General features: G+C 52.9%; 45 protein-coding genes, 1 tRNA gene, 1 other RNA gene, 1 pseudogene and 1 riboswitch. Of the genes and pseudogenes, 10 read left to right on the plus strand and 38 right to left on the minus strand.

Features of this window, described 5'->3' with window-relative positions; translation table 11 throughout:
• Positions 1-207: hypothetical protein (locus tag PPOP_RS23830; protein ID WP_234399670.1), on the plus strand; the 207-nt coding region annotated here is incomplete at its 5' end.
• Positions 208-412: 205 nt separating this feature from the next.
• On the opposite strand, the gene PPOP_RS04245 is transcribed toward PPOP_RS23830, so the two are convergent.
• From PPOP_RS04245 to rpoE, 14 genes are all read right to left on the minus strand, one after another.
• Positions 413-676, minus strand: a complete 264-nt coding sequence (locus PPOP_RS04245) for a pro-sigmaK processing inhibitor BofA family protein (protein WP_042227407.1) — start codon at positions 674-676, stop codon at positions 413-415.
• Positions 677-949 (minus strand): DUF2508 family protein, encoded by a 273-nt coding sequence (locus tag PPOP_RS04250; RefSeq protein ID WP_006284839.1) that lies wholly within the window; start codon positions 947-949, stop codon positions 677-679.
• A gap of 155 nt (positions 950-1,104) precedes the next feature.
• The gene (gene recR / locus PPOP_RS04255; protein ID WP_006284840.1) at positions 1,105-1,704 is read right to left on the minus strand and encodes a recombination mediator RecR; all 600 of its coding nucleotides are present in this window, start codon (positions 1,702-1,704) and stop codon (positions 1,105-1,107) included.
• 230 nt (positions 1,705-1,934) lie between these two features.
• The gene (locus PPOP_RS04260; RefSeq protein ID WP_006284841.1) at positions 1,935-2,246 is read right to left on the minus strand and encodes a YbaB/EbfC family nucleoid-associated protein; all 312 of its coding nucleotides are present in this window, start codon (positions 2,244-2,246) and stop codon (positions 1,935-1,937) included.
• Between the two features lie 37 nt (positions 2,247-2,283).
• Positions 2,284-4,041, minus strand: a complete 1,758-nt coding sequence (gene dnaX, locus PPOP_RS04265; protein WP_006284842.1) for a DNA polymerase III subunit gamma/tau — start codon at positions 4,039-4,041, stop codon at positions 2,284-2,286.
• A 125-nt stretch (positions 4,042-4,166) separates the two neighbouring features.
• Positions 4,167-5,315 carry an ATP-binding protein gene (locus PPOP_RS04270; protein ID WP_006284843.1) on the minus strand — a complete coding sequence of 383 codons (1,149 nt, stop codon included), beginning with the start codon at positions 5,313-5,315 and terminating at the stop codon, positions 4,167-4,169.
• Between the two features lie 179 nt (positions 5,316-5,494).
• Positions 5,495-5,762, minus strand: an RNA gene (ffs, locus tag PPOP_RS20010) — signal recognition particle sRNA large type.
• Positions 5,763-6,022: 260 nt separating this feature from the next.
• Complete coding sequence (gene rpmE / locus PPOP_RS04275; protein WP_006284844.1) at positions 6,023-6,220, minus strand: 50S ribosomal protein L31; 198 nt, start codon at positions 6,218-6,220, stop codon at positions 6,023-6,025.
• Between the two features lie 167 nt (positions 6,221-6,387).
• Positions 6,388-7,680: a transcription termination factor Rho gene (rho, locus tag PPOP_RS04280; RefSeq protein WP_006284845.1), complete on the minus strand. Its 1,293-nt coding sequence runs from the start codon at positions 7,678-7,680 to the stop codon at positions 6,388-6,390.
• A 289-nt stretch (positions 7,681-7,969) separates the two neighbouring features.
• Positions 7,970-9,223 carry a UDP-N-acetylglucosamine 1-carboxyvinyltransferase gene (locus tag PPOP_RS04285; RefSeq protein ID WP_006284846.1) on the minus strand — a complete coding sequence of 418 codons (1,254 nt, stop codon included), beginning with the start codon at positions 9,221-9,223 and terminating at the stop codon, positions 7,970-7,972.
• A 155-nt stretch (positions 9,224-9,378) separates the two neighbouring features.
• The gene (fba, locus tag PPOP_RS04290) at positions 9,379-10,233 is read right to left on the minus strand and encodes a class II fructose-1,6-bisphosphate aldolase (RefSeq protein ID WP_006284847.1); all 855 of its coding nucleotides are present in this window, start codon (positions 10,231-10,233) and stop codon (positions 9,379-9,381) included.
• Positions 10,234-10,480: 247 nt separating this feature from the next.
• Positions 10,481-10,873 carry a response regulator gene (locus tag PPOP_RS04295; protein WP_006284848.1) on the minus strand — a complete coding sequence of 131 codons (393 nt, stop codon included), beginning with the start codon at positions 10,871-10,873 and terminating at the stop codon, positions 10,481-10,483.
• A 214-nt stretch (positions 10,874-11,087) separates the two neighbouring features.
• Positions 11,088-12,689 carry a CTP synthase gene (locus tag PPOP_RS04300; protein ID WP_006284849.1) on the minus strand — a complete coding sequence of 534 codons (1,602 nt, stop codon included), beginning with the start codon at positions 12,687-12,689 and terminating at the stop codon, positions 11,088-11,090.
• A 530-nt stretch (positions 12,690-13,219) separates the two neighbouring features.
• The gene (gene rpoE / locus PPOP_RS04305; RefSeq protein WP_006284850.1) at positions 13,220-13,765 is read right to left on the minus strand and encodes a DNA-directed RNA polymerase subunit delta; all 546 of its coding nucleotides are present in this window, start codon (positions 13,763-13,765) and stop codon (positions 13,220-13,222) included.
• Between the two features lie 383 nt (positions 13,766-14,148).
• Between rpoE and PPOP_RS04310 the strand changes: the two genes are divergently transcribed.
• Positions 14,149-15,303, plus strand: a complete 1,155-nt coding sequence (locus tag PPOP_RS04310) for a S8 family peptidase (protein ID WP_006284851.1) — start codon at positions 14,149-14,151, stop codon at positions 15,301-15,303.
• Positions 15,304-15,420: 117 nt separating this feature from the next.
• On the opposite strand, the pseudogene PPOP_RS23835 reads toward PPOP_RS04310, so the two are convergent.
• From PPOP_RS23835 to speE, 5 genes and pseudogenes are all read right to left on the minus strand, one after another.
• Positions 15,421-15,549: pseudogene (locus tag PPOP_RS23835) on the minus strand (hypothetical protein); the annotation flags it as partial.
• 74 nt (positions 15,550-15,623) lie between these two features.
• Entirely contained in the window at positions 15,624-17,303 is a 1,680-nt protein-coding gene (argS, locus tag PPOP_RS04315; RefSeq protein WP_006284852.1) for an arginine--tRNA ligase, read from the minus strand.
• A gap of 22 nt (positions 17,304-17,325) precedes the next feature.
• Entirely contained in the window at positions 17,326-17,817 is a 492-nt protein-coding gene (locus PPOP_RS04320; RefSeq protein WP_006284853.1) for a YwiB family protein, read from the minus strand.
• A gap of 377 nt (positions 17,818-18,194) precedes the next feature.
• Complete coding sequence (gene speB / locus PPOP_RS04330) at positions 18,195-19,064, minus strand: agmatinase (protein ID WP_006284854.1); 870 nt, start codon at positions 19,062-19,064, stop codon at positions 18,195-18,197.
• 36 nt (positions 19,065-19,100) lie between these two features.
• Positions 19,101-19,928, minus strand: a complete 828-nt coding sequence (speE, locus tag PPOP_RS04335) for a polyamine aminopropyltransferase (RefSeq protein WP_006284855.1) — start codon at positions 19,926-19,928, stop codon at positions 19,101-19,103.
• 403 nt (positions 19,929-20,331) lie between these two features.
• Between speE and PPOP_RS04340 the strand changes: the two genes are divergently transcribed.
• Positions 20,332-22,386 carry a transglycosylase domain-containing protein gene (locus tag PPOP_RS04340; protein ID WP_006284856.1) on the plus strand — a complete coding sequence of 685 codons (2,055 nt, stop codon included), beginning with the start codon at positions 20,332-20,334 and terminating at the stop codon, positions 22,384-22,386.
• A 231-nt stretch (positions 22,387-22,617) separates the two neighbouring features.
• Here the strand turns inward: PPOP_RS04340 and PPOP_RS04345 are convergent, their stop codons facing one another.
• Positions 22,618-23,118, minus strand: coding sequence for a YwhD family protein (locus PPOP_RS04345; RefSeq protein WP_006284857.1), 501 nt, complete (start codon positions 23,116-23,118; stop codon positions 22,618-22,620).
• 137 nt (positions 23,119-23,255) lie between these two features.
• On the opposite strand from PPOP_RS04345, the gene PPOP_RS04350 reads away from it, so the two are divergent.
• The 3 genes from PPOP_RS04350 (at position 23,256) to PPOP_RS04360 (ending at position 26,922) form a co-directional block, all read left to right on the plus strand.
• Positions 23,256-25,232 (plus strand): M1 family metallopeptidase, encoded by a 1,977-nt coding sequence (locus PPOP_RS04350; RefSeq protein WP_006284858.1) that lies wholly within the window; start codon positions 23,256-23,258, stop codon positions 25,230-25,232.
• Between the two features lie 5 nt (positions 25,233-25,237).
• Positions 25,238-26,059, plus strand: a complete 822-nt coding sequence (locus PPOP_RS04355; RefSeq protein ID WP_006284859.1) for a hypothetical protein — start codon at positions 25,238-25,240, stop codon at positions 26,057-26,059.
• Positions 26,060-26,298: 239 nt separating this feature from the next.
• Positions 26,299-26,445, plus strand: a riboswitch (cyclic di-AMP (ydaO/yuaA leader).
• 3 nt (positions 26,446-26,448) lie between these two features.
• Positions 26,449-26,922 carry a C40 family peptidase gene (locus PPOP_RS04360; RefSeq protein WP_042227414.1) on the plus strand — a complete coding sequence of 158 codons (474 nt, stop codon included), beginning with the start codon at positions 26,449-26,451 and terminating at the stop codon, positions 26,920-26,922.
• 265 nt (positions 26,923-27,187) lie between these two features.
• Here the strand turns inward: PPOP_RS04360 and PPOP_RS04365 are convergent, their stop codons facing one another.
• The 6 genes from PPOP_RS04365 to PPOP_RS04390 all read right to left on the minus strand — a co-directional run bounded on the left by PPOP_RS04365 (position 27,188) and on the right by PPOP_RS04390 (position 31,717).
• Positions 27,188-27,601, minus strand: coding sequence for a hypothetical protein (locus tag PPOP_RS04365; protein ID WP_006284861.1), 414 nt, complete (start codon positions 27,599-27,601; stop codon positions 27,188-27,190).
• Between the two features lie 103 nt (positions 27,602-27,704).
• Positions 27,705-28,751: a DUF4097 family beta strand repeat-containing protein gene (locus PPOP_RS04370; protein ID WP_006284862.1), complete on the minus strand. Its 1,047-nt coding sequence runs from the start codon at positions 28,749-28,751 to the stop codon at positions 27,705-27,707.
• Between the two features lie 289 nt (positions 28,752-29,040).
• The gene (locus tag PPOP_RS04375; protein WP_006284863.1) at positions 29,041-29,814 is read right to left on the minus strand and encodes an exodeoxyribonuclease III; all 774 of its coding nucleotides are present in this window, start codon (positions 29,812-29,814) and stop codon (positions 29,041-29,043) included.
• A gap of 142 nt (positions 29,815-29,956) precedes the next feature.
• A complete protein-coding gene (ytxJ, locus tag PPOP_RS04380) occupies positions 29,957-30,295 on the minus strand; it encodes a bacillithiol system redox-active protein YtxJ (protein WP_006284864.1) in 339 nt (112 codons plus the stop codon).
• Positions 30,295-30,648, minus strand: a complete 354-nt coding sequence (locus PPOP_RS04385; protein ID WP_006284865.1) for a hypothetical protein — start codon at positions 30,646-30,648, stop codon at positions 30,295-30,297. The genes ytxJ and PPOP_RS04385 overlap by 1 nt, the downstream gene beginning before the upstream one ends.
• A gap of 214 nt (positions 30,649-30,862) precedes the next feature.
• Complete coding sequence (locus PPOP_RS04390) at positions 30,863-31,717, minus strand: sulfurtransferase (RefSeq protein WP_006284866.1); 855 nt, start codon at positions 31,715-31,717, stop codon at positions 30,863-30,865.
• Between the two features lie 327 nt (positions 31,718-32,044).
• Here PPOP_RS04390 and PPOP_RS04395 point away from each other — a divergent pair, with 327 nt between their 5' ends.
• The 3 genes from PPOP_RS04395 to PPOP_RS04405 all read left to right on the plus strand — a co-directional run bounded on the left by PPOP_RS04395 (position 32,045) and on the right by PPOP_RS04405 (position 34,534).
• The gene (locus PPOP_RS04395; RefSeq protein WP_006284867.1) at positions 32,045-32,494 is read left to right on the plus strand and encodes a GNAT family N-acetyltransferase; all 450 of its coding nucleotides are present in this window, start codon (positions 32,045-32,047) and stop codon (positions 32,492-32,494) included.
• Between the two features lie 442 nt (positions 32,495-32,936).
• A complete protein-coding gene (gene motA / locus PPOP_RS04400; protein ID WP_006284868.1) occupies positions 32,937-33,725 on the plus strand; it encodes a flagellar motor stator protein MotA in 789 nt (262 codons plus the stop codon).
• On the plus strand, positions 33,722-34,534 hold the full coding sequence (locus tag PPOP_RS04405) for a flagellar motor protein MotB (RefSeq protein WP_006284869.1): 813 nt from the start codon (positions 33,722-33,724) through the stop codon (positions 34,532-34,534). Before motA ends, PPOP_RS04405 begins: the two co-directional genes overlap by 4 nt.
• Before the next feature lie 88 nt (positions 34,535-34,622).
• Here the strand turns inward: PPOP_RS04405 and PPOP_RS04410 are convergent, their stop codons facing one another.
• A complete protein-coding gene (locus PPOP_RS04410) occupies positions 34,623-36,977 on the minus strand; it encodes a PAS domain S-box protein (RefSeq protein WP_006284870.1) in 2,355 nt (784 codons plus the stop codon).
• A gap of 332 nt (positions 36,978-37,309) precedes the next feature.
• On the opposite strand from PPOP_RS04410, the gene tadA reads away from it, so the two are divergent.
• On the plus strand, positions 37,310-37,780 hold the full coding sequence (tadA, locus tag PPOP_RS04415) for a tRNA adenosine(34) deaminase TadA (protein ID WP_006284871.1): 471 nt from the start codon (positions 37,310-37,312) through the stop codon (positions 37,778-37,780).
• 664 nt (positions 37,781-38,444) lie between these two features.
• Here the strand turns inward: tadA and PPOP_RS04425 are convergent.
• The 11 genes from PPOP_RS04425 to guaB all read right to left on the minus strand — a co-directional run bounded on the left by PPOP_RS04425 (position 38,445) and on the right by guaB (position 47,277).
• Positions 38,445-39,275 (minus strand): YitT family protein, encoded by an 831-nt coding sequence (locus PPOP_RS04425; RefSeq protein ID WP_422730614.1) that lies wholly within the window; start codon positions 39,273-39,275, stop codon positions 38,445-38,447.
• A 358-nt stretch (positions 39,276-39,633) separates the two neighbouring features.
• Positions 39,634-39,786, minus strand: a complete 153-nt coding sequence (locus PPOP_RS04430; protein WP_042227419.1) for a small acid-soluble spore protein P — start codon at positions 39,784-39,786, stop codon at positions 39,634-39,636.
• A gap of 27 nt (positions 39,787-39,813) precedes the next feature.
• Positions 39,814-39,978, minus strand: coding sequence for a hypothetical protein (locus PPOP_RS23300; protein WP_199898943.1), 165 nt, complete (start codon positions 39,976-39,978; stop codon positions 39,814-39,816).
• Between the two features lie 2 nt (positions 39,979-39,980).
• The gene (locus tag PPOP_RS04435; protein ID WP_006284873.1) at positions 39,981-40,352 is read right to left on the minus strand and encodes a hypothetical protein; all 372 of its coding nucleotides are present in this window, start codon (positions 40,350-40,352) and stop codon (positions 39,981-39,983) included.
• A gap of 13 nt (positions 40,353-40,365) precedes the next feature.
• A complete protein-coding gene (locus PPOP_RS04440; protein ID WP_042227421.1) occupies positions 40,366-40,665 on the minus strand; it encodes a reverse transcriptase domain-containing protein in 300 nt (99 codons plus the stop codon).
• 363 nt (positions 40,666-41,028) lie between these two features.
• Positions 41,029-41,117: transfer RNA gene (locus tag PPOP_RS04445), tRNA-Ser, on the minus strand.
• Between the two features lie 79 nt (positions 41,118-41,196).
• Entirely contained in the window at positions 41,197-42,474 is a 1,278-nt protein-coding gene (gene serS / locus PPOP_RS04450; protein ID WP_006284875.1) for a serine--tRNA ligase, read from the minus strand.
• A gap of 152 nt (positions 42,475-42,626) precedes the next feature.
• Positions 42,627-43,220: a pyridoxal 5'-phosphate synthase glutaminase subunit PdxT gene (gene pdxT, locus PPOP_RS04455; protein ID WP_006284876.1), complete on the minus strand. Its 594-nt coding sequence runs from the start codon at positions 43,218-43,220 to the stop codon at positions 42,627-42,629.
• A gap of 17 nt (positions 43,221-43,237) precedes the next feature.
• Positions 43,238-44,122, minus strand: a complete 885-nt coding sequence (pdxS, locus tag PPOP_RS04460) for a pyridoxal 5'-phosphate synthase lyase subunit PdxS (protein ID WP_199898946.1) — start codon at positions 44,120-44,122, stop codon at positions 43,238-43,240.
• A gap of 171 nt (positions 44,123-44,293) precedes the next feature.
• A complete protein-coding gene (locus tag PPOP_RS04465) occupies positions 44,294-45,703 on the minus strand; it encodes a D-alanyl-D-alanine carboxypeptidase family protein (protein WP_199898944.1) in 1,410 nt (469 codons plus the stop codon).
• Between the two features lie 110 nt (positions 45,704-45,813).
• The gene (gene guaB / locus PPOP_RS04470) at positions 45,814-47,277 is read right to left on the minus strand and encodes an IMP dehydrogenase (RefSeq protein WP_006284879.1); all 1,464 of its coding nucleotides are present in this window, start codon (positions 47,275-47,277) and stop codon (positions 45,814-45,816) included.
• Positions 47,278-47,676: the final 399 nt, after the last annotated feature.

Raw genomic sequence — 47,676 nt, forward strand, 5'->3', positions numbered from 1 at the left:
CATGTATTAGGCACGCCGCCAGCGTTCGTCCTGAGCCAGGATCAAACTCTCCATAAAATGAAATTCGCGCTGTCGCTGACAGCCTTGCGAACTCGTGTAAAGTTTGACTTGCTCATTCTATTGCTGACGAGGTCATTGACCTCTTCACAAACATCACTCGTTGTTCAGTTTTCAAAGAACAATTATTCGCTCAAAAGGCATCTATAAAGCTTCTAAAAGCCTTTATATCAATCTTTTTCGTGTTGTCATTGCGTTTAGCAGCGACTTTTATAATATATCACATTCGAGCATTATTCGTCAAGCATTTTTTAAATCTTTTTTTCGATGTCTTTCGACATCTCTCAACTGTTTGCCTCGGTCTCTCGAAGCGACGTCTATTAATGTATCACATACAAATGCAGCAAGTCAACAACTAGAATATAGCCATTTTTAGGAAAATAATTACCGCCAAACCGGTAACTCCAAGCAACCCGACCGTAGATAACGTAACCGGGTTGACAGGCACATATACGTCAGCAACCAAGCCAGTCGTATTTACGATGTACAGAAGCACGAAGGCTGCTGTACCATGAAGGAGGAAGCTCAAGATTCCCCGCCAGGCTAATCGCCGGCGCAGCAAGACGAACAACAGCGATACCGCCGATACGATGAGTACGCCTATCATCATCATTTTCATTTACGTCCACCCTTTCCCCAGCTTTAGTGCATGAAGCTCATCCCGTTTTGCTTTTTTGATTAGCATCGTCACTCGCTTCTCGGCAGCCTCCAGTGTAAAGATCGCATAGTCGACCTCGTCTTCCCCGACTGCATACTGGAATCGAGCATGGGCCCGTTCCCATTCCCGGAGCGCCTGTCTAATGTCATCCATCAGTTGCTCATGTTCGATTGCCTCCGCGACTTCCTGCCTTTGGACACTGGAGAACCAACACTTGATCGTTAGCCATCGCACGTCCCGTCCCTCCCCACTCCTTTGTATAAGTAAGGTTATGGGAATCTGGACAAGACTAGAACCGAAATTACGGACAAAAAAGCCCCTGACTGAATGCCAGAGGCCGAGATCGCTCATGCTATAGTTATGCGCTGACATCATGTGAACGCATGGTTTTATTGAATTTCCCGCCGTCCTTCTAGCGCTTTCGACAGCGTCACTTCATCGGCATACTCCAGGTCGCCGCCAACCGGCAAGCCGCGGGCAATGCGCGTCACTCGGATACCGAAAGGCTTCACCAGGCGAGATATGTACATCGCCGTCGCCTCCCCTTCGATATTCGGATTCGTGGCCAAGATCAATTCCTTGACCCGTTCATCGCTTAGCCGCTTCAATAATTCGGCAAGACGGATATCCTCCGGCCCAATCCCTTCCATCGGAGAGATTGCGCCCTGCAGCACATGATAATCCCCATGGAACTCCTTCATGCGTTCCATGGCTACCAGATCCTTCGTCTCCTGAACGACGCAGATTACGGACGAATCCCGGGTCTTATCCTGACAGATCCGACACGGATCCGAATCGGTTACATTGCAGCATACCGAGCAATATTGCAGATTGCGCTTCACGTTGACCAATGCTTTGGCGAAGTCGATAACATCATCTTCAGGCATGCGGATGACGTGGAACGCAAGGCGGGCAGCCGTCTTGGGCCCGATGCCCGACAAGCGGGAAAATGCCTCGATCAACTTCGCGATCGGTTCTGGATAATACAAGGCTGCCTCTCCTTTTCAATGGCATAGGATGCAAACGCCGCTTCTCGCGAATCGGCTATCCACGCGACAGAATCCGCAAAATCGAAATCTCCGCTCCTAATAAGGCGTGTTCAAAAGACCCGTTTTTAGCACGAAAGGGCCGCAAGAACTCGAAGCGGACTTTTTGAACTTCCTCTACAATAAACAGAAGGGCATATACCGAATGGTATATGCCGAACATGTCGCCTTAATTAGAACAAGCCGGGAATTTTCATACCGCCTGTAAATTTGGCCATATCGTCATTTGCCATATCTTCTGCTTTGGTCAGCGCGTCATTGACAGCGGTTATCACCAGATCTTGAAGCATTTCGATATCTTCCGGATCAACGACTTCAGGCTTAATGACAATACTGAGCAGTTTTTTGTGGCCGCTCACTTCAACCGTGACTGCGCCGCCACCGGAAGTCCCCGTCGTCTTCTTGTCAGCCAGTTGCTCCTGGGCCTTCAGCATTTGCTCTTGCATTTTTTTAACCTGCTTCATCATTTGATTCATATTGTTCATCCCTGTAACTTCTCCTTTTTTATATAGAATAATATAACTATTCTTTTATGACAACGAGGTCTTCTCCAAACATGTGGAACGCCTCGTCAATCCAAGGTTCTTGCACCGGTTCCGCTTTGGAACCTTCCGGCTCCAACCAGAACGCCGGCTCTTCCTTCTCTCCGGCAGACTTCTCAGCTGCCTCTTCCCAATCCTTCAGCATCATCGTATCGAGCTGATACGGCTTGCCGAACACTTCCAACAAGACGCGCTCAATCACCTGCTTGTTGTTGGGCTTCTCGGTCGTGTCCCGGTGAATCGTATTTTTGAAGGCGGCCAGCACCCGATCTTCCAGTGCCGATACCGGTTCCCCATTGACAAGCCAAGCATGAATCGTGACGCCAGCTTCCTTCACCCGCTGTAGCACCTGCCCCCAATTGGAGCGGGTGCGCTTCGAGTCAGAGGAATCCTTCGAGGCGATATAACGTTCGAAGTGAGACGGCTGCTTCGCCATCCGCGACACTCGCGCAGGTGCTCTGGCGGCGGTCAGGATTCGCTCGGGTTGTCCCCCATCCGGCACTCTCGCCTTCACCAATTCATTCAGCTTCGCTTCTAATGACGCAACTTGACGCTGCAATTGTTGCACGACAGACGGAGATCCCACCGCATCGGAACGTTCGGCCTGCCGTTCAGCCGTTCCCGCCTCCGGCTGGCTACTTAGCGCCCCCGATCGGTTCTCCACAGCTATCTGCAGCAAGGCTACCTCAAATAACGTTTGCGGTTGCACTGCGTATTTCATGTCCGTCTGATACCGGTTCAACGTGTCGATAATCCGGAACAGGCTCGCTGCTTCAAAAGCATCGGCCAACTCCCGGAACGCTTCCACACGCGTCAGCCGATTCGTCATCCCTTCTCCGTCCGACACCATCTTCAGCATCAACAAATCACGGAAAAAGAAGAGCAGGCTCTCCATGCACTTGTCTGCGCTCTTCCCTCCCTGCATCATCGACTCCACCGTGACAAGCACGGATCCTACATCCCCAACTTGAACGGCACGGGCAATGTCCGCGAACTGTTCCTCCGGTATGCCGCCGGTAATGTCCAGCACTTGCCGGTAGTCAAGTCGGCCATTGGTGAAAGATGCCGCCTGATCAAGGAGGCTGATCGCATCGCGCATACCACCATCTGACAGCTTCGCGATATAGATCAGACTGTCCTGTGCTGCCTCAATTCCCTCATCCCTGCACACTTGCTCTAGACGGGCTACCTGTTCCTCCAGCGTCACTCTGCGGAAATCAAACCGCTGGCACCGGGAGACGATGGTCGCCGGCAGGCGATGGGGTTCCGTCGTGGCCAGAATGAACATGACATGGGCAGGAGGTTCCTCCAGCGTCTTGAGAAGCGCGTTGAAGGCCTCCGTCGTCAGCATGTGAACTTCATCAATGATATACACTTTGTGGCGGACTTCAGAAGGCGCGTATTTGACCTTTTCCCGAAGATCGCGAATTTCTTCTACGCCCCGGTTGGATGCGGCGTCGATCTCGACGACATCCATGACCGCACCGGTGGTGATGCGCCGGCAGGCCTCGCATTCATTGCAGGGCTCCGGACCCGGTCCCTGTTCGCAGTTAACCGCTTTGGCCATGATCTTCGCAGCAGTGGTCTTGCCGGTTCCCCGGGGGCCGCTGAAAAGGTAGGCATGCGAGAATCGCCGCTCACGCAGCGAGTTTTGCAATGTCTGAATAATATGCTGTTGTCCGACCATGTCGCCGAATGACTGTGGCCGCCAAGCGCGATACAATGCAATATGTCCCATGCTGTAACCTCGAGAACGTTTTTCTTATTATACTATATCACAAATTGTAAAAAAACAGCCATTCCCTCTCTTTGGCAATTAGGAAAACGGCTGTTCTGACTCCTATTTTATTCGAAAAACAACGATTATGGCGAAGGGAATGGGAAATAAAGGCAAAATATCGTGCCATAGCCTGTGGTCGAAACCTGTATCGTTCCGCCGAGATCATGAATAATGCGCTGACAGACAGACAATCCTAGACCTGTGCCGTTCGCCTTGGTCGTGAAGAAGGGATCAAAAATTTTCTCGATAATGCAGCAAGGAATGCCCGGACCCGAATCCTGAATGTCGATCAGGACCCGCTTGCTCTCGTTATCCCGTCTCGCCGTCACGTTCAACACGCCGCCTTCACCCATCGCCTCGATACCGTTTTTGGCAATATTAATGAACACCTGCTTGAGCAGCTCGCGGTCGCCGATGACCTGAGGCAGTGCCTGATCCGCCTTATAGTTGACCTGAACCGCATGCAGAACCGCCTCATTCTGAATGATAGGCAGAATCTCGCCCAACACCTGATGGAGATTGACCCGCTCTATCGTAAGATGCTTCGGCTTGCTCAGCAACAGAAACTCGCCAACTAACTCATTGATCCGGTTAATCTCGGTCAGCATAATATCGGTATAATGCACTTCCTTGATCATGCCATGCTTGTCGAGCTTCTTCTTGAACATTTGCAGAAAGCCCTTGATCGAGGTTAGCGGGTTGCGTATCTCATGAGCTGTTCCGGCCGCGATCTGGCCGATCATGGCCAATCTGTCGCTCCGCTGCACTTGCTCTTCCAGCAAGCGCAGCTCGGACACATTCTTGAGCAGCACGTAAGCGCCAACAATCCGATCCTGTTCATTCCGTATCACGTTCGAGTCCATCAACAGCTCATAGCGATCCGATCCGTTGGTCCAGGAGACGGCGTGGTTATGTGTGACGACACCTTCCAGAAGCGACTGCTGCATAAGATGGTACTCCGTCGGCATCTCGCCGAACAAGTCATTGACCCGGCGATGCAGCACTTCAGACTTCGTCCATCCGAGAATCCGGCACGCCATATCGCTAATATCCACCAGACGGAACTGGACATCGAGGAGCAGGATGCCCAGATTGACATCCTGCAAAAAAGAACCCACAAACTGCTGCAGCAAATTCAGCCTTCCTTGCTCCTGATCCTGACCCTCTGTCGATCTGGCAGAGGAGAGGGTACGCGCTTGCTGAAAACCAAGAGGCTGATTCAATTCCGTCATAGGCTCACCTCATCGTATTATTGCGCCCATCTCTACCGCTCCCTCTTGATGCTGGGAAATACCTATAGTATCCGAAAACGCAAAAAATCCTGCCTTACCATCTAGAATATATGATCATATATTCATGAGTAGAGAACAAAAAACACCGATTCGCTCGGTGTTGGACATTCGATATGGAACCGCGCACCTGTTATTGATTATTGTGATCCGAGCGGCACCTTCGTCTTACAGCTCAGACCAGGCTTCCCTCCGGCACATGAAAAACCCTACTTATGGCTGCTTCCTTCCGGACCTGACCAGATTCATAGGTATTCATTGCGAAGGACCCAGCCGTCAACACCAAAGACGAATACCAAGCCTCACATCAACAAAACCTCTAACAGGAATTCAACCTCGCTATAGCGGATTGCGAGTTACAGGGCACCGCTACCTCCCCGTCTAGCACGGTATAACTTAGTATAGACGATCTGCCCCGAAAGTGCAACCGAAGTAAATTGTTTACAGCTGCCCGGTCCTCTGCCGATTCCTTCTCCGCCCCAGCTTCGGCTTCGCTGAAGCCTCAAAACAGCAGCGTACCGACGTCACAAATGAGGCCCGCACAGCGCATATGCCCCTCGATGAGTATTACGTTTTGTGCGAAGCGGTACGGCTGCATAAAAAAATAAACCCCCTCGCTGTCACCAGCAAGGGAGTCTATATTTAACGTATTACATGCCATATTTCTTCTTAAATTTATCCACACGACCGCCTGCATCGAGAAACTTCTGTTTGCCAGTGAAGAACGGATGGCAGGCCGAGCATACCTCTACTTTCAGGTTTTCCTTAACCGAACCTGTTTCGAACGTATTGCCGCATGCGCAAGTTACCGTTGTAGTGTGGTATTTGGGTTGTATCGCTTCATTCATTCGAATTCACCTTCTTTCCGCCCTGAGCCCTTTGCGTTCCCAGAGTTATATAGAACAATTATGAATTATAGCACGGCCCGCCCAACAGCGCAACCAGAAAGTAGCGCATTCGGGAAGGGACTAGCGTCTGTCCGGCGGCTCCGCGAACCTACCCCCGCCGATCTCTATCAGCTTACCGAAGTGCTCCGGGTACGGCGTGTCGGCGTCGGCGTGTTGCCGCTCGTATCCAAGGTAGTCAGGAATTCCGTGTTCGTTTTCGCATCACGCAGCTTCTTGAGGAACTGATCGATGAATTCTGGCGTTTCGTTCATATTTTTCCGAATCATCCACAGCTTGTCGAGCTCTTCCTTCGATAGTAGCATCTCCTCCCGGCGCGTGCCGGAGCGTCGGATATCGATGGCCGGAAAAATACGGCGTTCCGCCAATTTGCGATCCAGATGCAGCTCCATGTTGCCTGTACCTTTGAATTCCTCGTAGATGATATCATCCATGCGCGACCCGGTCTCAACCAGTGCCGTCGCCAGTATGGTCAGGCTGCCGCCTTCCTCGATATTGCGCGCCGATCCGAAGAATCGCTTCGGGCGGTGGAAGGAAGCCGGATCGATACCGCCGGACAGTGTCCGGCCCGATGGCGGAATAACCAAGTTATAGGCCCGTGCCAGCCGGGTAATGCTGTCCAGCAGAATGACCACGTCCTTCTTATGCTCCACAAGGCGAAGCGCCCGCTCAAGCACCAGCTCGGCGACCTTGATATGATTTTCCGGCACTTCATCGAATGTAGATGCCACGACTTCACCCTTGACGGAACGCTGCATGTCGGTGACTTCTTCCGGGCGCTCGTCGATCAGAAGCACGAACAGCTCAATTTCAGAGTTGTTCTCCGAGATGCTGTTCGCGATTTCTTTTAAGAGTAGCGTCTTCCCGGCCTTAGGCGGTGCGACGATCAAGCCACGCTGTCCTAAGCCAACAGGAGCAATCAAATCCATAATCCGTGTTGAAATGCGGGCCGGGGAAGTTTCGAGCACCAGCTTCTTCTGCGGGTAAAGAGGAGTTAATGCAGGGAAGTGCAGCCGTTGCGCGGCATCGTCTGGATTTTCGCCATTCACGGCATTAATCTGCAGCAGCCCGAAATAGCGCTCGTTCTCTTTCGGAGGGCGGCACTTACCTGAGACGACATCCCCCGTCCTCAGATCGAATCTGCGAATTTGCGACTGCGAGATATAAATATCTTCCGTGCTCGGCAAATAGTTAATCGGCCGGAGGAAGCCGAAGCCTTCCGGCAAAATGTCAAGGACGCCCTCCATAAACATGTAGCCACCCTGCTCCGCTTGCGCGCGCAAAATCGCAAAAATCAATTCTTTTTTCTTCAATTGTCCATAGCCCGGAATCTGGAACTCCTTCGCCAGCTTGTACAATTCGGTCAATTTCTTCGTTTCCAAATCGGAAATTTGTAACTCCATAAATACAACTCCTATTCTGTTATAAAATGCGGACAATATCGTATCAATAAGTCCATTTCCCTCATTCAACACGGAAATACATAATTGCTCTTTTATCTATGTCAGTGTATTGACGGGCAGTTTCACCGGAAAGAAATCGTGGACGGAATGAAGATAAGAAGATGGTGAGCCAGAGGCAGCCAATTCTTCGTCATAGGTTGATATATCGTAGAAATAGAAATCATGTTTCTGTATGGATTGTGCCCATATCATTCTATTATTAACCTATCTTTACCCCAACAGAATCGATTTATTCCACCTGACGCCATACATCGGCGCCAAGATTGCGCAAATTAGACACGAGATGATCATACCCGCGATCAATAAATTCGACTCCTGAAATCTCCGTAACATCGGTATCTACCGTTAGGCCGGCAATAACGAGCGCGGCGCCGGCACGCAGATCGGAAGCTCTCACCTTCGCCGCATTCAGCTTCGTGCCTTCGATGACGGCGGTTCGCCCTTCAACCCGTATTTTGGCCCCCATGCGGGCCAGTTCCGGAACATGCTTGAAGCGGCTGCTGTACACAAGATCTGTCAGCATACTCACCCCTTTGGCTTGCGTCAGCAAGCTGGTCATCGGGGATTGAAGATCCGTTGGAAATCCGGGATAGACAAGCGCTTTCACATCGATGCTGTTGTATTCGGGCTGGCCGATAACGCGAAGCGACTCATCGCCCTCGATAACGTGAACACCCATTTCTTCCAGCTTCGCCGTAAGGGCTTCCAGATGTTTTGGAATAACATTATCGATCAGCATATCGCCGCAGGTGGCCGCAGCCGCAATCATATACGTTCCCGCCTGAATGCGGTCCGGAATAATCGAGTGCGTGCAGCCGTGCAGGCTGTCCACGCCTTCAATGCGGATCGTCTCCGTACCTGCTCCCTTGATGCAGGCGCCCATCGCATTAAGCAGTGTGGCAACATCTATAATTTCAGGCTCTTTGGCCGCATTTTCAATAATTGTAGTGCCCTTGGCGCGCGAGGCTGCAAGCATAATATTAATCGTCGCCCCTACACTGACGACATCCAAATAGATCTTGGCGCCGCGAAGCCCTCGCGCGTAAATACGTACGGAGCCGTGATCGTTCGTCACCGTCGCGCCCAACGCTTCAAAGCCTTTGATATGCTGATCGATCGGGCGAGGCTCGAAATTGCAGCCGCCCGGCATGCCGATGGTCGCTTCGCCGAACCGGCCCAGAAGCGCACCCATCAAATAGTAGGAGGCCCGCAGTTTTTTAACGGGTCCATTGTGCATCGGTACCGAAATCATCCGCGACGGATCGATGCGAAGACAGGAACCTTCCCAGCCAACCTGTCCGCCAAGCTCCGTCAAGATCTCCATATAAGTGGCGACATCGCTCAGTTCGGGCAAATTATCCAGTACGACTTCCGTCTCCGCAAGGATTGCTGCAGGAATAAGCGCTACCGCGCTATTTTTGGCACCACTGATCTGAACGGAGCCTCGAAGCGGCCGACCGCCGCTAATCATTAACTTCTCCATGACAAGCCAGTTCCTCCCATGCGTTGCTGACAAACCCGATAGCCGGCGACATCCGGCTTATATCGGCTCCCCATAATGCAAAAAGGGAAGAACACCGGCGAACCGGTGCTATTCCCGCATTCGTAAACGTAGTATTAACTATGGAATTGCGCTTGTTACGCTTGGTTGTTGCTGCCGAACAAGCGAATTTTGGCGCGAACGACTTCCACCATCGCTTTACGAGCCGGAGTCATATATTTCCGAGGGTCGATCATATCGGCATCCTTCGCCAATGCTTCACGAATCGCTGCCGTACAAGCGACTTGGTTCTCGGTGTTCACGTTTATTTTGCCGGCGCCTGCCGCGATTGCCTTGCGGATGGATTCGTCAGGCACCCCGGAACCACCATGAAGCACAACCGGCACAGGGATTTTGGAAGCTACCGCTTCAATGATATCGTAATGAAGTTTTGGCTCGCCTTTGTACATGCCGTGAGCAGTACCTACAGCGATAGCCAGCGCATCTACGCCCGTTTCTTCATAGAAACGGATCGCTTCTTCCGGATTAGCCAGCTGTGCGGATGCTTCATCCACTTCCAGGTCGTCTTCGACCCCGCCGATAGTTCCCAATTCGCCTTCGACAGATACGCCCATTGCATGAGCCGCTTTCACAACTTCCTTGGTCAAGCGAATGTTGTCTTCATATGCATGGTGGGACCCGTCGAACATGACGGAAGAGAATCCTGCACGGATGCAAGCCATGGCGACTTCAAATGTGCTGCCGTGGTCAAGATGCAAAGCGATTGGCAAGCCAGATTTCTTTGCAGCCGCTTGCGCCATGGCAACCGTATATTCCATTCCCATATAACGCAATGCCCCTTCGGATACACCGAAAATAATTGGCGCATTTTCTTCCATTGCTGCTTCCGTAATCGCTTGAGTAAATTCTAAGTTGTTAATGTTGAATTGGCCCACCGCGAATTTGCCCGCTTTTGCTTTTGGCAGAAATTCGTTCATCGAAACTAATGGCATGGTCTCCATCCTCCTAAGAAGTTGTCTTTGTCTGTATTTCTTGTAGTTAGCCGACATCCAGTACGGTGTTATTATATCACATTTGATCGCAAAAAAGTAAACAACCTCTTGACAAACCCTGCCGCTTCAAGACTGCCGTGAGGCCGCCATTTCCACGCTTCGAAACTCATCCGAGCCCGCAAAACAAAGAAGCCGGGTCTCAGCGCCCAGCATCGTTCAAACCTATGTCATTACCTTGTCTATCGGGTCATGTCGTCATATTCGCCGCCGTATGTTCCTGTTGAAGCGTCATGTTCACCGCCACTCTCATTTCATCAATGTCGAACGGCTTCGTAAAATGCATGATCGCGCCGAGATCAGTCGCTTCCTTGATCATATCCAGTTCTCCGTAGGCTGTCATCATAATGACTTTCATCTGTGGCTCCATCTTCTTAATCTGCTTCAAAATTTCCAAGCCGTCCATGCCCGGAATCTTCATGTCCAGCAAGACAATATCCGGAGATTCCTCACGCACGATGTTCAATGCAATCTTCCCGTTGGAAGCTTGGTAAGTCGAGTATCCTTCACTGCTGAATACTTCCATCAGAAGAACTCGAATACCGTTTTGATCATCGACTATCAATACTTTCTTCTTATCCAACTGGTATCCCTCCCATCGTGTAACACGAGCGAGTGCATCCGCTAAGACAGGCGTCGCCTCGTATGAATATGCTTTTTTTCCAAAGTAAGAATAATGGTACTTATTCGCCTCAATATATTAAAATCCTGCTCGAAATACGGAAAAACATGAACTTCCCCTTACGAATTGCAAAAATAGGCAAGAATACCCATAATAGGAATTCCTGCCTGGATCGTTACCTGCCTTGCGCGACGGCCGCCCGGACAAACTCCCGGAACAGCGGCTGCGGGCGGTTCGGACGGGAGGTGAATTCCGGATGGAATTGCACCGCCAGGAACCATGGATGATCAGCCAGCTCTACAATCTCGACCAGCCGCCCGTCTGGAGATGTACCGCTGAACTTCAGCCCCGCGCGCTCCATCACTTCGCGGTATTCATTGTTGAATTCATAACGGTGACGGTGGCGCTCATATACCAGCTCGTCCTGATAGCTTGCCATCGCAAGCGAATCTTCCTGAAGCTTGCACGGATACAGTCCCAGACGCATCGTTCCACCTAGATCCTCGATATCCTTCTGTTCCGGAAGGAGATCGATGACCGGGTAATCGGTCGATGGATTGATCTCCGAGCTGTTCGCTCCTGTCATACCCAGCACGGTACGGGCATATTCGATAACCGCCACCTGCATGCCGAGGCAAATGCCGAAGAACGGAATCTTCTGTTCGCGCGCATAGCGGATCGCGGATACTTTGCCTTCAATGCCCCGATCCCCGAAGCCTCCCGGCACCAGAATGCCGTGGACACCGTCGAGACGCTCCCGGGCATTGTCGTCCGTAATCTCCTCCGCGTTGACCCAGCGGATGTTTACTTCCGTATTGGCATCGAACCCTGCGTGCGCCAATGCTTCGACGATAGACAGATACGCATCGTGCAGAGCGACATATTTGCCCACGATCGCAATCTCGACTTGTCCCTGGAGTTGCTTCACGCGATCGACGAGCTTGATCCACTCGGTCATATCCGGCTGCTTCGTCTCCAGCTTCAAATGACTGACGACGATGTCATCCATGCCTTGATCGCGAAGCATCAGCGGCACCTCATACAAAGTGGAGGCATCGCGGCATTCCACGACGGCATTGGCATCAATATCGCAGAAGAGCGCGATCTTGCGCTTCAAGTCCTCGGACAAAGCGTGCTCCGTCCGGCATACGAGCATGTTCGGCTGAATCCCGATGCTCCGCAGTTCCTTCACGCTATGCTGTGTCGGTTTCGTCTTCACTTCGCCGGCAGCCTTAATGTATGGAATCAGGGTAACATGGATGTACATGACGTTGTCGCGGCCGACATCACTCTTAATCTGGCGAATGGCTTCCAGGAACGGAAGGCTCTCAATGTCACCGACGGTGCCGCCGATCTCGGTAATGACCACGTCGGAACCGGCTTCCTTACCGGCGCGGAAGACGCGCTCCTTGATCTCATTCGTAATATGCGGAATCACTTGAACGGTGCCGCCCAGATATTCACCGCGGCGTTCTTTGGAGATGACCGAAGAATAAACCTTACCGGTCGTAACATTGCTGTTCTTCGACAGGTTGATGTCGATGAAGCGTTCGTAGTGTCCGAGATCGAGATCGGTCTCTGCTCCGTCATCGGTAACGAACACTTCGCCATGCTGATACGGGCTCATCGTACCCGGATCTACGTTAATATAGGGGTCGAACTTTTGGATCGTAACCTTCAGCCCCCGATTCTTCAGCAATCTTCCCAGGGACGCTGCGGTGATCCCTTTGCCTAGAGAAGATACAACGCCGCCCGTCACAAAAATATACTTTGCCACTGGTGAAACCCTCCTATGATCAAATGCATACAAGACATGTTCTCGGGAGGCTTTGATTCTTGAGTCAGGGTTCGAAAAAATCACATGCTGCCTGATGTTATCGTAACCCATTTGCACGAGAAAAATTGATGAAAAAATGTAAATAAAAAAATAAAAAAAGTGACTCCCATAGTGTCACGGGGCACTTTCATCTTTTAGCTCAATCCACCTATTCAATTACAAACAAATCAAAAGCCCATATGCTAGTTTACTCTGTAGGACATGGCGTGTCAAGGGATCGTTTACCGATTTAGCCAATTGATCGAGGTGCCGCCAGAATCCAGATATACCCAGATAAAGGAGGGGTTTTCCTCCCCTCCCATTGGCAGCGGCCCAGCTCCGGCAAGCGGGACAAGGGGTACGAAAGCTGCAAGCAGAGGAGCGGTTCCGATAAAAACCCGTTTGCTTATCTTCCCGCCGATGCACCTCCAGGGAGATCGCTCGGGAATCATAAGCAAACGGTCCATCACAATCACAGGCGTCGGTTCCGATTACTGATCGTTATCCTCGTCCACATCCGGCTCTTCTTCATTGTCAGAGTTGTCTTCATCAATCTCTTCCTCATCGATAAGGACTTCCTCTTCTACTTCCGCATCTTCTTCTTCACCCGCATACATTTCTTCATCGTCCTCGCTGTCTTCGTCCACGAAGCCGAAGTCTTCGTCATTGTTGTAACTGTCGTCCTCTTCGACGAACATATCGTCATCTTCCAGATCATCGTCGTCATCGTTGATGATGCGAGGACGCTTCGAGCCCATCGACTCTTCCGAGCGATCGACTGGATACCAGCGCTTCAATCCCCAGAGATTGTTCCCTACGCACGCGAAGCGGCCATCAATGTTGATTTCCGTATATAACTGTGCAATGACATCATTAATTTGATCTTCGCTGAGTCCGCGAAGCTTCGCAACTTCATTCATCAGATCACGGTAGTAGAAAGGCGTGTTGGCTGCTTTCAGTACGAGGAAAGCAATATCCACCATCGGCATTTCTTGCACTTTGTCGGGATCCAGCTTCAATTCCAACGGGGTGCTCATAAGGACACATCCTCTCTCAAAGGTTCAAACGGATAAATCGATCATATCCTGTTTCACACCTAAGTAAAACCGATTTTCCATGAAAAAGCAAGTTTATCCGGCGCGGACAAAAAAATGCCACATGTCTGTCTGCTTTTCCTGCCATAGATAGAAAAAAACGCGAAGGGCATCCCTTCGCGTTCGACTGTATCCGCACCACAGACTGGTTTACACCTCGTCTACCGTGTGCAAAGCCCTTCGTCGGCTCTTCTTCATCCTATGTCCGCTACCGCCTTTTGACACGGAAGATGGCCTATCTTTCGCAAAAAAGGCAGCTACCCCAGTCCACTATCTCGCCCTTGGCATACGATACCCCACAAGAAATTGTCGGGAGGGACTCGACATTGGATATGACGGCCTTATTGCACATGTTGCTTCAAGAGATGTCCTTCAGCGGACGGCCTGCGGCGAAGCAGTTGATTCGCTTCCACCGGCCGGAGCGGTTCGCCGCATTCAGCGAGGCGCTCCGTACGCCTCACCGGGATCGGCCAGAGCTCCAGCGTATCCGCGAGCTTCCGATCATCCTTGCCTGGAGCTGTCCGGTTCCCGAATCGGTTGTACAGTTGCTGTCACGGTATCCGAACGAGTTCACGATAGAGGACGACGCGTTGATCGCGATTCAAGCCGCTTCCCACAGGCCGGTCTCATGGGAGGGGGGCATTCCGTGGGGCGTGCGGCAGATCAAGGCGCCGCAGGCATGGGGAACGACCACCGGCCACCGCGTGCATATCGGCGTGATCGATACCGGGGCCGATTACCGCCATCCCGATCTCCGCCAGTCGCTCATGCGCGGAGTCAACTTCGTTCACCGCGGCATGCTACCGCATGATGACAACGGTCATGGCACCCATATTGCGGGCACGTTAGCTGCCGCCAATCAAATGTACGGTATTATCGGCGTGGCTCCCCGCGCCTTGATCCATCCCGTAAAATCATTTGATGAGAACGGGGCTGCTTATGTGTCTGATATTATCCATGGCATTGAATGGTGTATCCGCAACGGGATGCATATCATCAATATGAGCTTCGGCATGAAATCCCGTAGCAAATCGCTGCTGCAAGCGATGACCCAGGCCTATCAATCCGGGGTCACCGTCGTCGCTTCATCCGGGAACGACGCGAAGCGCAAGTCCATCGATTACCCGGCCCGCTATTTCCAGACGATCTCGGTCGGGGCGACCGATCGCTCGCGGCGGATTGCGCCGTTCAGCAATCGGGGACATTTCGTGGATATTTACGCTCCCGGCGAGAAGATCGTGTCCTCCTGGATTAAGGGCAAATACCGCGAGATGAGCGGCACCTCGATGGCCACCTCACACATCAGCGGTGCGATAGCGCTTCTGCTTGCCGTGCGGCCACGCTTAAAACCGGGCGAGATCAAGGCCTTGCTCCGGCGAACGGCGAATCCGATCCGCAGCCACAAGACCCGGTACGTGCAGGCCAAGGGGCCAGGGGAGGTAGACGTTATGCGGCTGCTGAAGGAAGCCGAACGGTTGTAGCCCATCGCCTATGCGATATCCCTGTCCGTCCCCAACCGGCGCTTCGCCCCCTGCTGTCCATAGATTAATACATGATGCGATGCAGTTGACGCTCCTCCGGATCATGGGCTGGAGGGGCAGTGTCTTCGTATCCAGCATCATCCAGTCACCCAGGATGGTGCCCTGAATGGAAGGCCCGAGAAAGACGCCCGCCATGAGAAGAAGGAAGCCGATGGCGGAGACGAGCTTCAGATTTCCTGTCTTCTTCTATAGCAAAAAGCCGGCCCCGACGGGCGGGAACTGGCTCAATCGCGTTGTTCTATTCGTCTTTCGTCGCTGCCTTACATCCGTTCCGGGGCAGATACGCCGACGAGACGGAGCACATTGGCCAGCACGGTGCGCACTGCGCCCAGCAAGGCCAGGCGGGCCTGGGTCTGCTCCGCATCCTCGGTAATGACCCGCTCGGCCTTGTAGTAGCTGTGGAAAAGAGACGCCAATTCATAGACATAGCGGATGAGGCGGTGCGGCGCATAATCGCGCGCGGCGACCGCGATCTCTTCCGGAAGCTCGCCCATCTTGCGAAGCAGGTCGTACTCATGCTCCATGGTCAGCTGCGCTAGATGAATCTCCGCCAGCGGCTTCCGCGTGATTCCCAGCTCCTCCGCCTGGCGGAAGATGCTGCAAATCCGCGCATGCGCATATTGCACATAGTAGACCGGATTCTCATTGGAGGTCGAGATCGCCAGATCCATGTCGAAATCAAGATGCGAGTCCATGGAACGCATCGTGAAGAAATAGCGGATGGCGTCGACGCCGACTTCATCCATCAGATCCTGCATCGTCACGGCCTTGCCCGTGCGCTTGGACATCTTCACCTTCTCGCCTTCCTGATACAGGCTGACCATCTGGGCGATCAGCACGATAAGCTTGTCCGGATCGTTGCCGAGCGCTTCCATGGCGGCCTTCATCCGCGGAATATAACCGTGGTGGTCTGCTCCCCAAATATTGATCATCTGATCGTAGCCGCGATTATACTTGTCCATATGATAGGCTACATCCGGCGTCAAATACGTGTATGAGCCGTCATTTTTGATCAGCACGCGATCTTTGTCATCGCCGAATTCGGTCGTGCGCAGCCATGTCGCGCCTTCATGCTCATACACCTTGCCACGCGCCTTCAACGCATCCAGCGCCTTGATCACTTCGCCGTTCTCATACAGCGATGTCTCGCTGAACCAGACGTCAAACGGCACGCCGAAGCGTCCCAGATCGCGCTTGATCTTGTCCAGCTCCTTCTCCAGACCATAGCTGCAGAAGAACGCCAGCCGCTCGGCATCGGGTAGGTTCAGCAGCCGATCGCCTTCCTTCTCGGCAAGCTCCTGCGCAAAGCCCTTGATATCTTCACCGTAATAGCCGTCCTCCGGCATCTCCGCCTCTTGTCCAAGCACCTGCTTGTACCGGCATGCGATCGACTTCGCCAGGTTGTTGACCTGATTGCCTGCATCATTAATGTAATACTCGCGCGTCATATCATAACCGGCGAAATCCAGCAGATTGCAGAGCGCGTCGCCGACGGCCGCCCCGCGGGCATGGCCCAGGTGAAGGCTCCCCGTCGGATTGGCGCTGACGAACTCCACCTGGATGCGCTGTCCGGCGCCGATGCCGATTCGCCCGTAATTATCGCCCTGCTCGTTGACTTCGCGGATCACATCGTAGAGATAAGACCGGTCCATCCGGAAGTTGATGAAGCCCGGCCCTGCAATCTCCGCGCTCCGGATCGAAGCCGCCGACAGATCCAGATGCTCCACGATAGCCTCCGCGATCTGGCGCGGATTGCGCTTGGCGATCCGGGTCAGTTGCATAGCTGCATTCGTCGCCAGGTCGCCATGCGACTTATCCTTCGGCACCTCGATGACAATGGCCGGAAGCTCCGATTGCTCCGCCAGTCCGGCCTTGACGACGGCTTGTTCGATCGCCGCTTTGACAGACTCATTCACTTTTTCCATCACACTCATGCTCATGTACCCTGCTCCTCCTAATGGTTCAGCGGGCCTCGGCCCGTATCTGTAGTTGAAAATAACCGGCTCGCTCTTCTTCCATATAGAGCGTATAGGACCATGACGCCGTCCAGGCGCGCTGTCTTCCGACTTTATCCTGCTCGTATACAGGCGGCTTCCAGTCCGATGTCTCCGTAACGACGGAGAACCGCATGCCGCTTACTTGATAGTAGCCGCTGCTGCGCCCGCCCTTGACGAAGGACAGCTCCGAATTCACTCCGCCCCGGCGCATCAGCTTACCTCCATGCTCGCCGGCCTTGAAGGTGACGGAGGTCTCCAGTGGGTGTCTCCCGGCATCTCCGACTACCCCAGGCCCGGCCGGACGTTCCCTATCGGAAGCCGATTCCTTGTACAGCAGATAGAAGCTGCTTCCTTTCCGGTACAGCTCACCATACGTATAGAGAACGGTAACCTCGCCATCTTGCCGGCTCTCTATGGCGATGCGGACGCGCTCGGCTCCTGTGTGATCATTGCTCATCTGATTCAACCTCAATCCCTGATGTACATCCTCTGTTCATCTTATCCCTTCATTATCCGGTATGCGTACTTCTTTTGCAACATGGAATGGGATGGCTTATTCATGCGCAGCGGAGCTAAGTGGTGATAACTCTTTTGTAATCATCGTCGGAAATGTTGGAACCATAGCTACTAGAGAAAGGGGTGGAAATTTGAGCTGGGGGTACAATTGATCTGCCAGGGCCGCAAGGGGCTTGAGCTGACCGACGGCCAAGCCCTGTATAGGGGCGCTGCGAAATGCAATGTGAAGGGTTTTTTGTCTGTCAAATCCCCTCATTCACCTCTCCGCACCAACGACGGCAGAGAGGATGAAGGGGTATCGACATGATGCGATCGGTGCTACTTCACGAAGCCAAGCAGCATCTCGCGGATAACCTTGCTGGCCGTAATCGGTGTCTGCTCGGTCGGGTCATAGATCGGCGCGACTTCTACGAGGTCGCAGCCGACGACGTTCGCCTCGGAACAGGCGATGAGATGTACGGCTTCGAGCAGCTCCTTGGACGTAATGCCGCCCGCTTCCGCCGTGCCGGTGCCCGGCGCGCAGCTTGGATCGAGCACGTCGATATCGATCGTGACGTAGACCGGACGTCCTGCCAGCTCCGGCAGCACGCTCTTCAGCGGGGAAGCCACATCGAACGGATAGAAGTTAATGTTCTCGCGGGCATAGGCCCACTCCTCGCGGGAGCCGGAACGGATGCCGAATTGGTAGATGTTTTTGCCGCCCATCATTTCCGCCGCCTTGCGGATCGGTGTTGAGTGTGACAGCGGCTCGCCTTCATACTGCTCGCGCAGGTCGGCATGCGCATCGATATGGATAATCGCCAGATCCGGATACTTCTTGTACACTGCCTGGATAACCGGCCAGGAGACGAGATGCTCGCCGCCCAGCCCGACCGGGAACTTATTGTCAGCCAGCAGCTTGCTCACGAACTCCCCGATAATGTCCAGGCTCTTCCCCGCGTTGCCGAACGGCAGCAGCAGATCCCCGGCATCGAAGTAGTTCAGCTCCTCCATGCTCTTGTCGAGATAAGGGCTGTACTCCTCCAGTCCGATCGAAGCCTCGCGGATGCGGGCTGGACCGAAGCGCGAACCCGGACGGAATGACACTGTGTAATCCATCGGCATGCCGTAAATGACCGCCTTGGCACTCTCATAATCTTCCGAACTGTAGATGAATACATTGCCCGAGTATTTTTGATCCAATTTCATAGATATGCTCCTCCTTGCTGCAGCCTGCCTTATGGCCTATTTGCACAGATCCTCAACGAATTTGGGCAACACGAAGGCAGCGTAATGCAATCGCGGCGAGTAGTACTTCGTCTCCATCTCCGGAATGCTTGCTTCCTTCACCTTCAGCGGATCATGCTTCTTGCTGCCCATCGTGAACGTCCATAGGCCGCTCGGATAGGTTGGAATGTTCGCCGCGTATACGCGGACGATTGGAAAAATCCCCTTCACGTCGCGGTTCACCTTCTGAATCAGATCGGCCTTGAACCAAGGATTGTCCGTCTGCGCGACGAACAGGCCGTCATCCTTCAACGCATCGTAGATGCCTTGGTAGAAGCCGCGCTCGAACAATGGAGCCGCCGGGCCAACCGGCTCGGTAGAGTCGACCATAATGACGTCGTACTCGTCCTTGTTGTTCAATATATGCATATATCCGTCATTCACCTGCACTTCAACCCGCGGGTTGTCCAGCTCGGAGGCGATTTCCGGAAGGTATTTTTTCGAATATTCAATGACTTGGCCGTCGATATCGACAAGAACAGCCTTCTCAACCGAAGGATGCTTCATAATCTCGCGCATCACTCCACCGTCTCCTCCGCCGACGACCAGCACTTTCCTCGGATTCGGATGCGTTACGAGTGCCGGGTGCGCCACCATTTCATGATAGACGAATTCATCCTTCACCGTAGTCATGACCATACCATCCAATACGAGCATTCGTCCGAACTCTTCGGTATCCAGCATGGCCAAATGCTGAAACGGCGTCTGTTCATTCACGTAGGTCTCGCGAATTTTCGCCGTAATGCCAAAGCTTTCCGTCTGCTTCTCTGTAAACCATAATTCCATAGGAATCAACCTTCTTTCTTATCGGTATGGTGTCGTTGGTCCCTGCTGAAATGCCCGTAATGGTTCCCATGTGTACATTCGTAACACTTCATCTACATATCGCACCAAGCTGCTGAGGTATAAATAGACCATTTTTTGTATTATACGCGAGTCACCCCATCTTAGCAAAATAAATAAAACGGCCGGCAGGGAATCCTCTCGCGGTGCCCAATCGGGCATCTGCTTCTCCTCATTGTCCCCCTGTTTCCTGTGCCCCGGATGCGGATGAAGACCCGCTTCCACTGTGCTGAGGCAGCTGATTTTTTAGCTTGCCAGGAATAAGCCGTTCTATTCTTTTCCATACTGGGAAATAACATAAATGGATGTCAATCGAGCGGGAAATCGGGAATAAGGAGGAGTCAGCATGGATCGACGCCGCACACCAACCAAGCAGCGCAAGCGGCTTCGCTTGCTGCTGATTAGTTCCAGCGCCGCCTTCGTCATGGCGATCGGCGTGGCTGCCTCCGTGCTCGGTTACCTCTATGTAAGCGATCTGCCCGTTATCGCGACCGAGCAGGCCTCCCGGATTCTGGACGGTCAAGGCGAGCTTCTGACGACGCTGTCACCGGGACAGAAGCAGCAGGTGCACGTCCCCTTGAAGGATATGGCCGAGGACCTGGTGCACGCGACGCTGGCTACAGAAGATCGGCAGTTCTATCACCATCCCGGGATCGACGTGAAGGGCATTGCACGGGCAGCGCTCGTCAATCTGGAGAACATGTCCACGCGACAAGGAGCCAGCACATTGACCCAACAGCTGGCGCGCAATCTGTATTTGAGCCATGAACGGACATGGAAGCGGAAGGTAAAAGAAGCGCTGTATGCCATGCAGATGGAGATGAAGTACACCAAGGACGAGATTCTCGAGATGTATCTGAATCAAATCTATTACGGGCATGGCGCCTATGGGATCGAAGCGGCGGGGCGGCTCTACTTCGACAAGTCGGCCCGCGATCTGAACTTGGCGGAGAGCGCCGTACTGGCGGGCATTCCACGCGGCCCTGTCTATTATTCTCCCTTCCTGCAAATGAAAAATGCGAAGGATCGGCAAAAAACCGTGCTGAACGGCATGGTCGAGACCGGGTATATCTCGCAGGAGGCAGCCGACAAGGCCTACCACGAGATGCTCGCCTTCCGGCCGCATACGGAACGCCCGGATACGCTCGTCGCCCCCTACTTCCGCGATTATGTACGGCGGGAGCTGACTGATCTTGGCATCCCGGAAGTGGCGGTCGACGGCGGGGGCCTGCTCGTCTATACGACGCTTGACGCCCGGGTGCAGCAGGCGGCCGAGGAAGCGGTGGCGAAGCAGATTTCAGCGGAAGGAGAACTGCAGGTGGCCCTTATCGCCATTGATCCCCGCAACGGGTACATCAAGGCGATGATCGGCGGCAATAACTACCGCCTCAATCAATACAATCGCGTATTCACGGACACACGCCAGCCGGGCTCGACCTTCAAGCCGATTGTGTATCTGGCCGCCCTGGAGGAGAAGGCAATCACAGCGGCGACCCACTTCGTAAGCGAGCCGACGGCTTTTCCTTATGATGACGGGCGGCAGGTGTACCGGCCGAGCAACTATGGCAGCAAGTATCATGGCGACATCGATCTCCGCCAGGCGATTGCCGCCTCCGACAACATCTATGCGGTTCATACGTTCATGCAGATCGGTCCCGACAAGGTCATCTCGCTGGCACAGCGGCTCGGCATCAACGGAGCGATGAAGCCGCTCCCGTCCTTGGCACTCGGCACCTTCCCGGTCAGCCCGTTCGACATGGCCGCCGCCTACGGCGTCTTCAGCAATGAGGGCAAGCGGGTCATCCCGCGCGCGATCCTGAAGGTTACGGATCCGACTGGCCGAATATTGTACGAAGCGCCGCCAGTGGAGGCGGAGCAAGTCGTGAACCCGGCGGAAGCTTACGTGATCACCAATCTAATGGAGAGCGTATTCGAAGCGGGCGGGACCGGCAACCGCGTCTCACCGGTCATTAAGCGGCCCGTAGCCGGGAAGACGGGCACGACCGATGCCGACGCCTGGATCGTCGGCTACACCCCGGAGATGTCGACCGCAGTATGGGTCGGCTACGATAGGGGCAAGAACATCTCGCTGACCGAATCGCACAAGGCTTCGCCGATCTTCGCCGAGTTCATGGAGAAGGCGCTGCACAGCGTGCCGCCCAAAATTTTTACGGTGCCGGATGATGTGGTCAACCTCTATATTGATCCGGATTCAGGACAGCTCGCCAAGGAGAAATGTCCGGGCAAGCGGCTGGAGACGTTCGTCCAAGGGACGGAGCCGACGGAATGGTGCGGCCTGCATCGTTCGACGAAGCCGGACGCGGTGCCGGAGAAGCCGATCGAGAAGGGGCCGGAGAAGCGCTCGTGGTGGCAGCATTTCAAGCGCTGGTGGACCGGATAAGGCATCGAGCAGAGGCGATCGGACACTCATCCTAAATACGCAAGATGAAGAATATCCGGACGCCCTGCGTGCTCCTCTTTTGGAAGTGCCGAAAATTAACGTGCGCCCGATTCCGCTGTAATGACTCCACAGTACGTCAGCGGAAATCGTAGGCCTGGGACGCCACCTACGCTGCAACACACAAAAAGACCTGTCCCCTCAAGCATGCAGGGATACAGGTCTTCTTCTCGTTTATGCAAGCTTCGACTTCAATTCCTCCGATGAACGCTCCCACCATTCCGCATTATGGGTCATCAGCAGCTCGCGCAGCGCAGTCTTCTCTTCCGCGTTAAGTCCGTCTACAATGACGCGGCGCTTCATCGCGTAATCCATATTGTTCACATGCTCGGCAAGAATTTTCCAGCCGCGACTGCCCTCTGTATCGATGAGCATCTCGCAGGCGGCGACTCCGCCATAGGATGTTCCTTCCGCTGACCGATCGACCGCAACCCACACGATCCAGCAGCGGCGGCCATTTCGCACATCCTCGCGATTCAGGGAGAACTTGATGCCCCGCTCCACCTTGCTCTTGGCATGCATGGCCCCCATATCGATGTATGCCCGGCCTTCGTCAATGATGACCGGAGAGACATTGTTCAAATCGATGCTGCCGGCGCCAAATCCTGTATGCTTAGTGCCGCTCACGACATTGAGCGCAAGAGGCTTCTTCATCTTCTTATCGGAAGATTCCATTCCGCACACTCCTTCCTCACCCGATGCTCCTGACTGCGGAGAGGCCGGGTATCAAAATCATTTTCATTTTAGCTAATATTCCGCAAAAAGCCAACATATACATGCCATAGAAGCTTGTCAACGGGAGGTAAAATCGTATGACCCGACGCAAATATTATCGTCCACTGCTCTGGATCGCTGCACTTCTCATCGTAAGCTCCATCTTGTATGTCCGCTACTGGTCTTCTGGGTCGGTCCCTTCCCTCGGTTCGGACATGCCGAAGAACATCGCTATGGAGCCTGTTACTCCGCAGAACGTCGAGTCTCCAGCTGCAGAAGTGCTAAGTGAACGTATCGTTGAATATCATATCAATGTCAGATTGGACGAGTCCGCTCATCTGCTTCAGGGCGCCCAGACCGTAACATGGATTAACCCAGGCAAAAAAACGGTGAACGAGCTCTACTTCCATCTGTATCCGAATGCATTCGAGTCCCCGGACACGACCTTCATGCGGGAGTCGGGCGGCAGGATGCGGGAAGACACCATGCCGGCGGACGGATACGGCGGCATGAGTTTAACATCGCTGGAGACGACCGACGGCATGTCCTTAATGAACCGGATTCAATATGTCCAGCCCGATGACGGCAATGCAAAAGACAAGACACTTATGAAAATTCGGCTTCCTCAGCCGGTCAAGAGCTACGAGAAAATTACGCTCACCATGAACTTCGAAGTGAAGCTGCCCAAAGTATTCGCCCGTATGGGGTATGCGGATGATTTCGTCATGGCCGGCCAATGGTTCCCCAAGCTGGTTGCTTATGAGAAGGTCGGGGTAAGGGGCCATTCGGCCGAAGGCTGGAATCTGCACCAATATCATGGCAACTCCGAGTTTTACGCCAATTATGGTATTTACAGCGTCAAGATTCAGGTTCCCGACACGTATACCGTCGCGGCAACCGGGTTCCCTACGAAGACACCGGTATTGGTGAACGGCCGCAAGACGTATCAATTCTATGCAGATGATGTTCATGATTTCGCGTGGGCCGCCTCACCGAACTTCATCTACGTAGAGGAGCCATTCTCATCGTTAAATGTGCCAGGTGTGCGCATCAAGCTCTATCTCGATCCGAAGCATGAGAATTTGAAGGAGCGATATCTGTTTGCGGCGAAGGCCGCGATCTCCAAGTTCAGTGAATGGTATGGTTCGTATCCGTATTCGACCCTATCCATCGTCGTGCCGCCCAAGGCGGCCAACGGCGCGGGCGGCATGGAATATCCTACGCTTATCACCGCCTTCGGAGCGGAAGACGACAGTCCGGGCTACAATCTGGAACGAACCGTCGTTCATGAAATCGGACACCAATATTTCTACGGGCTGCTCGCTTCCAATGAATTCGAGGAAGCATGGCTGGATGAGGGCCTCACCTCCTATGCCGAAGACAAGCTGATGGAGCATGAATTCGGAGTCGCTCCGAATCTGGCCGTACAGGGGAGCTATATAACGGACCCGGCTCCGCTCAAGCTGGTGGCGTGGGGATACAAAGACCACAAACATTATGCCGAAAATGTGTACATGCGTTCCAAGCTGGTTCTGCTCGCCATCGAGAAGCAAGTCGGCGAAAAGACGATACGCCGCATCATGCGGACGTACACGCAGAGGTACCGCTTCAAGCATCCGACGACCGCAGATTTCCAGCGCGTCGTCGAGCAGGTTACCAAGAGGAAGTGGAACGATTTCTTCAACCAATATATTTACGGGAACCAAATGGCGGACTTCGCTGTCGAGGGGATCGATACCCGCGTTGTGGACAGCGAGGGAACCTCCCGCTATGAGGCTACGGTTCACATCGTGAAAAAGGGGGCTGATTATCCGAGCGTACCGATTGTATTCCACTTCGCGGATAGCAACACCACCCGCAAAGTGTGGATCGGAGACGGTGAACGTATGCAGTACCGGATCAGCCATACGGCGCCACTGGACTGGGTCATGATCGACCCGCTCTATACGATAGTCGTGGAGAATAAGCATATCAACAATTATATGAAGGCGCATGTGGAGGAGCCCATCCGCACCCGCGTCAATCTGTCCATCGTCAAATTGCTTGAAATGATCTCGAATGCAATAGGGTGGTGAATCGAATGAAAGCCAATATGAGTCATGGTCTGTCCTGGGTGAAGGAGCATATCTATATCGTAGTCATCCTCTTCTTATATCAATTATTATGGGGCTTCTTCGTCTATCGCTTCATTGACAGCGCGGTGCTTCCCGCCCTGCAGCGTTATCCCGATCCCGCGCCGACCGAGATGACGGCACGGCTGTTCCTGGCGGAAAGCCAGTTCCGTCTGATGAAGACGAACGATTACTTGCCCTTTCTATGGACGTTGGCCGCCTTTATCTTCATCCGCCTGCTGCTGACGCCATTCATCCGGGCCGGCGTACTTTATTCAATGGCACGGCAATCCGGGTCGGGGCTCGCTTTTTTCGAAGGAATCAAATCGATCTGGAAGCCGATGCTGCTCCTCTACTGGCTTGAGGCCTTGCTTACCGCGCTTCCTGCCTACTGGTTCATCCCACATGCCATGCATCAGTTCGCGGACCGTCCGACACTGGCGGCCGTGATGACCGACATCGTGCCTTACGCTGCCCTGTGGCTGCTGGGCGCGTGGGTTGTCCGCCAGTTGTTCCTGTCGATGCAGTTCGGGGCCGCCTCGGAGCTCCCTATCCTGCATGCCATCCTACAAGGGATTCGACGCATGGCTCCGCTGTTGGGCTTGTCCGCTATATTTACCGGCATTGCCCTACTGTCCGGTCTTCTGTTCACCGCAGCGGCCATGTTCTGGACCGGGCTGACGGCGCTTATTCTGCAGCAGGCGTTCCCTGCCGTCCATACACTCCTCCAGTTATGGGGATTGTCCTCCCGTTATTCAGTATGGCAGCAATCGGGGACGGAGGTGAAATAAGGCGAGAGGAGAGGCTATTTCTGTCCAAATTAGAGGGTAATCCTTGCTCTGAAGTCAAAAAAAACTTGTCCAATTCGTCACACCGTGGCGGCTTGGGCAAGTTTTTTTGGTATTTATGGACAAAAAGTATTTGTCAAAGCAAAAAAGGTTTGTTACAATAAGTCTTAGATTTATTACAACTTTGTCATGAAAACCGCAATATTCTTGTATTTTTGTTACATATCATTGAACCTAAATCTTAAAAAAGAAGGCCGAATTTCCGGATGTTCGGAAAGCGGGGGAACCAGTTTTTAGGGTGAATTGATCTCATTCGCTTCGATCAGAGATCATAGGGGACCTTCAACCGAACCCTCCAGCTAACCTCGCAGGCAAGGAAGGGGCTTTATCATTTGAAGAAGAAGCTGGTAACTGCTGCATTGGGGCTTGGCCTCCTATTCTCTTTCAGTGCAGGCAGCGCATTTGCAGACACGAAGATGGATTCGACGATTGACGATTTGCTAGGAATTTCCTACACGTATGGCGGAACGACAGCTAATGGTTTCGACTGTTCTGGTTTCACGAAGTACGTATTCGACAAATTCAAAATTGATCTGCCGCGTTCGTCTTCTTCCCAATTCGAAGTGGGCGAGAAGGTTAGTAAGAGCGACCTTCGACCTGGCGACCTGGTCTTTTTTGACACTAGCGGCGGCAATGGCGTATCGCATGTCGGCATCTATGTTGGAGACGGCAAGTTCGCCCATGCTTCGACGAACAAAGGCACATGCATTGATGAGTTGAGCATGGATTATTACGAAAAGCGTTATGTTGGTTCTCGCCGCGTCATGAGTGAGAAGGAATACACTGCCTACGTTACGGAAGAATAGAATAGTACTGCAATCATTTTTATATTGGTTACCTAACCCGATGGGAAGCGAATCATCGCTGCTTATCGGGTTTTTACATTGCCCTGTCCATGATTTCTCCCATTTTGCTGCAATGGGGGGAACTTAATTCTGAATTTGGAGGAACGAGGGTCCAGCTTCCCCTTCCTTAGATTTGTAGACTGCCTTGTCAAGCAAGGCAGTCTGCTCGGGCCGACAGTGCTCTTGGTTTACTACCCTGCTCGTCTATTTTCAGTTAGACCGGCAATTATTCACCATGATGTTCCATATTTCGATGTTTCTCGTGGAACAGTTTGCCTTCCTTGACCAACTTCTCCCTCAACTCTTGTCGAATCTGCTTGCCGGTCTTGCCTTCCGTTGCAATGCCATGCTTCTTCGCAAGCAGCTGTATTTTTTTCTCGTACAGCGATTTCATCTGCTGCTGCAATTCTTGCATTTGCGTCTTGATCTGTTCCAATTCCTTGTCCGTATCGGCTGCTTGCCCGTTACCGGTGCTGCCCTTATCCGCCGCGTTCTTCGGCTGTGCCGTATCCGACAAGACCTGCCCAAAAGGCAGCCATTGGGCCGCTTCATTGGCGCTTCCCGCTTCTGCCGCGACCGGTGAGGCGAGCAGCAGAAGCATGAGGGTCGTCCATGCTGCTACAGTTGAAGTTCGCTTCATGAGTATCCACCTCCTTATGCCGAAGTTGGTACTAGTATGTTCATCCAACCTGAAACAAAACTGAAAGGAAGTTAAAACTTTGTTCAGACCGAATATGAAGCGACTAGTTCCCCAATGTGAAGTCCCCGGAACGAGTTCGGACCTTCAGCATCGTTCCACCATTGCCGAATGCCCCACGTACCGTATGGCCATTCTTGTCTTGCTCCTCGTAACGTACGCCGTCCCAACGAATACGTCCGCTACCCGAGTTCCCGCTGAAGTCTATCTCCAAATCTGTCGGCTCTTTGGTTAGGCTGACGGTTACATTGCCGCTGGCCGCCTTCAGATCCGCATCGTCCCGCAGCTCATCCGCTTCAATCGTAATGTTGCCGGAGCCCGCTTCGCCGTTCAGCTTTGCATGTCCGTCCGACAATCTCACATTTCCGCTGCTCGTACGGAAGTTCAACACGTTGGACTCATACTTCTCCACTCGAAGCTTGCCGGAAGAAGCCGTAGCTTCCATCTCAACCGCTTCGATATCTTGAATGCGGATATTGCCGCTCTTCGTCTGAACAGTGAATGATTCGGCATGAATGTCCCCCGTCGCAATATCTCCTGATCCGGCATGCAGCGTGGCGGTCCGTGCTCCAATCCCGTTCATGCCGATGTTGCCGCTTCCCGTGCTTACTTCCATTAAGACACTATTGAGACGTTCCGCTTCGACATTGCCGCTCCCTACCGCGACTTGAAGCCCGTTCCATTGCCGTTCAGGCAGTTCAACCGTCAGTTGGACATCGAAAATAGGAACGCCGAACTGCATGCCCTCAGGCAGCTGAACACTCAATTGAAGCGTCTCTCCCTTCGAGGCCACCTTCAAGTCAATACTGTCCGCATCATAGCTGCTGAACCTGCCATGCAAGCGGGCGACAATATCGTCTGTGCTGCCGGGCAGCAGTCGGACATCCACGCTTCCGGTCTTGACGGCTACGTTCTTAATCCCGGCCGTATCAATCGACTTCTCGATATTTACCTCCTTGGTCGCCGCGTTGAGCAGACTGTCTCCCGCCTGTGAGAGCCATTCGCCAGACTTCTCCGCCATAGCAGGATTGAACGTGCATACAACTCCGATGATTCCGGCAATGATTAACAATATCCCGAAAACTTTTCTCATATTCTTCTCCTATAATCGCCCGTTTTTGCAGATGAACACGCGGCCCCCTTATTGGTCTGCTTTAGTATATCACGATGAGCCGCATCCATCTCCGGCCCGACGAAGTAAACGAAACCCGACTTAGGTCCAGTTCATGGAAACCCATGGGCCGCCGAAGTATCGGCTGTTATGACCAAAGCAGAGGTTAAGGATGCAGTCCATGAAATCACGGATGAATACTTGATGGAGAAGAAAAGTTCGGATACGCTAAGAGGCAGAGTTGTATGCTCCGCCTCTGCTTCGTGCCGGTTTATTTCAGGCCTGCCGGGATATCTTCCATCTCCAAGATGACGGGGCAATGATCGCTGCCGGTTATGGCCGCGTCGATCTTCGCGTCCTTGATAAAGTCATTCAAGCGGGCGGAGACGAGAAAATAGTCAATCCGCCAGCCGATATTCCGTTCCCGTACCTTCGGCATGAACGACCACCATGTATAAGCGTCCGTCCTGTCCGGATATCGGTGCCGGAACGTATCTATAAATCCGGCCTCCAGCAGCCGGGTCATCTTATCCCGCTCTTCCGGAGTGAAGCCAGAGTTGCCCTGGTTCGATTTCGCATTCTTCAGATCGATCTCCTGATGAGCCACATTCAAATCGCCACACACGATAACCGGCTTGTGGGCATCCAGTTCCTGCAAATAGCGGCGGAAGCGCTCCTCCCATTCTAGCCGGTATTCAAGCCGGGATAGATCCCGCTTCGCATTTGGCGTGTATACCGTAACAAGATAAAAGGACTCGAATTCCAGCGTAATGATCCGTCCCTCCGGTTCGGCATCCTCCTCCATGCCATAGCGTACCGATTGAGGCTCGATTCTCGTAAAGATGGCCGTCCCGGAATACCCTTTTTTCTCCGCATAATTCCAATATTTCCGGTACGGCTCGCCCAGCTCTATACCGATCTGGCCCTCTTGAAGCTTCGTCTCTTGTACGCAAAAAATATCGGCATCGCTTGCCTTGAAATAATCGAGAAACCCCTTATTGACGCAGGCCCGCAGGCCGTTAACGTTCCACGAAATCAGCTTCATCCTCTTGTTCTCCTTACCATAACCCCGTTCTGTTTACTGCTAGTGTATCATAGACACCAATCCATTAGAAAATGGGGCGATTCAATCAGACCAAGAGCCCGCCCCGGGTCATCCGGAACGGGCTCCAGTTTTCACGGCCGCTCTAATCCAATACCGCCGTCATATGCTCGGTCGTTACCGCCCAATGGGAGGCGGTCCAATACTTTTGCTTGTCTTTGACATAAATGATTTGCGGCGACTCATGCTTTACATCGAGACCCTCGGCAATCTGATTGGAGACGGGGCGGGACTCGATCACCTTAACGAGAACATAGTCGATATCGCGGTTCGGGTTGCCTTGCAAATACTGCTCGTACTCGTTCAGCGCATTTGTGCTAACGGGACAGGTGGTGCTGTGCTTCAACAGGACAACTCCGCGCTTCGATGATTGCTCTAATAGCTCTGCCCACTCGTCTACCGTCGTAATCTCCTTCCATTCCATCAATCGCTTACTCCTTTACCGTAGTCTTGCTGCCATTGGCGACAGACTGGAGCTATCCCGGGGAAGCGCAATACTGTACGACGCCGGCCATCACTGGAGCTGCAGCCGTAGCTGGATTCTCCGCTGCGCGCCCAGTCTTGGCTATAATCGATGAAGAGCTGGTGCAGCTCCGCTGCCGCCAGTATCGTGGCGAGCAGAACAAGCAGAAGCTTGTCGGGTACGCTCAATGCAGAGCCGACCGGCAGAAATACGGCGTAATATTGCAAAATATCCGCAATCCAGCCGACGAACAACAGCAGAGGCCGGCCGCGAACAGAAATGCGGATCCCCGGCGCAGGCTGGCCTGAGAACACCGTAGCAGCAAACTCTTTAGTGACTTCGGGATACTTTCCAGCTATTTTATTTTGAATATAACATACCGATCTGGCCCTGAACAGGGCGAATATATTACGACTAGCAGGACAAAGACACTAGTGTTGATTCGGAATACTCCGAAGCACCTTATACGAACGATACACCGCCATAGTCCCAAAATAAAGAACGCGCGTCCGACGGAGGCTCTTTCTTTTACTCATTTCCAGTTACAATCGGGTTTTCCTCGTAAGAACTCCAATCGCTCCAACTCCCTGCATACAAGCGGACCTGCGGGTAGCCAAGCTCGTGCAGCGCCAGCACATTCGGACAGGCGCTGACCCCCGAGCCGCAGTAGACGATGACCTCGCGCCCAGCTTCCAGCGCTTCCACGATAGTCGCGAGCTGCTTCCGGCGCTGCGCTTCCGGCTTCCAGGCGCCGCGCTCATCGACATTATCCTTCCAAAACTGATTGATCGCCCCTGGAATATGTCCCGCCTTCGTATCAATTGGCTCGGTCTCGCCCCGATAGCGCGCCGGGTCGCGCGAATCAACAAGCAGCACATCCGGCCGGCCCAGCTTGTCCCGAACCTCCTCCATGTGCGCCAGCATGTCTGCCCGAACCTCCGGCACAAAGGCAGTCGGCACGATAACCCGTTGCGCGTTGGTAACCGGGTACCCGGCGTCCTTCCAGGCTGTGAAGCCCACTTCCATCACATGGATGGCATCATGACCCAGCCAGCGCAGCATCCACCACAGCCGCGAGGCATACATCCCGCCTTGATCATCATACGCGACGACCCGGCTGCCGTTGCTGATGCCGGCCCGGCCGAGCCGTTCCGCCAATACGCCTAGATCAGGCAGCGGATGACGTCCGCCATGGACTTCCACTGGCGCCGACAGGACCGTATTCAGATCAAGATAGACCGCGCCTGGGATATGAGAGGAAATATAGTCTTCTCTCCCGGCCTCGGGCTGTCCGAGGTCGAAGCGGCAATCGACAATCACGATATCGGGCTCATTCATGCGGGCTAGTAGCCATTGCTTGGATACGAGAGTCTGTCTACTCATATAGCGCCTCCTTATTCGTGTACTTTTTATGCATAGTGTATCACAGAGACAGAACCGCCGACGATCTCTTGCGCGCCGATATTTCCCCCTTCCGCCCCCGCTTGTCGGGCGCCGGCCAGGTGACTGACAATTGCTCTACATCCATCATTGTCAAGCCAATTCAAACATGCGAAAATAGCAACTAAGAAACATCAAGCAACCGTATGCACGCTCTGGAACCGACGCCACAGCGTTCGGAATCTCCTGTTTGAGGAAGTGATTGCATTGCCAGCTTCTTACCGCCATTCCCCATCCCGCTCGCCGAGGCTGCCCTTCCGGGCGCGCACGATGACCGAGGAGGACGGCGCACATATCTGCTCGTGGACATATGAGCCGCCTTATCAACTGTATGGATTCCTCCCGTGGGAGCAAATGAAGAACCTCGAAGTCGAGTTCGGCGATGCCGGCATCCGAAGCGAGCAATATGTATCGGTGACGGATGCCGACGGGGAGCTGTTCGGCTTCACGCAATTGTTCCCTCTGCTCGGGGTGACCCGTCTCGGCCTGGGAATGCGCCCCGATCGAATCGGTCAAGGATATGGCGCGCCCTTCGTCCAGGCAATCGTCGAAGAAGCCCGGCGCCGCCATCCCGGCGATACGATCGATCTAGAAGTGCTGACCTGGAATGAACGAGCTATCCGCACGTACCGGCGCGCCGGATTCCGAATCACCGATACATATACACGGCAGACGCCGACCGGGCCCAGCGAATTCCACTGCATGGTCTATCACCCGTAACCCCGACCCCGGTTCATGACAATGGTCCGTTCAACATGAGCCGCAGTAAATATTAATATTTACCTCATTATCCATTACTATGAATATTATTTCTCTCCATTTGTCCGCCATACTGCCGCAGAACTGGATCCGGCGGCTTACACGCCCATCTCTTCTTCTCAGCGGTCAACAGAACAGGGCTTTTGCTGGCTCGTTCCGGAAGGAATTTGTAAGGGCTTCACCCCCAACTGCGATGGGCTTGAACGCCCGCGCAAAGGATGCAGGCCCCCCCCTTTCCCGGCCTCCCGTCTGCCGTTCCTTTTCGTTGCCATTAAAAAAAAGGTCAATTCTGCCGATAAATAAAAAAAGTAACGTATTAAAACTTTTACGCATTCCGTTGAACGCTGTCGAATTCGGGACGCAGGAAGTGCCATTAACTCATTGATGAGGTGTATGTAGAATCATGGAAATATCAACATTGATCGGTCTTATTCTCGGTGTCGTTTCAATTGGGCTAGGGATGGTTTTTAAAGGCGCGCCGCTTTCGAATTTGATCAACCCTGCTGCTATCATGATTATTTTTGTCGGTACGGCAGCATCGCTTTTTATCGGCTTTCCGATGCGGGAAATAAAAAAATTTCCCAAGCTGTTGAGTTTAATATTCAAGCCTCAGCAGCTGGTTGATCGGGTACAACTGATTCAGACATTTATGGAATGGGCCAGCATTACCCGGCGCGAAGGCTTGTTGGCACTCGAATCAAAGATTGACGACATTCAGGATGACTTCCTTCGCAACGGAATGCGAATGATCATCGACGGGAACGATCACGACTTCGTGCGCGATGTATTAATGGAAGATATTCATTCGACCGAAGAGCGCCACCGTGCGGGCGCGCTTATTTTTTCCCAGGCAGGAACCTACGCACCGACGCTCGGGGTATTGGGGGCCGTTATCGGCTTGATCGCCGCTCTAGGGGATATGAGCGACATGGATAAACTGGCCCACGCGATCGCAGCGGCCTTCGTCGCGACACTGATGGGGATTTTCTCCGGTTATGTGCTCTGGCACCCGATTGCCAACAAATTGAAGCGGCTGTCGTACAGTGAAATTCAGATTCGGTTGATGATGGTGGAAGGCTTGTTATCCATTCAATCCGGCGTATCGACAATTGCCATTAACCAGAAGCTGTCCGTCTTCCTGACGCCAAGCGAGCGCGCACAGCTTGATACGAAGGGAGAGGCTGGAGAATGAGCAACAAGCGTCACCCGCCTCACGAGGAACATGTCGATGAATCTTGGCTGATCCCGTATGCGGATGTTTTGACTCTGCTGCTGGCCCTGTTTATTGTACTATATTCGATGAGCTCGGTAGATGCGCAGAAGTTCCAAGAAGTGAGCCAAGCCTTCAACATCGCCTTTGATGGCGGCGCAGGGATTCTCGATCAGCAAGCCATCATTTCGAACAATACCAACAACAGCGACCCGAGCACGGCCTCCCGTAACCGGGAGCGCAATGAATATATGGTCAAGGTCAAGCAAGAGCAGGCGGAACTAGAGGCACTTCTGGACAAGATGAATGAGTACATTGCCAATACCGGCTTGTCCGACCAATTGAACACTGAGCTCAATCATTCAGAGCTGAAAATAACGATTAAAGATAGCGCGCTGTTCGACTCCGGGCAAGCGAACCTCAAGTCCGACGCCCAACAGTTGGCCATCACTATCGGAGATATGCTGAAGGAGCACAAGGATCATGAATTTGTCATCAGCGGGCATACAGACAACCGTCCGATTCGCAACAACCGCTTCGAATCGAACTGGGATCTGAGCTCGGCCCGCGCACTCAGCTTCATGAAGGTCGTGCTTGAGCGTTCCGGAATCGATCCGAAGCAGTTCAAGGCCGTCGGCATGGGAGAATATCATCCGGTAGCCGATAATGGCACGGTCGAAGGACAGGCGCAGAATCGCCGAGTCGAAGTCTCGATCCTCCGCAAATTCGTAGATAACGACGGGCTATCGGATCCATCATCCGAATCTGATAACGGGACGGATGCTCCATAAGCAGTCTACGCTAAGACGAGAACAGAAGAGGGTGATGTCGCCGGAAGCTTCACGCTTCCAGCGGCAGCATCCTCTTCGTGACTCTAGTCTAGGTTGACATATTCTCCCCGGCAGGAACTGATAGCCTGTCGGCCGCCGCGCCTGCCGGTGCAGACGGGTCCACGACCGGCAGTATCACCATAACCTGCGTTCCCCGGTTCAACTCGCTCGTAATATCGATACAGCCCCGGTGACTTTGAATAATCCGCTGGCTCACCATGAGCCCCAGTCCGGTTCCCTTCTCCTTGTTAGTGAAGAACGGATCGCCTAAGCGGGACAAGTCTTCCGCCGCGATCCCAATCCCATAATCCTTGATGATGACGATGACGCTGGCGGTTCCGCACGCCTCCACGATCAATTCGATCTCGCCGCCGCCGGGCATCGCTTCCATCGCATTTTTAATAATATTGATAAAGACTTGCTTCAGCTGATTCTCCTCGCAGTCCACCAGGGGTACATCCTCCTCGAATCGCTTGACGAATTCAATATTGTCCAGATTGGCCTGACTGTCCAATAGGGAGAGCACACTGTTCATAATGAGGCGCATATCCTTCGGCTGGAACCGTACCGCCTGCGGCTTCGCCAGAATCAGAAATTCGCTGACAATCAGGTTGATCCGATCCAGCTCGGACAGCATCAGCTCAACATGGTTCTCATTGACACCCTTGGTCTGCTGCTGCAATTGCAGGAACCCGCGGAGCGTCGTCAGCGGATTGCGGATTTCATGGGCGACGCCGGCAGCCAGTTGGCCAACGGTCGTCAGCTTCTCCGATCTCCGGAGCAGTTCCTCCATCCGCTTGCGGCTCGTCATATCCCGGGTAATGCTCGCCCAGGCAATACGCTGCCCGTTCTCGTCATAGATCGGAGAAGTGCTCACGCTGACGTCAAGCAGCCGCCCATCCTTCGTCAGCCGCGTCGTCTCCCGGTTGCTGACGGATTCGCCGTCGACAAGTGCCGCTTCCGACCTTCGCTCCTCCTCCATGGCTGATTCAGGCAATGTGGGCAGCGGGTGGCCTACCACTTCCTCCTCCGTCCATCCAAACATATCGACGAAGGCCTGGTTCACCCGCTTCACCAGACCTTGCAGATCGGTCACATGGATCGCATCATTGGACTGGTTGATGAACGATTCGAGATGCTCCTTCATCTCCCGGTTCTCTTCATAGAGCGCGGTTAACCGGCCGGTAGAGAGCTGAAGATTGCAGGCCATCATATTAATGCGATGGGCCAGCAGCCCAAGCTCATCCTTGCGCTCGATGTTCAACTGAGTGTCGAACTGGCCGGCGGATATCATGTTGACCTTGTTCAATATCGAATTGATCGGCTTGATAATCATGCCTGCGAACAAATAGCTGGACATAAGCACCGCTTCCAGCAGCAGGACTCCGATCGCGATATTCCGCATCAATTGATCGTGCAGCGCCGCATTCAGCGATTCAAAATCCATAACTACGCTCAATACGTAAGGCTCCTGGCTCTGCGTTCCCTGAATCGGAATAAAGCTCTTAATAATAGGGCGCCGTTGAAAGTTACTTTCATAGAATAGCGGCTTGTTCTCGGCCAGCGCTTCCCGGACATAGCCGATATCACGGTTGTCGCGGATATTGTAGATCCCGTACAGCACCTGGCTGTCCGGCTGCCGAATATATTGGACGCCATCACTGCGCAGCGTAACCTCCGGAATCTGCTCCATCGCCTGCGGATTCAACGCGCTGATCTCCACCACATTCGCTTGGGTGCGAATCGTCTGATGGATGAGCAGATGCGGCTTGTTCAGCTCGGAATATATATCTACATTCCCGTCGCATATATAGGGATTAATAATATAATCCCGCTTGCCGTCATAGTAATACCCCCACTTGTCCATGAATTCCGGGTTGGACGTCGAGATGTCGAACGGGCCGGACCAGAAACGATCCCTAATCTGGCCTTCCTGTACCGTTACCGGCTCCTCGTTCAGCATCTGATCAAATGCTTTGTACCAGTAGCCCCATTTGCGGGTGGACAGGCCGATTTCCTTGAGGTCGGACGACTTCTCAATAATAATATCCTCCCCGTTGGGGGAACGGTGCAGCAGAGAAATGTCGGCGAGCCCCAATTCCTTGGACAGCTTCTCGAGCTGTTCATTCGTCACCTCTTCCACCTTGGCAGGAAGCTTGTCCGCCGCATAAATGGAAGCAATATATAATTTCTCAGCCAATTGGATCTCAAATGCTTGGGAAGCCTGCAGAGATTGCTTATAGGAGATATTAATCTGCTGCGCAATCACATTCATGCGCTGCTGCATTTCCTCGATGAGTTTATCCTTAGTGATATTATAGGTGAGGGTCATATGAAGTAAGAGTACGACGAGCACAATGCAAGAAATCGAGATCGATAACTTGGCTTTAATCGAAAGTTTCATGCTTCACCTCTATCAGGTGTCTATCCTAAGCTGTAGGTAACTAGCGCGACTTTTCCTGACAAATGTAGTGTTTTACTGGAACCCTGCATTTGAATCATATCTTAATTTATAGCATTTTGTCCATGTTTTTTGGAGATAATGAAGAATACAGAGTATAATTGTAAGCATCGGTTGACGGGGATAGAATAATTGCAGACATAGTTATACACAAAATGTGAACATCTATGGATAATATGTGTATAACCATGTACAAAAACTCGTTTGTCCACAGACTTATACACAGTGTGTTAACAATCCGAATGTCTGTTCGGGGGATAACGGGGGAATCAACAATGGAAGACATGATGGCACATAAACACTGGATGCGTGCGGCCATGGAGGAAGCGAAGAAGGCAGAGGCTATCGGAGAGGTGCCGATTGGCGCCGTCATCGTGTGGGACGGGCAGATTATCGGCCGCGGCCACAATCTGCGCGAGACGACGCTCGATTCAACTGCTCATGCGGAAATGATCGCCATCCGGGAAGCAAGCAGCGCTCTGGGGGCGTGGCGGCTGCTGGATTGCACCTTATACGTCACGCTGGAGCCGTGTCCGATGTGCGCGGGGGCGCTTGTTCAATCCCGCTTGCCGCGTGTCGTCTACGGGACGGCCGATCCGAAGGCCGGCTGTGCCGGAACGCTCATGAACCTGCTGCAGGAGCCCCGCTTCAATCATCGGGTCGACATTATCGAAGGCGTGCTCCAGGAAGAATGCGGTACGATGCTGACCGATTTTTTCCGCCGACTGCGCAAGAAGAAATTGTAGCATCCGCCTGTGTTGGAGAGGCCCCGGAGGAATCTGCAAAAACTGCGATTATCATGGGCGGTCCGGCGCTTGATAGCCAGTTATTTACGGGTCCAGGGGGCATGGGCCTCCTTCGGCTACAATCCTTCTTCGCGAACCAGAGCGCGGATATGGCAAGGACACACCATATGCAGGAAGCAAGTTTTACGTGCCTCCATGACAAAAAACCGGCTCTCGTACATAAGAGCCGGTTCTCTTCTCGCTGTGTTATTAATGTCCAGCCAATATTTCCTCTAATTGGTCCATTGTAATGGCATCCGCTGGCTTGCCGATTTTGAATTCAACCGGCTTGTTAATGTTTGTATATTGGTTCGTCATCTCCCGTATGATTTCATTTCAAACGCCTTTTCAAATGCGCCTTCAACCACCGCTCTTGGAGTAGCCGCTTTGACTCCGCACCCCGTGATCATAAGAGCGCAGGCGAAAAAGATCGCCAACGCAGCCTGGTACCATCTTTTCATGTTTACGTTCAGCTCCCTATCCCATTTTGTCATCTCTAGATAACCTAATCCATATTAACCTATATGTATGAATTTGAATTAACCTATATGGATGAATTTGAAAATAGTTCTAAGGGAAAAATTGATAGTAAAGGGATGCGAAAAATGTCCTACTCCCTTGTTGCCTAATGAATATCTTTCTTTTTGAAGCGTCCGCCCTTCACGTCATGAATATTTCCGATCGCTAGAAACGCTTGCGGATCCTGCTCCTCGACGATGGACTTCAGCTTCGCTTCCTCCAGCCGGGTAATGACCGTGAAAATAATCTTTTTCTCATCGCCGGAAAAACCGCCTTCACCGTTCATGTACGTCACCCCGCGACCCAGCCGGCTCATGAGCACATCGCCGATGGCCTTATAGTTCTCGCTAATAATCCATACCGCTTTGGAATCGTTCAAGCCTTCTACGGTAATATCAATCATTTTGAACGCAATGTAATAGGCAATCAGCGAATACATCGCCCGATCCCAGCCGAATACGAAGCCTGCACTCGACAGAATGAACAGGTTGAAAAACATGACGATTTCGCCGACAGAAAAAGGCGTCTTTTTATTCAGCAAAATGGCTACGATTTCCGTACCGTCCAACGAGCCGCCGAAGCGGATCACCAAGCCTACGCCGATTCCTAAAATGATGCCGCCGAATACTGCAGCCAGAAATGTATTCTCCGTGAACGGCTGCACAGGATGCAGAAAAGCGGTGCTGAACGACATGACAGCGACGCCAAGCAAGGTTGACAACGCAAACGTTTTTCCAATCTGCTTGTATCCCATGATTAGAAACGGAAGGTTGAGAAGAAAGAGAAACACGCCAAGGGGCACAGATGTGACATGGGACAAAATAATGGATATCCCGGTCACCCCTCCGTCGGTAATCTGGTTGGGAACGAGGAATAATTCCAACCCAACGCCCATCATCACCGAGCCGAGCGTAATGAATATAATCTGGCGCAGCATCTTGGCTAAGCCCATCTTTGTATGCTGGTAAGACGGCTGCAGCGCCGCAACCGCAGGGTCTATTCCCGGAATGGACGCTGCCAACATGGCGTTGCTATTATGTTCTGTGCCGGCTTGCTTATCGCTAGTGCATTGCGCTTGCTCTGCAAATCCGAATTGTTCCTTTAGGGGGTCTGTCATCGCATTCACCTCTCTGTTATGTCGTAACTATTATTATATCGGAATAGAACACGGTTAAGTTGCGTTTGGTAAAAATTTTTTAATCTCAAGATTACTGGATCAGAAAACGGCCTCCTCCCAATAGGGAAGAAAGCCGTGAAATCACTGCGTATGAAGGCTTGCGATTTTGATAATAAGGTCAGCCCTCCGGGTTATTATGGCTTACATGATTGGCGGTCTTAACCTTCTTTGAACCCGACAACGGCTCTTGAATTCCTTTTCGGCCTTCCGCCTCATGATGGCGGACCGGCTGCTCTGCAGCGGGAACAGGGATTGACTTCGGCTTGCTCATTGAGAACCACGTTCCTTTCCAATGGATTTAATAATGCTCCAGATCGGTAGGCTTGTCATGATTCAACGCATCCTGGTGCCTCCGATCATTGCGATCCTGCTGAATCTGCTGAGCATGATGTGAATTGACCGGGGTGGTCTCAAGATCTGCTCTCACGTTGCGCAAATTTTTATCCCGATTTTGCTTGTCCATCCTTACCCTCCGTTCACCGTCGTATCGCCATGATGGGTCAGATCATGAAGATGCTGGGCGCATTCATGAATATGTCTCATGTAATCCTGCGCCATCTCCTGCACCGGTTGTATCCGTTCGTCGATATGCACGCCATCCCGCTCGACATCGATTAGCTTCAAATCAACCTCCCTTGAGTCGACATAGCTGCAGTGGAAGTCGAATGTATAGCTCTGACGCCCGTCGCTGTCGAAATGAATGAGAAATGCGTGTGGATTCGCCGCATCCGGCAGAACGGTCGCTTTGTTGCCCGGCTCTAATTTGTTCGTCAACGTTTGCTGCCATGCAGCCACAAGCTGATGCTGATCCACTTGTACGATATCATTGTCGTTCATGACCACACCTCCACTATTCCTTTACAGTGTGCGGCGCGGACCCCGATTTTATACTCTGGTGGACGTTTTTACTTGCCTTTAACCACTTCCGAATCAGTTTCAAGACACGTCTGTCGCTAATGCGCATCTCCACCAGCTTCATGAGCTTCTCATGATTGATGTTGTCGAAGTAGCCCTGGATATCGACGTCGACTACCCAATTCCCCTTGCGGTTGCCTGCTTTTCGGATACCTTCGAGCGCTTGCTTCACGCTTCGCTTCGGTCGGAATCCGAATGAGGATTCCTGAAAATCCGCTTCAAATATGGGTTGCACGACTAGTTCTACGCCGGAGGATTCTTCGCTGCCGCTCCAAGTTCCAAGCAGCTTCCATGGCCTTCGTCTAGTACGCCGAGACTCGGCTTCCTCTTTCCCCTCTTGCGAGGCCTTTTTGACGACGCGGCAGGATTCACTTCATGTTACGGCCTGGCAGGTTGCTCGCCCTGTCTCTAATAGGTACTTTTATCGATACGCTTCTACGCACGGATTTCACCGTACGCAGGTATCCAAGCTACGCGGAGGCTTGGCCCCTCCCGCGACCGGATCTTCACCGGCTAGAGGATGCGTGCTTTGCTGGGCACGCGTATACGCAAAAAAGCCTTTGCCGCGTCGGCAAAGGCTTCATTATCGTCGCTATAATGGCGGAGAGGGTGGGATTCGAACCCACGTGGGCTTGCACCCTAACGGTTTTCAAGACCGCCCCGTTATGACCGCTTCGGTACCTCTCCATTGGTTAACTGTCCGATTCAAGTCGAACATCCTGTATTATAGCATGATTGAATTTTTCACGCAAGTGCATGTATTTGGTTACGGAGTGAGTCGCTCCAATCCTCTCATATACGGACGAAGCGCATCCGGAATGACGACGCTGCCGTCTGCCTGCTGGTAATTTTCCAATATCGCCGCGACCGTACGGCCGATCGCAAGCCCCGAACCGTTGAGCGTATGAACGAACTCCGGCTTCGTCTTCTCATCCCGGCGGAAGCGGATGTTCGCCCGCCGTGCCTGGAAGTCCTCGAAATTCGAGCAGGAGGAGATTTCACGGTAGGTGCCGCTGCTCGGCAACCATACTTCCAAATCGTATGTCTTCGCCGAACTGAAGCCCAGGTCGCCCGTACACAGTGCCATAACGCGGTAAGGCAGCTTAAGCTGCTGCAAGATGCTCTCAGCGTGGCAGGTAAGCGATTCCAGCTCTTCATACGAGTCCTCCGGCTTCACCAGCTTCACCATTTCGACCTTATTGAACTGATGCTGACGGATAAGCCCACGCGTATCACGTCCTGCCGCTCCAGCTTCGGAACGGAAGCAGGCGCTGTATGCGGTATAATACCGTGGCAGATCCTCCACGCTCAGAACCTCGTTCCGATGCAGATTCGTGACCGGCACTTCCGCTGTCGGGATCAGGAAATAGTCTGTCCCTTCCAGCTTAAACAGATCCTCTTCGAACTTCGGAAGCTGTCCCGTCCCGATAAGGCTGTCCCGATTGACGATAAGCGGCGGCAAAATCTCTTCATAGCCATGCTGCATCGTATGTACATCCAGCATGAAGCTGATGAGCGCCCGCTCCAGACGCGCGCCAGCCTTCTTATAGAAGACGAAGCGCGAACCGGTTACCTTGGCGGCGGCTTCAAAATCAAGAATACCCAAGTCTTGAGCCACATCCCAATGCGCCTTCGGCTCAAAGGAGAAGAACGTCGGCTCGCTCCAGCGGCGAATCTCCACATTCTCCTCTTCCTTCAGGCCGACAGGAACGCTCTCATGCGGTACGTTCGGAATGGCCAGCGTCACCTCGACGATCCGGGCATCAATATTCCGGATTTCCTCGTCCAATTCCTTGATGCGTTCCCCGACCTGGCGCATTTCGGCAATAAGATCATCGGCCAATTCATTCTTCTTCTTCTTCTTCGCCACCTCTTGAGAGACGACATTGCGGCGGTTCTTCAACTGCTCCGCCTCTTGCAACATCTCTCTGCGGCGGGCATCAAGCTCTGGGAACTCCGCGATCATCTCTTTCGATTTGCCTCGCTGTTCCAGCGCTTGCTCTACCCGCGCAAACTCATTTCGCAATACCTTGGTATCTAACACTGCCGATTCCTCCTACTCATGCAGAAAGGGCTGTTGCCCCTTCTTCGAAGCAAGGAGCACCGATTCTGCCTCTATGACTGATTCATGAAAAACACCTTGCCCTGTTCCTTGAAGAAATCGAAGTAAAGGTGTTTTTTCATTACGTTCTATCTTTATCCTAATGCAATTCCACTCTGCTTAACCATATCGGCAAAATAACGATGAAGATGAACACCATCCGTCAGTTCCGGATGGAAAGAGCAGGCCAACAAATGGCCTTGTCTGGCAACGACAATCTCCTCGTTCATTCTGCATAGCACGTCCACACCGGGGCCGGCTTCCATAATAAGGGGAGCACGGATGAATACCGATCGTACCGGCTCATCCACCCCGATAATGTCCAGGTCGGTCTCGAAGCTCTCGCGCTGCCGTCCGAACGCATTGCGGCACACCGTGATGTCCATAAGCGCCAGATGCGGTTCTTCAGCCCCGCCCTGTCCGATGATCCGCTTGGCCAACACGATGAGTCCGGCGCATGTGCCGAAGATAGGCTTACCTTGGGTGACAAAAGCCCCGATCTCCTCCACGAAGCCGTATTTGCGTATCAGCTTCCCGATCGTCGTGCTCTCTCCGCCGGGAATAATCAAACCATTCACTTCATGCAACTGTTCGGGATGCTTGACGGCTAACCCGGTAACACCGATGGCTTCCAGGCTTCGCATATGCTCCCTGACGGCCCCTTGTAGGGCCAACACCCCGATAATCATTCCTGTTCCCTTCCTTCTTACCAGCCGCGATCCTGCATGCGCTCCGATGGCGCCAGCTTGGAGATCTCGATCCCCTTCATCGGCGTGCCCAGGTTCTTCGATACTTCCGCGATCAGCGTGAAGTTTTCAAAGTGGGTTGTCGCTTCCACGATAGCGCGCGCGAATTTCTCTGGGCTGTCGGATTTGAAGATGCCGGAGCCTACGAAGACACCGTCTGCGCCGAGATGCATCATCAGAGCCGCGTCAGCCGGCGTAGCGACGCCGCCCGCCGCGAAGTTGACGACCGGCAGCTTGCCGTTCTCATGCACCTCAAATAGCAGATCGTAAGACACTCCCAAATTTTTCGCTTCCGCATACAACTCGTCCTTCGACAAATTTTGGACTTTGCGAATCTGACTGTTAATCAAGCGCATATGGCGTACGGCTTCCACGATGTTCCCCGTTCCCGGCTCACCCTTCGTGCGAATCATGGCTGCCCCTTCGCGGATGCGGCGCAGCGCTTCGCCCAAATCCTTAGCTCCGCAGACAAAAGGCACCGTGAACGCGTGCTTGTCAATGTGATACACTTCATCCGCTGGAGTCAATACCTCGGATTCGTCAATATAGTCAGCGCCAAGCGCTTCCAACACTTTGGCTTCTACGTAATGGCCAATGCGGGCCTTTGCCATAACAGGGATAGAGACAACCATCATGACTTCCTCTACAATGGTAGGATCCGCCATTCGTGCGACGCCGCCTGCGGCGCGGATGTCCGATGGCACGCGCTCCAGCGCCATGACTGCCGTAGCGCCGGCCGCTTCCGCAATCTTTGCTTGCTCCGCGTTCATGACGTCCATAATGACGCCGCCTTTCTGCATTTCTGCCATACCACGTTTAACACGAGCTGTACCTGTCTCCACAATACCTGCCTCCCGCCATTTTCTAACGTTGATGCCCGGAGGATTCTTCAGCATTACGTGCTGCAGCCTATCGGGCGAACCGTAATGGTCTATCCACTTATTGTACATGATAGAACAAGGAATACTCAACCGGTTCCGTCGGTATTGCCTGGCCGGAACGGCCAAAACCGTCCTTTAGAACAAATTTCTGATGGATTGGAACAAATCAACGAAAAAATCCCCGATGGCCCGGAAAAATAACCGCCACCAGCTACCTTTTTCCACCTCTTCCGAGGCAATCAGATTCACGGTCTTCTTCTGCTCCAAGTCGTTGTCTTTGTACGTGAACGTAATCGTTCCCATTTTCTGCCCGTTCTTAATCGGCGCGACCAGTTCGTTGGCCGGAGTAAGCATCTGATCATGCGTAATTTTTCCTTCCGTTGTGGCCCCCTTCGCCACGACGAAATTTACGCCAGTCTCGGGCACAACAGGCACCTCAGTCGAGACGCCCTTCTTAATCGGAGCCGCTGCGATGCCATCCACCGCCTGCTTCGGAGCCACCACGGTCTGAACTTCAAAGTTGTTGAATCCATGATCAAGCAGCTTGGCGGTCTCTACGAACCGTTTTCCTTTGTCTTGGATATCGGTGCCCATGACGACAGAGATGAGGCGCATGCCATCTCGTTCCGCCGTGCCAGCGAAGCAATTCCCGGCTTCATCCGTATAGCCCGTCTTCATCCCGTCCAGGCCCGGATACGCGTACCGCTTGAAGTTCGGAATATCTTTGTTCGCTTCCAGCATCCAGTTCAGATTTTGAATCGGCGTCTCGTCACGCTCGCGGAACTTATATTCCTGGATCGTCGTGAAGTCCCGGAATTCTGGATGCTTGATCACAATGGCCCGCACGAGCTTCGCTACGTCCATGGCGGACATGACTGTCTCATCCGTGCCTTCCGGACGGAACTTCTCCGGCATATCCTCCCGGCCCAACCCGGTCGAATTGATGAAGTGCGCCGTCGTCATGCCCAGCTTCTTCGCCGTTTCGTTCATCAAGTTAGTGAACTCTTTCTCTGTTCCCGCGATCCGCTCAGCAAGCGCCACCGTGGCATCATTTGCCGATCCGATCGCCATCGCGATATATAGATCCCGAACCGTATGCTTATCCCCTTCCGCGAGGAAGATGCGCGAGCCCTCGGTCAGAGACGCATGCTCGGATGTCGTTACCTCTTCATCCCATGACAATTCCCCGTTCTGCACCTTCTCCATGACGATATACTCCGTCATCATCTTGGTCATGCTGGCCGGAGGCTTCGGGATGTTCGAATCAATATTTACAAGCACTTGTCCTGTGCTAGCTTCCATTAGAATGGCCGATGTTACTTCCAAGTTAAGCGAATCCTTGGTTGCCTTCCCCACAGACGCAGACTCGCCCTTATTCGCTTCGGCCTCCCCTTTCTCTGCCGTCTGTGCAGCAACTTCGGCAGCGACCATGCCAGCCGAAGGAAGTAGCGTGTAGGTAATTATCTGGCAAGCTATTGCATAAGCCACGATGCGTTTCCACTTGCCGTTTCTTGTCGCTTCTTGTAGTTTCAACACTATCGTCATCTCCTCTCCCATTGAATCCATATGTTATTCTATCACAGCGGAACAGGCAAAAAAAAGGCATGGGTACTGCACCCTGCCTTCTTTTATCGATAAAACGGGATATTAATATTTTACAAGGAATAATTTGGCGCCTCCTTCGTAATTTGCACGTCATGCGGATGGCTTTCACGAAGGCCGGCACCCGATATTTTGACAAAATGCGTATCGTTCTGCAGCTCTGTCAGATTATGAGTGCCACAATATCCCATGCCTGCCTTCAATCCGCCAATCAATTGGTGAATGGTATCAGCCAGCGGCCCTTTGTAAGCGACGCGGCCTTCAATGCCTTCCGGTACGAGCTTCTTCTCGTTGCTGCTATCTTGGAAATAACGATCCTTACTGCCTTGCTTCATCGCACCCAAGGAACCCATGCCACGGTATACCTTGAAGCGGCGGCCCTGATATATCTCCGATTCGCCCGGGCTTTCTTCCGTACCGGCAAGGAGGCTTCCCAGCATGACGGCCGATGCCCCTGCCGCGATAGCCTTTGTAATGTCGCCAGAGTACTTGATGCCGCCGTCGGCGATGACCGGGATGCCGTACTCGCGAGCTACCGTCGCACAGTCATACACCGCCGTAATCTGCGGAACGCCGATACCGGCGATAACCCGGGTCGTACAGATGGAGCCTGGCCCGATGCCGACCTTGATCACCGAAGCGCCCGCTTCAATCAGGTCGCGCGTCGCCTCGCCCGTTGCCACATTGCCCGCTACAATCGTCAGCTCCGGATACAGCTTGCGCAACTTCCGTACCGCTTCAATAATGTTGATGTGATGGCCATGCGCCGAGTCGACGACGATGACGTCTACGCCAGCTTGCACCAGGGCTGCCGCCCGATCGAACGTATCCTGGGAGATGCCGATTGCCGCGCCGCAGAGCAGGCGTCCTTGCTCATCCTTGGCTGCTTGCGGGTATTGGATTGCTTTCTCGATATCTTTTATTGTAATGAGGCCTTTCAACGTGTTCGTCTCGTCCACCAGAGGTAGCTTCTCAATCTTGTGCTGCTGCAGTATGATTTCCGCTTCTTGAAGGGTTGTGCCGACGGGCGCAGTCACCAGATTCTCATGCGTCATGACTTCCTTGATTTTAATCTTGTAGTCATGGACGAAGCGCAGGTCACGGTTCGTTAGAATCCCGACCAGCTTATACTGCTCGTCTACAATCGGAACGCCGCTGATCCGATATTTGGCCATCAGATGGTCCGCTTCTTCTACCGTGTGCCCAGGAGACAGCGAGAATGGATTCGTAATCACCCCGCTCTCGGAGCGCTTCACACGATCAACTTCTTCGGCTTGGCGTTCGATTGACATATTTTTGTGGATAATGCCGATTCCGCCTTCGCGCGCAATCGCGATCGCCAGCGGCGCTTCCGTTACGGTATCCATTCCTGCGCTAATCATCGGAATGTTCAACTTTACTTTGCTGCTCAACTGCGTAGATATATCTGTTTCCCGTGGCAATACATTCGATTTGCGAGGCACCAATAGCACATCGTCAAACGTTAGTCCTTCTTTTGCAAATTTAGACTCCCACACCAGTAAATTCCTCCCTTATTGTAAAGTTGCAATCAGCGGACAAACCCAGTAATGACGGGCTTGTCCGCTGATTGGAATATTCTCTCTCAAGATATTAATTGCAATCTTAGCAAAGCGCCTTACCCCTGTCAAGGATAGGTTGAAGGAATCCGGCTTTGACCCTGAACTATGAAGCGCTCGATAGGATAACCTTTCACCTAAGGTGACCCTTCCAGCTGATTCTATGCGTTAGGTGCATTCCGATGCAGTGGATGGATTTTCTTAATCATAGTACAGGGATTTCCTCCACACTCATCCGTTCACTTCGTTCTCTCCCCATATAGAAAAAAACCACCGACGAAAGTCAGTGGTCTCTGTCTGCTTGGCAGCGTCCTACTCTCCCAGGACCCTGCGGTCCAA

The sequence above is a fragment of the Paenibacillus popilliae ATCC 14706 genome (assembly GCF_000315235.1).
Classification (GTDB): Bacteria; Bacillota; Bacilli; order Paenibacillales; family Paenibacillaceae; genus Paenibacillus_B; species Paenibacillus_B popilliae.

Coding starts and splice junctions, on each gene's coding strand:
- PPOP_RS04245 (WP_042227407.1), bottom strand. CDS start 676: ATGAAAATGATGATGATAGGCGTACTCATCGTATCGGCGGTATCGCTG.
- PPOP_RS04260 (WP_006284841.1), bottom strand. CDS start 2,246: ATGAACAATATGAATCAAATGATGAAGCAGGTTAAAAAAATGCAAGAG.
- dnaX (WP_006284842.1), bottom strand. CDS start 4,041: ATGGGACATATTGCATTGTATCGCGCTTGGCGGCCACAGTCATTCGGC.
- PPOP_RS04270 (WP_006284843.1), bottom strand. CDS start 5,315: ATGACGGAATTGAATCAGCCTCTTGGTTTTCAGCAAGCGCGTACCCTC.
- rpmE (WP_006284844.1), bottom strand. CDS start 6,220: ATGAATGAAGCGATACAACCCAAATACCACACTACAACGGTAACTTGC.
- rho (WP_006284845.1), bottom strand. CDS start 7,680: ATGGAGTTACAAATTTCCGATTTGGAAACGAAGAAATTGACCGAATTG.
- PPOP_RS04285 (WP_006284846.1), bottom strand. CDS start 9,223: ATGGAGAAGTTAATGATTAGCGGCGGTCGGCCGCTTCGAGGCTCCGTT.
- fba (WP_006284847.1), bottom strand. CDS start 10,233: ATGCCATTAGTTTCGATGAACGAATTTCTGCCAAAAGCAAAAGCGGGC.
- rpoE (WP_006284850.1), bottom strand. CDS start 13,765: ATGAGCACCCCGTTGGAATTGAAGCTGGATCCCGACAAAGTGCAAGAA.
- argS (WP_006284852.1), bottom strand. CDS start 17,303: ATGAGCATGAGTGTGATGGAAAAAGTGAATGAGTCTGTCAAAGCGGCG.
- PPOP_RS04320 (WP_006284853.1), bottom strand. CDS start 17,817: ATGAGCAATGATCACACAGGAGCCGAGCGCGTCCGCATCGCCATAGAG.
- speB (WP_006284854.1), bottom strand. CDS start 19,064: ATGAAATTGGATCAAAAATACTCGGGCAATGTATTCATCTACAGTTCG.
- speE (WP_006284855.1), bottom strand. CDS start 19,928: ATGGAATTATGGTTTACAGAGAAGCAGACGGAAAGCTTTGGCATTACG.
- PPOP_RS04340 (WP_006284856.1), top strand. CDS start 20,332: ATGGATCGACGCCGCACACCAACCAAGCAGCGCAAGCGGCTTCGCTTG.
- PPOP_RS04345 (WP_006284857.1), bottom strand. CDS start 23,118: ATGGAATCTTCCGATAAGAAGATGAAGAAGCCTCTTGCGCTCAATGTC.
- PPOP_RS04350 (WP_006284858.1), top strand. CDS start 23,256: ATGACCCGACGCAAATATTATCGTCCACTGCTCTGGATCGCTGCACTT.
- PPOP_RS04355 (WP_006284859.1), top strand. CDS start 25,238: ATGAAAGCCAATATGAGTCATGGTCTGTCCTGGGTGAAGGAGCATATC.
- PPOP_RS04365 (WP_006284861.1), bottom strand. CDS start 27,601: ATGAAGCGAACTTCAACTGTAGCAGCATGGACGACCCTCATGCTTCTG.
- PPOP_RS04370 (WP_006284862.1), bottom strand. CDS start 28,751: ATGAGAAAAGTTTTCGGGATATTGTTAATCATTGCCGGAATCATCGGA.
- PPOP_RS04375 (WP_006284863.1), bottom strand. CDS start 29,814: ATGAAGCTGATTTCGTGGAACGTTAACGGCCTGCGGGCCTGCGTCAAT.
- ytxJ (WP_006284864.1), bottom strand. CDS start 30,295: ATGGAATGGAAGGAGATTACGACGGTAGACGAGTGGGCAGAGCTATTA.
- PPOP_RS04390 (WP_006284866.1), bottom strand. CDS start 31,717: ATGAGTAGACAGACTCTCGTATCCAAGCAATGGCTACTAGCCCGCATG.
- PPOP_RS04395 (WP_006284867.1), top strand. CDS start 32,045: ATGACCGAGGAGGACGGCGCACATATCTGCTCGTGGACATATGAGCCG.
- motA (WP_006284868.1), top strand. CDS start 32,937: ATGGAAATATCAACATTGATCGGTCTTATTCTCGGTGTCGTTTCAATT.
- PPOP_RS04405 (WP_006284869.1), top strand. CDS start 33,722: ATGAGCAACAAGCGTCACCCGCCTCACGAGGAACATGTCGATGAATCT.
- PPOP_RS04410 (WP_006284870.1), bottom strand. CDS start 36,977: ATGAAACTTTCGATTAAAGCCAAGTTATCGATCTCGATTTCTTGCATT.
- tadA (WP_006284871.1), top strand. CDS start 37,310: ATGGAAGACATGATGGCACATAAACACTGGATGCGTGCGGCCATGGAG.
- PPOP_RS04425 (WP_422730614.1), bottom strand. CDS start 39,275: ATGCTGCGCCAGATTATATTCATTACGCTCGGCTCGGTGATGATGGGC.
- PPOP_RS04430 (WP_042227419.1), bottom strand. CDS start 39,786: ATGAGCAAGCCGAAGTCAATCCCTGTTCCCGCTGCAGAGCAGCCGGTC.
- PPOP_RS23300 (WP_199898943.1), bottom strand. CDS start 39,978: ATGGACAAGCAAAATCGGGATAAAAATTTGCGCAACGTGAGAGCAGAT.
- PPOP_RS04435 (WP_006284873.1), bottom strand. CDS start 40,352: ATGAACGACAATGATATCGTACAAGTGGATCAGCATCAGCTTGTGGCT.
- pdxT (WP_006284876.1), bottom strand. CDS start 43,220: ATGATTATCGGGGTGTTGGCCCTACAAGGGGCCGTCAGGGAGCATATG.
- PPOP_RS04465 (WP_199898944.1), bottom strand. CDS start 45,703: ATGACGATAGTGTTGAAACTACAAGAAGCGACAAGAAACGGCAAGTGG.